Source organism: Chryseobacterium vaccae (assembly GCF_009602705.1).
GTDB classification, from domain to species: Bacteria; Bacteroidota; Bacteroidia; order Flavobacteriales; family Weeksellaceae; genus Chryseobacterium; species Chryseobacterium vaccae.
The window spans coordinates 2,537,544-2,595,214 of sequence record NZ_VSWH01000001.1; the positions used below are offsets into that span (position 1 = coordinate 2,537,544).

General features: G+C 37.1%; 44 protein-coding genes (2 of these 44 cut by a window edge). 29 read left to right on the forward strand and 15 right to left on the reverse strand.

Features of this window, described 5'->3' with window-relative positions; all coding sequences use genetic code 11:
* The 3 genes from FW768_RS11540 to FW768_RS11550 all read right to left on the reverse strand — a co-directional run.
* Positions 1-493, reverse strand: the 5' portion of a protein-coding gene (locus FW768_RS11540; RefSeq protein ID WP_153395553.1) for an AraC family transcriptional regulator. It extends 308 nt beyond the left edge of the window; only the first 493 of its 801 coding nucleotides appear in the window; it begins with the start codon at positions 491-493; its stop codon lies beyond the left edge, outside the window.
* Positions 494-778: 285 nt separating this feature from the next.
* Positions 779-2,203: an amino acid permease gene (locus FW768_RS11545; protein ID WP_153395555.1), complete on the reverse strand. Its 1,425-nt coding sequence runs from the start codon at positions 2,201-2,203 to the stop codon at positions 779-781.
* 118 nt (positions 2,204-2,321) lie between these two features.
* Complete coding sequence (locus FW768_RS11550) at positions 2,322-2,615, reverse strand: helix-turn-helix domain-containing protein (RefSeq protein WP_153395556.1); 294 nt, start codon at positions 2,613-2,615, stop codon at positions 2,322-2,324.
* Between the two features lie 186 nt (positions 2,616-2,801).
* Between FW768_RS11550 and ccoN the strand changes: the two genes are divergently transcribed.
* The 5 genes from ccoN to FW768_RS11575 all read left to right on the forward strand — a co-directional run bounded on the left by ccoN (position 2,802) and on the right by FW768_RS11575 (position 14,571).
* Positions 2,802-5,081, forward strand: coding sequence for a cytochrome-c oxidase, cbb3-type subunit I (gene ccoN / locus FW768_RS11555; RefSeq protein ID WP_153395558.1), 2,280 nt, complete (start codon positions 2,802-2,804; stop codon positions 5,079-5,081).
* Positions 5,082-5,099: 18 nt separating this feature from the next.
* Positions 5,100-5,987: a cbb3-type cytochrome c oxidase N-terminal domain-containing protein gene (locus tag FW768_RS11560; protein WP_153395560.1), complete on the forward strand. Its 888-nt coding sequence runs from the start codon at positions 5,100-5,102 to the stop codon at positions 5,985-5,987.
* Between the two features lie 292 nt (positions 5,988-6,279).
* Entirely contained in the window at positions 6,280-11,307 is a 5,028-nt protein-coding gene (locus tag FW768_RS11565) for a translocation/assembly module TamB domain-containing protein (RefSeq protein ID WP_153395562.1), read from the forward strand.
* Positions 11,307-13,634: a translocation and assembly module lipoprotein TamL gene (tamL, locus tag FW768_RS11570; protein ID WP_153395564.1), complete on the forward strand. Its 2,328-nt coding sequence runs from the start codon at positions 11,307-11,309 to the stop codon at positions 13,632-13,634. The genes FW768_RS11565 and tamL overlap by 1 nt, the downstream gene beginning before the upstream one ends.
* Before the next feature lies 1 nt (position 13,635).
* Entirely contained in the window at positions 13,636-14,571 is a 936-nt protein-coding gene (locus FW768_RS11575; protein WP_153395565.1) for a YihY/virulence factor BrkB family protein, read from the forward strand.
* A 68-nt stretch (positions 14,572-14,639) separates the two neighbouring features.
* On the opposite strand, the gene argS is transcribed toward FW768_RS11575, so the two are convergent.
* The 6 genes from argS to FW768_RS11605 all read right to left on the reverse strand — a co-directional run bounded on the left by argS (position 14,640) and on the right by FW768_RS11605 (position 26,968).
* Entirely contained in the window at positions 14,640-16,724 is a 2,085-nt protein-coding gene (gene argS, locus FW768_RS11580) for an arginine--tRNA ligase (protein WP_153395567.1), read from the reverse strand.
* Positions 16,725-16,969: 245 nt separating this feature from the next.
* Positions 16,970-17,425 carry a lipocalin-like domain-containing protein gene (locus FW768_RS11585; RefSeq protein WP_153395569.1) on the reverse strand — a complete coding sequence of 152 codons (456 nt, stop codon included), beginning with the start codon at positions 17,423-17,425 and terminating at the stop codon, positions 16,970-16,972.
* A 49-nt stretch (positions 17,426-17,474) separates the two neighbouring features.
* A complete protein-coding gene (locus FW768_RS11590) occupies positions 17,475-18,935 on the reverse strand; it encodes a SusD/RagB family nutrient-binding outer membrane lipoprotein (protein ID WP_153395571.1) in 1,461 nt (486 codons plus the stop codon).
* Positions 18,936-18,939: 4 nt separating this feature from the next.
* Positions 18,940-21,894, reverse strand: coding sequence for a SusC/RagA family TonB-linked outer membrane protein (locus FW768_RS11595; protein ID WP_153395573.1), 2,955 nt, complete (start codon positions 21,892-21,894; stop codon positions 18,940-18,942).
* Positions 21,895-22,312: 418 nt separating this feature from the next.
* On the reverse strand, positions 22,313-23,947 hold the full coding sequence (locus tag FW768_RS11600) for a SusD/RagB family nutrient-binding outer membrane lipoprotein (protein WP_153395575.1): 1,635 nt from the start codon (positions 23,945-23,947) through the stop codon (positions 22,313-22,315).
* Between the two features lie 12 nt (positions 23,948-23,959).
* The gene (locus FW768_RS11605; RefSeq protein ID WP_153395577.1) at positions 23,960-26,968 is read right to left on the reverse strand and encodes a SusC/RagA family TonB-linked outer membrane protein; all 3,009 of its coding nucleotides are present in this window, start codon (positions 26,966-26,968) and stop codon (positions 23,960-23,962) included.
* Positions 26,969-27,269: 301 nt separating this feature from the next.
* Here FW768_RS11605 and FW768_RS11610 point away from each other — a divergent pair, with 301 nt between their 5' ends.
* On the forward strand, positions 27,270-27,854 hold the full coding sequence (locus FW768_RS11610; protein WP_153395579.1) for a ribonuclease HII: 585 nt from the start codon (positions 27,270-27,272) through the stop codon (positions 27,852-27,854).
* Positions 27,855-27,940: 86 nt separating this feature from the next.
* Here the strand turns inward: FW768_RS11610 and yidC are convergent, their stop codons facing one another.
* Together yidC and FW768_RS11620 are read right to left on the reverse strand one after the other, a co-directional pair.
* Positions 27,941-29,740 carry a membrane protein insertase YidC gene (gene yidC / locus FW768_RS11615; RefSeq protein ID WP_153395581.1) on the reverse strand — a complete coding sequence of 600 codons (1,800 nt, stop codon included), beginning with the start codon at positions 29,738-29,740 and terminating at the stop codon, positions 27,941-27,943.
* Positions 29,741-29,926: 186 nt separating this feature from the next.
* Positions 29,927-31,534, reverse strand: a complete 1,608-nt coding sequence (locus FW768_RS11620) for a CTP synthase (protein ID WP_153395583.1) — start codon at positions 31,532-31,534, stop codon at positions 29,927-29,929.
* Between the two features lie 153 nt (positions 31,535-31,687).
* Between FW768_RS11620 and FW768_RS11625 the strand changes: the two genes are divergently transcribed.
* The 6 genes from FW768_RS11625 (at position 31,688) to FW768_RS11650 (ending at position 38,258) form a co-directional block, all read left to right on the forward strand.
* Positions 31,688-32,290, forward strand: a complete 603-nt coding sequence (locus tag FW768_RS11625) for a CDP-alcohol phosphatidyltransferase family protein (RefSeq protein WP_153395585.1) — start codon at positions 31,688-31,690, stop codon at positions 32,288-32,290.
* A complete protein-coding gene (locus tag FW768_RS11630) occupies positions 32,280-33,083 on the forward strand; it encodes a phosphatidate cytidylyltransferase (protein WP_153395587.1) in 804 nt (267 codons plus the stop codon). Before FW768_RS11625 ends, FW768_RS11630 begins: the two co-directional genes overlap by 11 nt.
* Before the next feature lie 3 nt (positions 33,084-33,086).
* The gene (locus tag FW768_RS11635) at positions 33,087-34,124 is read left to right on the forward strand and encodes a patatin-like phospholipase family protein (protein WP_153395589.1); all 1,038 of its coding nucleotides are present in this window, start codon (positions 33,087-33,089) and stop codon (positions 34,122-34,124) included.
* A 394-nt stretch (positions 34,125-34,518) separates the two neighbouring features.
* Positions 34,519-35,277 (forward strand): SDR family NAD(P)-dependent oxidoreductase, encoded by a 759-nt coding sequence (locus FW768_RS11640; RefSeq protein ID WP_153395591.1) that lies wholly within the window; start codon positions 34,519-34,521, stop codon positions 35,275-35,277.
* Complete coding sequence (locus FW768_RS11645) at positions 35,259-36,560, forward strand: phosphatase PAP2 family protein (RefSeq protein WP_153395593.1); 1,302 nt, start codon at positions 35,259-35,261, stop codon at positions 36,558-36,560. The genes FW768_RS11640 and FW768_RS11645 overlap by 19 nt, the downstream gene beginning before the upstream one ends.
* 3 nt (positions 36,561-36,563) lie before the next feature.
* The gene (locus FW768_RS11650) at positions 36,564-38,258 is read left to right on the forward strand and encodes a bifunctional alpha/beta hydrolase/class I SAM-dependent methyltransferase (RefSeq protein WP_153395595.1); all 1,695 of its coding nucleotides are present in this window, start codon (positions 36,564-36,566) and stop codon (positions 38,256-38,258) included.
* A gap of 273 nt (positions 38,259-38,531) precedes the next feature.
* On the opposite strand, the gene FW768_RS11655 is transcribed toward FW768_RS11650, so the two are convergent.
* Positions 38,532-39,098, reverse strand: coding sequence for a YceI family protein (locus FW768_RS11655; protein WP_153395597.1), 567 nt, complete (start codon positions 39,096-39,098; stop codon positions 38,532-38,534).
* A gap of 72 nt (positions 39,099-39,170) precedes the next feature.
* The gene (locus FW768_RS11660; RefSeq protein WP_153395599.1) at positions 39,171-39,581 is read right to left on the reverse strand and encodes a hypothetical protein; all 411 of its coding nucleotides are present in this window, start codon (positions 39,579-39,581) and stop codon (positions 39,171-39,173) included.
* A gap of 56 nt (positions 39,582-39,637) precedes the next feature.
* On the opposite strand from FW768_RS11660, the gene radA reads away from it, so the two are divergent.
* From radA to FW768_RS11685, 5 genes are all read left to right on the forward strand, one after another.
* Complete coding sequence (radA, locus tag FW768_RS11665; protein ID WP_153395601.1) at positions 39,638-40,987, forward strand: DNA repair protein RadA; 1,350 nt, start codon at positions 39,638-39,640, stop codon at positions 40,985-40,987.
* Positions 40,988-40,999: 12 nt separating this feature from the next.
* Entirely contained in the window at positions 41,000-42,121 is a 1,122-nt protein-coding gene (locus tag FW768_RS11670; protein WP_153395603.1) for an AraC family transcriptional regulator, read from the forward strand.
* 71 nt (positions 42,122-42,192) lie between these two features.
* The gene (locus FW768_RS11675) at positions 42,193-42,861 is read left to right on the forward strand and encodes a class I SAM-dependent methyltransferase (protein ID WP_231128677.1); all 669 of its coding nucleotides are present in this window, start codon (positions 42,193-42,195) and stop codon (positions 42,859-42,861) included.
* A complete protein-coding gene (locus FW768_RS11680; RefSeq protein WP_153395605.1) occupies positions 42,858-43,565 on the forward strand; it encodes a VanW family protein in 708 nt (235 codons plus the stop codon). The genes FW768_RS11675 and FW768_RS11680 overlap by 4 nt, the downstream gene beginning before the upstream one ends.
* Positions 43,562-44,158 carry an acyl carrier protein phosphodiesterase gene (locus FW768_RS11685; protein WP_153395607.1) on the forward strand — a complete coding sequence of 199 codons (597 nt, stop codon included), beginning with the start codon at positions 43,562-43,564 and terminating at the stop codon, positions 44,156-44,158. The genes FW768_RS11680 and FW768_RS11685 overlap by 4 nt, the downstream gene beginning before the upstream one ends.
* A gap of 636 nt (positions 44,159-44,794) precedes the next feature.
* Here FW768_RS11685 and FW768_RS11690 read toward each other — a convergent pair.
* Positions 44,795-45,295, reverse strand: a complete 501-nt coding sequence (locus FW768_RS11690; RefSeq protein WP_153395609.1) for a DUF6702 family protein — start codon at positions 45,293-45,295, stop codon at positions 44,795-44,797.
* A 70-nt stretch (positions 45,296-45,365) separates the two neighbouring features.
* Here FW768_RS11690 and FW768_RS11695 point away from each other — a divergent pair, with 70 nt between their 5' ends.
* From FW768_RS11695 to FW768_RS11730, 9 genes are all read left to right on the forward strand, one after another.
* A complete protein-coding gene (locus FW768_RS11695; protein WP_153399886.1) occupies positions 45,366-45,944 on the forward strand; it encodes a HupE/UreJ family protein in 579 nt (192 codons plus the stop codon).
* Positions 45,945-46,002: 58 nt separating this feature from the next.
* A complete protein-coding gene (locus tag FW768_RS11700; RefSeq protein ID WP_153395611.1) occupies positions 46,003-48,387 on the forward strand; it encodes a M1 family metallopeptidase in 2,385 nt (794 codons plus the stop codon).
* 57 nt (positions 48,388-48,444) lie between these two features.
* The gene (locus FW768_RS11705) at positions 48,445-49,164 is read left to right on the forward strand and encodes a DUF3108 domain-containing protein (RefSeq protein ID WP_153395613.1); all 720 of its coding nucleotides are present in this window, start codon (positions 48,445-48,447) and stop codon (positions 49,162-49,164) included.
* Between the two features lie 166 nt (positions 49,165-49,330).
* Positions 49,331-49,462 carry a bacteriocin-like protein gene (locus FW768_RS23845; protein ID WP_262885779.1) on the forward strand — a complete coding sequence of 44 codons (132 nt, stop codon included), beginning with the start codon at positions 49,331-49,333 and terminating at the stop codon, positions 49,460-49,462.
* Between the two features lie 167 nt (positions 49,463-49,629).
* Complete coding sequence (locus FW768_RS11710) at positions 49,630-49,908, forward strand: co-chaperone GroES (protein ID WP_153395615.1); 279 nt, start codon at positions 49,630-49,632, stop codon at positions 49,906-49,908.
* A gap of 34 nt (positions 49,909-49,942) precedes the next feature.
* Positions 49,943-50,302, forward strand: a complete 360-nt coding sequence (locus tag FW768_RS11715; RefSeq protein WP_153395617.1) for a four helix bundle protein — start codon at positions 49,943-49,945, stop codon at positions 50,300-50,302.
* 54 nt (positions 50,303-50,356) lie between these two features.
* Positions 50,357-51,982 carry a chaperonin GroEL gene (gene groL, locus FW768_RS11720; RefSeq protein WP_153395619.1) on the forward strand — a complete coding sequence of 542 codons (1,626 nt, stop codon included), beginning with the start codon at positions 50,357-50,359 and terminating at the stop codon, positions 51,980-51,982.
* A 325-nt stretch (positions 51,983-52,307) separates the two neighbouring features.
* Positions 52,308-53,366: a DUF262 domain-containing protein gene (locus FW768_RS11725; protein ID WP_153395621.1), complete on the forward strand. Its 1,059-nt coding sequence runs from the start codon at positions 52,308-52,310 to the stop codon at positions 53,364-53,366.
* Positions 53,366-53,992, forward strand: a complete 627-nt coding sequence (locus FW768_RS11730) for a hypothetical protein (RefSeq protein WP_153395623.1) — start codon at positions 53,366-53,368, stop codon at positions 53,990-53,992. The genes FW768_RS11725 and FW768_RS11730 overlap by 1 nt, the downstream gene beginning before the upstream one ends.
* A 98-nt stretch (positions 53,993-54,090) precedes the next feature.
* Here the strand turns inward: FW768_RS11730 and FW768_RS11735 are convergent, their stop codons facing one another.
* A complete protein-coding gene (locus FW768_RS11735; RefSeq protein ID WP_076595057.1) occupies positions 54,091-54,348 on the reverse strand; it encodes a hypothetical protein in 258 nt (85 codons plus the stop codon).
* A 511-nt stretch (positions 54,349-54,859) separates the two neighbouring features.
* Here FW768_RS11735 and FW768_RS11740 point away from each other — a divergent pair.
* From FW768_RS11740 to FW768_RS11750, 3 genes are all read left to right on the forward strand, one after another.
* On the forward strand, positions 54,860-55,393 hold the full coding sequence (locus tag FW768_RS11740) for a hypothetical protein (protein ID WP_153395625.1): 534 nt from the start codon (positions 54,860-54,862) through the stop codon (positions 55,391-55,393).
* A 151-nt stretch (positions 55,394-55,544) separates the two neighbouring features.
* Positions 55,545-56,639 (forward strand): hypothetical protein, encoded by a 1,095-nt coding sequence (locus tag FW768_RS11745; RefSeq protein ID WP_153395627.1) that lies wholly within the window; start codon positions 55,545-55,547, stop codon positions 56,637-56,639.
* Positions 56,640-56,877: 238 nt separating this feature from the next.
* On the forward strand, positions 56,878-57,671 hold the 5' portion of the coding sequence (locus tag FW768_RS11750; RefSeq protein WP_153395629.1) for a Kelch repeat-containing protein. Its footprint extends 139 nt past the window's final position; 794 of the gene's 933 nt are visible here — the first part of the coding sequence; the start codon lies at positions 56,878-56,880; its stop codon lies off the right edge, out of view.

Below are 57,671 nucleotides of genomic sequence, written 5' to 3' on the forward strand. Positions count from 1 at the left end.
GGGAAACTCCATTCTGCTTTTCAATTTCTCCCCAAAAATCATTGATTTCTTCATTATTATAATCTTTGGTTTTAATGAACTTACAATACACGGAAACAGCATCTTTGTATTTTATTTCATATTTCAGATCTATACTTCCACTATCAATAAACTTTTTAAAAACCGCCTCTTTTTGCTTCCTCGCTTCGGCCGGAGAAATATGAAACTGTTTTTTAAAGGCTTTGGAAAAAGACTGAATAGTAAAATACCCTACCTGCCAGGCGATATCTGAAATTTTTTCTTCGGTATAAATCAGTTTTTTGTAGGCACTTTCAAGCCGCAGCCGTTTCTGAAATCCTGAAATTGTTTCTTTAAATATCTTAAAAAATATTCTCTGAAAATTACGGTAAGAATAATGAGACCGCTGTTCTATTTCATGAGCCGTAATCTCCTGATCGAAGTTTTCTTCGATATAATCTACAATCTTCTGGATTTCACTGAAGTTTGCCGGCACTGCTTTCTTTTTTATCTATTAAATGTACTAAAAAAATGATTTTCACCAAAGGGAACAGGCCCAACTGATTTTGGATCAATTGCAAAAGTTGGAGTGAATATTTTTTTATTAATCGCAAAGGCAGACAAGGCTAAATAATAGCGGAGCGTTCTTAAGATAAACAAAGCCGCTTCGCTTATTTTTGAAATACAAAGTTTTTTATTTAGATTTTAAGACTGTACCAGATTACTACAACAAAAAAGGATAGACAAAGTCCATCCTTTCATATATTATTTTCAGATCATTTTATTTTGTGGGTTTGTATATTTTATACATCACAAATAAAAATGCAATCCATACCGGGATCAGAATAACCTGAATTTCCATTCCTGTAAAGCACATCAGTGCCAGGATCAGCAATAAAAATATGATACAGATATAATTGGATGCCGGATAGAAAATCGACGGAAATTTAGACGAACTTCCTGAGCTGATAATGCTTTTCTTGAATTTCAGATGGGTATAGCAGATCATCAGCCAGTTGATAATTAAGGTGGAAACCACCAGAGCCATTAAATACTGAAATGCTTTTTCAGGGACCAGCTTGTTAATGATGATACAGATTCCGGCAAAACATGACGAAATAAGAATGGCATTCACCGGAACTGAATTCTTATTCAGTTTTTGTAGGAATTTCGGAGCATTTCCCTGTTGGGCTAATCCGAAAAGCATACGGCTGTTGCTGTATACACTACTGTTGTAAACTGATAAAGCGGCTGTTAATACAATCAGGTTAAGAACATTAGCAATCAGTGTGTTGAATTGAATTACTTTTCCAAACATACTGAATTCAAGTCCGTTAAGATTCTGAAAAACCATTACAAAAGGACTTGTTCCTTCTGTAATTTCTCTCCATGGACTTAATGAGAATAGAATAACCAACGCTCCAACGTAGAAAATCAGGATTCTGTAGATCACCTGATTGGTTGCCTGAGGAATTGTTTTTTCAGGATTTTTTGCTTCTGCCGCCGTAATCCCAATCAGCTCTAATCCTCCGAATGAGAACATGATCATCGCCATAGCTGCAAACAGTCCGGAAAACCCGTCTGTAGTTTTATTAAACAGTCCTTTTGGAAAAAAGCCTCCGTCATTCCATAAGTTCTGGATACTGGCTTTATCTCCTCCGGTACCGCTTACCAAAAGGTAGATCCCGAAAATGATCATCGCTACAATAGCGACTACTTTTATAATGGAAAACCAGAACTCAGTTTCCCCATATACTTTTACAGAAGCCAGATTAAGCGCATTGATGACAATAAAAAAGAATAAACTGGAAACCCAGAGCGGTATTTCCGGCCACCAGAAATGAACATAATGGCCAATAGCCGTAAGCTCGGCCATACTTACCAGGATATAGAGAATCCAGTAATTCCATCCTGAAGCAAATCCGGGAAAATTCCCCCAATATTTGTAGGCAAAATAACTGAAGCTTCCTGAAACCGGTTCATGAACCACCATTTCGCCCAGCTGGCGCATGATAAAAAAAGCAATGATTCCTGCCAAAGCATACCCAAGAATAACGGAAGGGCCAGCCAGTACAGCTGCAGGACCTATCCCGAGAAATAATCCGGTACCAATGGCACCTCCGAGGGCAATTAATTGAATGTGTCTGTTCGTTAAACCTCTTACCAGAGTACCATCATTTGGTCCGGTTTTATTTTCGCTGCTCATAGAATGAATTATGCCTTAAATATATAAAACTTTACAGAAATTCACGTTCTATGACGCTTACCGAACACACAAAATATTCAGTATTAAATAATTAAAAAGAAAAAAGAGCAAAAATCCCTTATAAAAACTCCTTCGGAACCGCGATATTATTCTTTTTCATATACTCTAAAAGTCCCTGATAACGGTCTTCATACCCATCTGTTCCGCATTTGTGCGAAATACTGCATATATCAGAAGGCTTAATTTCCAGAATATCGGAAATCTTAGTCAATATTTCCAGATTGATTTTCACCTTGGAATTTTCAATATCGGAATAGGCTTTCTGAGAAATTCCCATTTCAAAAGCCATATATTCCTGCGTAAGGTCTTTGCTCCGCCTTATTTTCCTGATGTTTTGCCCACATACTTTCATCCTTTTTGCTTTTAGTAGTTTTTGGTATAGTTTAGAAGATTATCCACTAGCCTCTAACAAAGTTAATAAATACCTTTGGCAAAACATTATACACGTTACATGATATTTATTTTTTCACAATAATTCACGCTGCTCAAGCCGGATTTCGGAGAATAAATATCACTTCAGTACAACACACTTGGAATTATGGAGACGCAAAAATTTAATTATGACAATAATATTGTCAGAGCATTCCTCTATGCTACAATCGTATTCGGGCTGGTAGGTTTCCTGCTGGGACTTACGGCCGCACTGATGCTTTTCTATCCTGAACTTCCTGAATTTTTATTCGGAACCGATGATACTACCATCCAGAGTTTGAGAAGCGGTAATATCCAGGGGCTGATCAATACACAGGGAGCCATGGGCTTCGGAAGAATCAGAATGCTCCATACCAGTGCTGTTATCTTTGCTTTCGTGTGTAACTCGTTTTTCTGCGGTGCTTACTACAGTATGCAGAGGCTGTTAAAAACAAGAATGTACAGTGATACCTTATCCTGGATCCACTTCTGGTCTTGGCAGTTTATGATCGTTACCGTTGTGATCACATTCTTAATGGGAATCAACACTTCCAAGGAATATGCTGAGCATGAATGGCCTATTGACATTCTGATCACGTTCTCATGGGTAATCTTCGGGATCAATATGTTCGGAACTATTGCCAAAAGAAGGGTAAGACACCTTTATGTAGCGATATGGTTTTATCTGGCAACATGGATTGCTGTAGCCATGCTGCATATATTCAATAACCTTGAAATTCCTTTATCATTTACAAGCTGGAAATCCTATTCTGTATATGCGGGAGTAAAAGATGCCCTTGTGCAGTGGTGGTACGGCCATAATGCAGTAGCATTCGTACTGACCACTCCCGTACTGGGTCTGATGTATTATTTCATGCCGAAAGCGGCTCAACGACCGGTCTTTTCATACAAATTATCTATTATTCACTTCTGGTCACTCATTTTTGTATACTTATGGGCAGGCCCTCACCACCTTCAGTATACAGCGCTTCCGGCATGGGCTCAGGCCGTTGGTACAGGGTTCTCTATTATGCTTATCGCTCCGTCATGGGGTGGAATGCTGAACGGTCTTCTTACGTTAAGAGGAGCCTGGGATAAAGTAAGAGAGAATCCGATCCTTAAATTCTTCGTGGTAGCCGTTACCTGCTACGGGATGGCCACTTTTGAAGGACCACTTTTAGCCACAAAATCTTTAAATAAAATCGGGCATTATACCGACTGGGTAATCGGGCACGTACACTTAGGAGCTCTTGGATGGAATGGTTTCATGGCATTCGGAGTAGTTTATTACCTCGTGCCAATCATGTGGAGAACTCCGCTCTGGTCTAAAAAATTAGCCAACTGGCACTTCTGGCTGGGAACATTAGGAATTATTTTCTACGCAGTTCCGATGTATATTTCAGGATTCACTCAGGGATTAATGTGGAAACAATTCAATCCGGACGGAACTTTATTATGGAAAAACTGGCTGGATACGGTAACTGCGATTATTCCTTACTTTAAAATGAGATTCCTGGGAGGTGTTCTTTATCTTAACGGAGCGATCCTGATGGTGGTGAATGTAGTGAGAACTGTAAGAAAAGGATCATTCCAGAAAGAAGTTCCTGCTGAAGCGCCTGCCCTTGCAGATATTGGCAGCACAAGAAAAGAAGGCGAAGGTGTACACCTTTGGCTGGAAAGAACTCCCGCCCTGCTTTCTATCCTTGCATTCATTACGATAGCTATTGGAGGGCTGGTAGAAATTGTTCCAACACTCTCGCTTAAACAGAGTGTACCAACCATCACCGCGGTAAAACCTTATACTCCGCTGGAACTGGAAGGAAGAGATCTTTATATCCGTGAAGGCTGTAATTCCTGCCACTCACAGATGATCAGACCATTCCGTGATGAGGTTGTTAGGTTTGAAGGTAAAAACGGACAGTATTCCAAAGCGGGAGAATTCGTTTACGACCGTCCATTCTTATGGGGATCTAAAAGAACCGGACCGGATCTTCACAGAGAAGGAGGCCGAAACCCTGATTCATGGCACTTCAAACACATGTATAACCCAAGAATTACGTCTGCAGGTTCCATCATGCCGCGTTTTCCATGGCTGATTACCAATAAACTGGACCGCACGCAGATGGTAGATAAATTAAAACTGATGAAGAATTCTTTCGATGTACCATACACCAAAGCAGAAATAGATTCTGCAGGAAAATGGGCAGATAACCAGTCTAAAGCGATCGTAAAAAGAATTTATGCAGAGGCAACGGACGTGAAAGATCAGATGGAAAAAGAAAGATCAGCTAAAGGTGCAGGCTTTGTACCGCTTGAGCAAAGAGAGATTATTGCAATGATCGCCTACCTTCAGAGACTGGGTACCGATATTAAAACAACGCAGATCCAAACGGCAAGTGCTGAGTAATTATTAAAATGTAAAGCAATGAAAACGAGAACCCCTATTTCAGTATATATCGCGGCAATGATAGGCTTAACGATCATGGCGTTTGAAATGTTCGCCGGAGACTCAGGATACTTTTCTTCTCCATTTTTCTGGGCGCTGCTGTTAATTGCCGTTATCCTTCTGATGATTATGAATTCTATTGGAGATCTGGTTGAAAATGAAAGTTTCAACAGGTTATCCGAGGAACAAAAAAAACAGTATCTGGCAGAAAAAAATATTCCGTATTACCAGAAACTATGGAATTCGGCCTTTAAGAAACAGTCGGCTACAGAAGAAAAAGACATTCTTATCGATCACGGTTTTGATGGGATCACAGAGCTTGATAATTCACTTCCTAAATGGTGGATCGGTCTTTTCTGGTTCGGATGTATCTTCTGTGTGGTGTATATGACGGCTTTTGCTTTCACAGATTATGCCCACCCGGAAGCTGAATACGACAAAGAAGCGAAAACCATGCTGGCTTCCATTCAGGAATATGAGAAAAATGCTCCCCAGATCAATCTGGAAACCGCAAAATACAGTGCAGATTACATTGCAGAAGGGCAGGAACTGTTTAAAACTAACTGTGTAACCTGCCATGGTGACGGTGGGAAAGGAGGAATCGGTCCGAACCTTACCGATACGCACTGGATCAACATCAAAGAGAAAAGTTTATTTAAAAATGTATTCTGGATGCTTGAAAACGGTTCTCCAAATAATCCTACCATGAGGCCTTTCATCAAAGACGGAACCATTACGGGAAGAGATGCTGAAAAGATCGCTGCTTATGTTTACCACATCAACCAGGAAACATCACCAATTACCCAAGCTCAGGGAGGAGCTGCTCCGCAGGGTGAAGAAGTGAAGTGGGACAACGGAAACGAATAGAAAAATTTATTATCTCAAATATATCAACTATACCACGCCCCCTTTGAAATTACACTAACATTTGAATTTCATTTTTGCTAACCTTTTCAACATTAAAAAATGATACAAAAGGGGGCTTTTAAAGAATAAAATCCAAGTCTTGGCTCGTCTTTATCAACTAATTCACTTGACGACTACTAAACTAAATTCCATAATAGGACAGCCAAGGCAGGATTTTTGCATATGCAAAATGGTACCACAACAAGGAACTAATTAATTAGTATTACTATCTTTGTTACAAACCTCATCGCATTTGAAACTGAAAATCAACACAAGAAAAATCTTAAGGCGTATTGTAATAACCTTTATTTCAATATTGGTTTTACTTACCCTGCTGATACTCAGCCTCAGACTTCCAGCCATTCAAAATTTCATCAAAGACAAACTGGTTGTATATCTTGAAAAAAAGATAAAAACCAAAGTAAGCCTTGAAAAAGTCTACATAGGATTTCCCAACAGCCTTGTGATGCAGAACCTTTATCTGAAAGGTCAGGATGTAGACACCCTTCTTGCTGTCAGAAAACTGGATGTAGGTTTAAATATGCTGAAGCTGATCAATTCCACGGCAGATATTACGTCTGTGGATCTTGAAGGAGCCCGCGCCAATGTGGTACGGAAACCGGACGGAAGTTTCAATTTCGATTATATCATCAATGCTTTTGCTACCAGCGACAAAGAGGAAAGCCCTTCCAAACCTTTTATTATTTCCCTTAACAAGATCAATTTAAAAGATATTGGTGTTACCTTCAACGACCAGCAATCGAGAAATGACATCAAAGTTTATTTCAAATCCTTTGATACAAGGGTAAAAACTTTTGACCTCAGCAAAAATACCTATGCTGTTAATGACATTAATCTTGACGGTCTGAAATTAAAATTAAAGCAGGACCTCATAGAGGAAGTTGCTAAAAAGGTTGAGAAAAAAGTAGATTCCCTGAACGACAAAAAACCGATGAATATTGGTTTGAGAGGAATTAAACTCACCAATTTCGATATTGATTACGGAGACGACAATACCAAAACTTTTGCTAAGGTCTTATTCAAGGAACTGAGTACCAAGGTCAACAAACTGGATCTTGAAAATAATGCCTACCATATTTCAGATATCGTGCTTTCAGGAGCAGATATCAATGCGAACCTTTATCTTCCGGCTCAGAATGCCAATCCGAAAAACACCAAGGAACCTGAAGTTTCAAAAGTTTCCGATAAGGATAAAGCGATGAAAATTATTCTTGGAAAACTCGTTCTTAACGATGTAAAAGCTGTTTACAACAATACCGCCATTGCTCCAACAAAGTCCGGAATGGATTTCAACCATCTGAATTTTTCAAAAATGAATGTGGAAGTAAGAAGCTTTAAAATGGAGAACAATACTTTTGCAGGGACAGTCAATTCAGCGGAAATTCAGGAATCGCGCGGGCTGGATATTCAAAAATTCAATACGGATTTTGTGTATGCTGAAAAAGAAGCTTACCTGAAAGATCTCTACCTTCAGACCCCGAAAACAATTCTCCGCGATGAGGTGATTTTAAATTATGACTCTATTGATCAGCTTACGTCTAATCTGGGTGTTGTAAAAATTGCAGCCAACATCAAAGATTCAAAAATAGGGTTTTCCGATATTCTGAATATTGTTCCTGCACTGCGCAGTACAGTTCCGTTCAACAAATATCCGAATGCAGTGTTGAATGTAAATGCCAATGTAAAAGGAACTGTAAATGATCTTCTGATACAGAATTTAAAGGTTTCCGGACTGGACCAGCTGCGAGTGGCCGCCTCAGGAAGGATCAAAAATGCAATGAATCCTGAGCATTTGTATTATGATCTGAGAATCGGGGAATTTTCTGCTGACGCGAAAACAGTCTTCAATTTGGTTCCGAAAAATACCATTCCGTCTACGATTTCCCTGCCGTCCCATTTCAGCATCAAAGGAAATGCAAAAGGAACGACCAAAGTCATCAAGACAGACCTCAACCTCTACTCTACTCTGGGAAATGCAGCAGTGGTTGCAGATGTTGATATGACGCGGAAAAATTATGAAAAATATAATGTAAAAGCCAATCTTCAGGCTGTACAGATCGGGAAAATCATTCAGAATAAAGATATTGGCCCTGTGACCGCACAGGTTTCAGCCAAAGGAGAAAGTTTTGATTTTAAAAACGCTAATGCTGATCTGAAAGGCCATGTTGCCTCAGCCGTATATAAAGGTTACCGGTACCAGGATATGGATCTGACCGGTACTATCAAAAAAGGAGCTTACCATATTATTCTTAACTCAAAAGACCCGAACGCCAATCTGAATTTAACTGCTTCCGGAATTTACGATGACAAAAATCCTACGGTGAAAGTCAACGGTGAGGTCATCAAATTAGATGTCAATAAGCTTGGCTTCTATGAAAAACCGATGATTATTGCAGGAAAGATCGACGGAGATTTCACTAATCTTGATCCCAACAATCTGAACGGTTATCTTAACCTTAAAGATTTTGCCTTTTCAGATACCAAAGAAGTATATCCGGTGCAGGAAGTAAATGTAAAGGCTTCTTCCACGCAGGATTCAACACAAATCATTTTCAATTCCCAGATTGCGGATGTCTCTTTAAAAGGAAAATATAAGCTTACCCAGATCTTCGGCTCTTTAATGCAGACCATCAACCAATATTACCAGTTCCAGAAGCCGGGGAAAACGGAGAAAGTAGATCCGGGGCAATTTTTCACCTTCAATGCTAAGATTAAAAATGATGATCTGATCCGGAAATTTGTATCGGAACTGAAAAGTTTTGAGACCATTAATTTAGCAGGAAACTATGATGCGGATTCTCAGAAAATAGAGATTGACGGAGCAATTCCACAGCTTCTGTATGGTGAAAATACCATTGAAAATGCCACTCTGAAAGTAACCAATGAAAATCAGGCTCTTCAATACGGTCTTAATGTAGCGGCTTTAAAAAGTTCAAGTTTCACGCTGAATAAAGTCAGTGTAAACGGTGACGTGGCAGACAATATCATCAATTACAATATTACGACTAAAGACGCCAAAGATGCCACGCAGTTCCTTATTGCCGGAAATGCAAAATCATTGAATGACATCACAGAAATTTCACTGAAGCCGGATGGTTTAAAATTAAATTACTCAGACTGGAATGTTGCAGAAAACAATAAAATCCAGATCAGCAGCAAAGGAATTTTAGCGGATCATTTCATCCTTTCCAATGGGGGCAGTGAGATTTCCCTTCAGTCAGAAAGTGAAAACCCTGAAAGCCCGTTAAATGTTTCCCTGAAAGATTTTAAAATTGAAACAATAACGGAACTGATTAAAAAAGATACGGTTTTGGCCCGCGGAACGATCAACGGAACGGCTCAGCTTCGCAATTTGACCAAAAATATGACCTTCACTTCGGATCTTAACGTTTCTGATCTGATCGTTTATGGAAGTCCTGTAGGAAATCTTGCAGTGAAAGTCAATAATACTTCACCGAATATTTTAAATGCTGATATTGCCCTTTCCGGAAATAATAATGACGTAAAAATCCTGGGTGACTACAATACTTCTTCCAGCACATTTGACCTGAATATGGCAATCAATCAGATTCAGATGAAGAGTATTCAGGGATTCTCCATGAATGCAATTACAAATACGGAAGGTTATCTTTCCGGGAATTTAAAGATCACCGGAACAGCCGATAAACCGAATATTTTAGGTAAAGTAAAATTCAATGATGCAGGGCTTGAAATTGCCAAAACAGGCAGTGATTTCAGAAAGCTGAATGACGAAATTGACTTTACCAGCCGTGGTATTGAATTTAACAGGTTTAAGATCAATGACAAGGACGGCAATTCTTTAGTCGTTAACGGGCAGGTTCTCACTCAGACTTACAGGGATTTTGCCTTTAATCTTAACGTGAATGCCAAAGATTTCAAAGTTGTAAATTCAGAAAAATCCAATGACGCGATCATGTATGGTGTTCTTGCTATTGATGCAGGGCTTCACATCCGCGGAAACCTTGATCTTCCCAAAGTAGACGGAAGGCTGAGCGTGGCAGACAATACAGATTTTACTTTTGTTCTACCGCAATCCAGTCCTTCGCTTCAGGAAAGAGACGGAATCGTGGAATTCATTGATAAGGATCAGGTGGTTCTCAATAAAACGATCAAAGCTGATTCTCTTAATGCGCAAAGCCGTATCAAAGGAATGGATGTGAGCGTTAATATTGAAGTGAGCAAGGAAGCTAAATTATCAATCATTATTGACAAAGCCAACGGAGATTTTGTACAGCTTCAGGGAGAGGCTGAACTGACCGGAGGAATTGATCCTTCAGGAAAAACAACATTGGTTGGGGTATATGAAGTGGAAAAAGGAAGCTATGATCTTTCTGTGAGTTTCCTTAAACGTAAGTTTGATATTCAGAAAGGAAGCACGATTACCTGGACTGGTGAACCTACAATGGCTCTCATGGATATTACGGCCGTTTATAAAACAGAAGCTCCTCCGATTGATCTTGTAGAACAGCAGATCAGTGGTGAAGCGGCCTCCACCATGAACCAGTATAAGCAGAGAGTTCCGTTCAATACTTTATTAAAGATGAAAGGAGAACTTCTAAAACCACAACTAAGTTTTGATATCACCACAGACGAGAAAAACAACGCGATTTCCTCTAATGTAAAAGATGTTATCGATCAGAAACTGATCCAGCTCAGAACTCAGGAATCCGAACTGAATAAACAGGTTTTTGCGTTGCTTCTTCTGAATCGTTTTATTGGTGAAAATCCATTTGAAAGCGGTGCCGGAATGTCAGCTGAAACAATGGCAAGACAAAGTGTGAGTAAGATTCTTTCCCAGCAGCTTAATAATCTGGCCTCCGGCTTAATAAAAGGGGTGGATCTTAATTTTGGTCTGGAATCTTCGGAAGACTATTCTACCGGACAAAAAAATACAAGAACCGACCTGAATGTGGATATCAGCAAAAAATTACTGAATGACAGGCTGAAAGTGACTGTAGGAAGCAATTTCGGACTGGAAGGACAGGCCCGCCAGAATGAAAATATGACCAATATTGCAGGAAATGTTTCTGTAGATTACAGTCTTTCCAAAGACGGAAGATATATGCTGCGTGCTTACCGTAAAGATGAATATCAGGTGGCTCTTCAGGGGCAGATCATAGAAACCGGGGTTGGATTTATCATTACCCTGGATTATGACAAGTTCCGGGAGATTTTCCAGAAAACCAGAGAGAAGAAACCGAAAAAGAATCAGAATAATCAAGTTGTAGAATTTAAGTAATGAACCGTAACTTCCATACCTATTGTAAATATCTGTTGATTTCCGGACTGGCATCAACAGTCATTTCCTGCAGCAATACCAGATTTCTGAAAGAGGGCCAGATGCTCTACACAGGCGCTGAAGTAAAGATAGAAAGTGATACCATCTCTAAGAAGGAGAAAAAAGAACTACAGTCTGCACTGGAAGCGAATCTTATTCCCAAACCCAACTCTACATTCCTGGGAATGCGTCCTAAGCTGTATTTTTATAATATTGCGAAAGAACCTAAAAAGGATAAAGGCTTTAATTACTGGCTTAAATATAAAGTAGGTGAAAAACCCGTATTGCTAGGTGATGTAGACCGTGAATTCAATAAAGATATTATCGTTAATTATTCTGAGAACAAAGGATATTTCAATGCGAAAGCCACCTATGATACGGTTTCTAAGAATAAGAAAGCTCAGGTCATCTATAAGGTAAGGCCGGGTGCCAGATATCTGGTGGAAGGGGTAAAGTTCCAGAAAGATTCAACTTTAGTTAATCAGGAAATTCAGAATATAGCTGATAAAACCTATCTTAAAAACGGAAGACCTTTTGATCTGGATGTCATCAAAGCCGAACGTGAAAGAATTGACAATGGTTTGAAGGAACGAGGTTTCTATTATTTCCACCCTGATAATATTATTGTACAGGCAGACAGTACCGTAAGCAAAAACCATAAGGTTGAACTTAATGTAAAGCTTAAAGATAATACTCCGGATCTGGCAACCCAGCAATTCAGCATTGATAAGGTAGTTGTATTTCCTAATTATAATATTCAGGATGTAAGAGCCGGAAAGTATTCTATTCCGATGGATAAAGATTCTCTTTCCAAATATGCTTTTGATGACATCTACGTTATTGATCCGCAGCATAAGTTCAAACCGAAAATTTTCGACAGGGCTTTATACTTTAAAAAGGGAGATCTTTACAACCGTTCCAATCATAATCTTACTTTAAACCGGTTAATCAGTCTTGGTGTTTTCAAATTTGTAAAGAATGAATTTATTGTCGCTGATTCGCTGAGTCATAAATTTGATGCTTATTATTTACTGACGCCAAGGCAGATCCAGTCACTTCGTCTTGAAGCGCTCGGAAGAACCAACTCCGCGAATTATGCAGGTAGTGAGCTTAACCTCAACTGGACCCACAGAAATTTCTTCCGTGGAGCAGAACAGTTTAAGGCATCTATTTACGGAGCTTTTGATTTCCAGATGGGCGGACCTGAAAATGCCAATAATATTTTCCGTGGAGGAACGAATGTACAGCTTTCTATTCCACGAATTGTAGCACCATTCCGTTTTCATTCTTCCAGCGAGTTTGTTCCAAGAACGAATATTGCTTTAGGCTATGAATTCCAGAACAGAACAAAGTATTATACGCTTAATAATTTCACCGGATCATTCGGATATGTGTGGAAAGAAAACGCCAGAAAAGAACATGAACTGAAAGTAATTGACATTACTTTAGTGTCTCCGGCTAAGGTTACCGCTGAGTATGATTCAATTTCAAGAAATAATCCTGCCATGCAGCGTATCGTCAAGAAGCAGCTGATTTTTGGTCCTACCTATTCTTATACTTACACGAATACGATGTATCCGAAAAAGAATACCGTTTATTATAAAGGAACGCTTGATCTCGCAGGAAACATCACAGGATTAGTTACGGGAGCGGATGTAAAAAAGGATAAGGAAAAAAAGATTTTCGGAATTCCTTTCAGCCAGTATGTAAAGATGGAAAATGATTTCAGGTTTTACCATAAGTTCACTGAAAAATCTTCCCTTGCAACCCGTTTCATCGGAGGAATTGCTTATCCCTATGGAAATTCAGAATTTATCCCTTTCTCCAAACAGTTTTTCTCAGGAGGAAGCAATAGTATAAGAGCTTTCCGTGCAAGAACTTTAGGGCCGGGAAGTTTTGATCCGAGAACAATAGATGAAGGGACTTATTTTGATCAGTCCGGAGACATTAAGCTGGAATTAAATGCTGAATACCGTGCGAATCTATATAAGTTTTTAAATGCAGCTGTATTTGTAGATGCCGGAAATATCTGGCTGATCAATAATGACGACAAAAGACCGGGAGCTAAATTTTCAAAAGAATTCCTGAGTGAAGTTGCCGTAGGAGCCGGAGTAGGGCTGAGGCTTGATTTTTCAATATTAATTTTAAGACTTGATCTTGCCATGCCTTTGAGAGTTCCTTATTATGAAAAAGGAAACCGTTGGGCATTTGACAAAATCAATTTCGGAGACCCAAGCTGGAGAAAAGATAATCTTGTACTCAATATAGCCATCGGATATCCTTTTTAATATGATTAATAATGTAAAATTTTACTGGGAGGTCCTTCAGGAAACCTTCGCTGAATGGAATAAGTCTTCCGCATCGAAAGATTCGGCAAGTCTGGCCTATTATGCTATTTTTTCCATTCCGGGATTATTGATCATTATTATCTGGATTGCCGGAAATTTCTTTGGTGAAGAAGCGATTCGGGGTGAAATCAGCCATCAGATCGGCGGCATTATGGGAACAGATGTTGCCAAAAGCATTGAAAATATGATCGCCGGTGCCCTGATTGATAAACAGAATATTGTTATGAAAACGGTAGGTGTAGGGTCACTTGTCTATGGTTCCACTACTTTATTTTTCCAGCTTCAGCATTCTCTGAACAGCTTGTGGGATATACAGTCAGCTCCTAAAAAAGCTTTAGTGAAATTTCTTCTGGACAGGGCCAATTCTTTAGGTATGATCCTTATTCTTGGCTTTTTATTAATGATTACAATGATCCTGTCTTCATTAATCAGTGTTTTTAATAAATTAATTACCCAATATTTCGGTTTTGAAACGTATATGCTGGTAGAAACCGTTAATTTCGCAGCAGGATTCGGATTTGTTATGCTCCTTTTTGCGCTGATGTTTAAGGTTCTTCCGGATGTAAAAGTAAGCTGGAGACCCGTATGGAAGGGGGCTTTTCTTACGGCTGTGCTGTTTACTCTGGGAAAATTTTTATTAAGTCTGTATTTCGGAACGGCAAAACCTACTTCCGCTTTTGGAACAGCAGGAACCGTGATCTTAATTATGATGTGGATTAATTATTCCTGTATGCTGGTTTTCTTTGGGGCAGAATTTACTAAAGTCTACGCTTATAAAAAAGGGTATACAATTGTTCCTTCAAAACACGCAAAATGGAGTGATGCCAAATTGTATGAGGAGAGGATGAAAAGAGAGAATGCAGGGGATTTAGGATGATTAGGATATTTAAATAGTGTTTTAATAAAAATAAAAAACCTCCCGAAATCATCAGGAGGTTCATTTTTTTACATTCTGTTTACGGTTCCGATTCCGAGGAGGGCCAGCGATTTTTTGATTGTTTTCGCGGTAAGGTCTGATAAATTCAGACGGAATTTTTTCACCTCTTCATCTTCAAGCTTCAGAATAATATTGCTTTGATAGAACGAGTTATAAGATTTAACCAGATCATAAACATAATTAGCTACTAATGCAGGGCTTAAAGCTTCTGATGCTTTTGCAACTACTGCTTTATAATTGGCAAGAAGCATAATCAGTTCTTTTTCATATTCATTTAAAGCCACTTCTGAAATTTGCGTGTAATCTCCTTCTGCTTTTGACAGTAAAGACTGAATACGGGCATAGGTATAAAGAATAAATGGTCCTGTATTTCCGGAAAACTCTACACTTTCGTCAGGGTTAAACAGCATTTTCTTCTTTGGATCTACTTTCAGCATGAAATATTTAAGAGCCGCCAATCCAATAACTTCATAGGAAGCTTCTTTTTCTTCATCAGAAAGTCCTTCCAGTTTTCCTAATTCTGTGGTAATTGATTTTGCCGTCTCATACATTTCCTGCATCAGATCATCTGCATCTACCACGGTACCTTCACGGGACTTCATTTTTCCTTCAGGAAGTTCTACCATTCCATAAGAAAGGTGATATAAATGGTCTGCCCATTCGTAACCTAATTTTTTCAGGATTTTAAATAAAACCTGGAAATGATAATCCTGTTCGTTTCCAACAGTATAGATCAGTTTCTGAATATCATTATCTTTAAAACGCTCTACTGCTGTTCCTAAATCCTGTGTCATATACACAGAAGTACCATCGGAACGTAACAATAGTTTCTGATCAAGACCTTCATCGGTAAGATCGCACCACACTGAGCCGTCTTCCTTTTTGTAAAGAACTCCTTTGTCAAGCCCTTCCTGAATAAGATCTTTTCCAAGCAGATAAGTATTGCTCTCATATTGAACCTGGTCAAAATCAACTCCTAGTCTCTTATAGGTTTCATTGAATCCTTTGTATACCCAGGAATTCATTTCTTTCCAAAGATCTCTTACCGTTTGGTCACCGTCTTCCCAATCCACAAGCATTTTCTGAGCCTCTTTCATTACTTCGGAAGAAGGTTTGCAGATCTCTTTAAGATTAGACTTTTCAGCTTCAAGTTTACCCTCAGCTTCTAAAACATCTCTGAAAATGGCAAGAAAGGTATTACCCTGTTTTTTGATCAGTTCAGTTTCTTCTTCTTTTACTGATTTTACTACTAAGCCGGGTATTTTAGATAGAAGCAGATCATTTTCCAAAGCGTCCTTTAAATGAATCTCAAACTGGGGATGAAGATTTGAAACTTCGCTATAATCCAGACTGTTGAGCAGTTCTTTTTTATTTGCTTCAAGGGTATCTATTTTATCATTTAAGTTGGCAACTTCTACCTTCTTATTGGTATCAAAAGTGTCAAAGCTATTCTTTCTGAAGTCTTTATAGATCGTATTTACCTGTCTTTTCAGTTCTTTATCAAACTCTACATAATAATTTCCGACAAATTTATCTCCTTTTGTATGGGTTGTTTCCGGAGTTTCTCCATTTCCGAATTTTTCCCATGCCAGCATAGATTTACAGATATGAATTCCTCTGTCGTTAATAATTTGAGTTTTGATAACGTCATATCCAGCTTCTTTTAAAATCTGTGCTACAGAAAATCCTAAAAGATTGTTTCTGATGTGCCCCAGGTGAAGCGGTTTATTCGTGTTCGGTGAAGAGTATTCCACCATTACAGTAGAATTTTTCTTTTCCACAGTATCAAAATCTCTGTTTACGGATCTGAAGTTATCCACAAAAAACTGGTTATTAACTTTAACGTTAAGGAAACCTTTTACCACATTGAAGCTCTCAAACAAGTCTGTCTGCTCCGTTAAGGCCTCACCTAATTCCACCCCGATGCTTTCAGGGTTTTTCTTCAGCTGTTTTACCAGGGGAAATGTAACAATGGTAAAATCGCCTTCAAATTCTGTTTTATTTTCCTGAACTTCCAGATTGATGTCTTTTAACTGATATACATTTAAAATAACCTCCGAAAGTTTTTCTTCTATACTATTTTTAATATTCATGTCTGTAATGATTTTTCCAAAGGCTTATATGGAATCACCTTATCTGATCTCAAAATTTCGAAATACAAATTTAGTGAAATAAAAAAGACTTCATTGACGAAGTCTTTAAATTTTTGAATTAGGGATTAAGGCATCCATCATCCCATCTCCGGTATTCTCTAAGAACAGTATCTAAGATAGCTGAACTCTCAAAAAATGAAAAAGTTTTATTCCATAAAAAAACCACCCGAAGGTGGTTTTATCTATTATAGTTCTCTTTTAAAAACTAAGACAGCTTCATCATTACCAGGCTGATTATCTAAGTTCTTACTATTATCACGAATTCTAAGTTCGGTTGTTGAATAGGTTTTAATTTCCTTTCTCATGGTTTTATCCAGACCTTCTTCATCGGTATATTCAAGAGTCAGAACGTTATATAATTTATCATAAGTCCATTTCCCTGTAAAAGAATCAACAAGCGTACAATCATCTGTAGTAGCTGAAGACTCATACCTATCATAAACTCCTGAGAAGTCATTGTTAATTACGATCAACCCTTTATCCTCACAATCATTCAGCATAATGTTTTTGCCTCTGAATTCATACTTATAGGGTCTCCAGGTTCCGTTGACAGTTACCACTTCATCAACAACACTATTATCACTATCACTGGAGCAGGAAATTACTCCCATTAAAAGAAAAATTCCAATAAAATATTTCATAAAATAAGTTTTTTCGGCAAAATATTTGTCCGACGATTATTAGTTTAGTTTAAAATTTATCCCAAAATATCTTTGTAGATACTTTATCTCCCCCAATTTTAGATGCTGCAGCAGTAACGTTAGCATTGTTCAGAAGGTACTCCTGATCGGAATAAAGCATTCTGATTGGAACGGCTTCCGCTCTGGAGTTTGAAGGATTTACAAATACCGGAAAATCTAGTCTTCTTGCGAAATCCCAAGCCTGGAAACCTTTATTGAACATAGCAATCCAAGCCTGTTCTCCAATAGATTTTTTCCAATTTACCACATCATATGGATTTGCTGCAATATAGGTTGCTGCATTTGCATTACTTACCCCATATTCATCCATTGACGCTTGGATAGCTTGAGTATACAAAGTTGGTGCAGCACCTCCTACGCTAAATCCTCTTTGTGCTGCTTCAGCTCTCAAGAAGGTAATTTGTGTATAATCTAATAAAAATCCCTGAGCATTTTCTCCTGAAATAGCATTTGTAAAGTGAGAGAACTGACCAAACACGTTTTGTCTGGCATATCTGCCTCCTACATAATCACCCCCTATTGTTGTAAACCAAATAGCTCTTCTTGGATCACTTTTAGCATTCATAAAGTTAATTAAAACATCTGAAGGAACAAAATCATTTCTACCAGATTGAATCACGTCCTGATAAACAGGATTAGATAATAACCCTGAAGGGAATGTTTGTAGTCCGAAGTTATCAAGTTTATCAACAAATAAACCACCAGTAAAAGCAGCCTCGGCATATGTTTTAGCCAAAGCAGGTTCAACATCTGCCAGCGTAACAGCCATTTTAAACTTCAAAGAATTTCCCATTTTCTTCCACTTCACCATATCTCCTTTATAGATAAGATCTTTATCATATCCTGTCTCAGAAGTATTAATCAAAGCAAGAGCAGCATCAATTCTTTTAATCAGGTCTAAATAGATTGTCTTAGCATCATCATAAGGAATTTCAGCATTTCCTGGATTTTCAGCGGTTGCCTTTAATGCACCAAAATAAGGGATATCTCCATAAGTATCAACTAAATTAGCCCAGGCATATACATTTACCAATTCAATCATGGCAATGTTATTATTTTTTTGCACAGGACTTCCTCCTTCTGACTCAAGAAATCTTCTTGCATCCCTTAATGCCGATAGTACGCCTGGTGAAGGAACTGTGGCAGAAGAAGATGACATCATACGATTATAATGGTTTCTAGGTATATTCCTGGTTTTGATATCATATCTGGACTCCCCAGTATATGTTGTCTGTGACCATTGCTGAGTAAAAAACCGGGTAACATTACGGTTAACACTAACGTTCAATATCTGGTCAAGCAGAACTTGTTCAGCACTCGCAAAAAGTACACCGGAAGGAACTTCTGTTGGGTGTTTAGGATCTTCATTTAGTGACGTAATTTCTCTTTCACACGAAGTAAAAGCCAGTGCTAATGAAGTAAAACCTATAATTAAAAATATTTTTTTCATTTTTTTAGAATTTTAAAGTTATATCTATCCCTATATCACGAGTGGTAGGTAGCACCCCAATAGACTGTCCTTTGGCAGCTAGTCCATTACCTGTTCCGGCTTCCGGATCAGCGTAAGGCAGGTTTTTATGAATAATCCATAAATTTCGCCCTACGATAGATATTTTTGCATCTCTGATAGATGTATTTGCTAATATTGATTTTGGTAAGCTGTATCCAATACTCGCTTCTCTCAACTTCACATAGGAAGCATCATAAACAAACCTTTTATCTGGCATAACATCGTATCCGTCTACACTTCCTGCACTGGTTGGATCTCCAGCAGGTGTAGTATTAATACTTCCGTTTGGATTGACACCCGGATTCACAAATCCGTTTTCTCTGTAATCAGCTGTCTCTTGGTATAACCCTGTTGCTATTCCATAAGCCATATCCGGAGAATATACATCCCCGCCCTGTTTCATATCAATAAGGAAGCTTAGAGAAAAATCTTTATAGCGGAAGCTGTTTCTTATTCCTCCTACCCAATCAGGGGTAATATTTCCAATTACCTGATTATCATTGATTAAATAATTACCTGTTGTAGCATCTACAATTTTATTCCCATTAGCATCATACTGATAATCTGACCCAACCAAAGCTCCAAATGCTTGTCCTACACGGGCATTCAAAGAAACTCCGTTCTGATAGGTTGCCATTAAGTAGTTTTGAGAATTTCCATTGAGTTTAATTACCTTATTCTCGTTTTTAGACCAGTTGACATTAACATCCCAGGTAAAATTATCGGTTTTGAATGGTGTTCCGTTCAATTGCACTTCTACCCCTTTATTATCAATCTGTCCGGCGTTTACCAGGAATGTTCTATATCCTGTTGCAGAAGAAACCGGTAAATTCATAATCTGATCAAGAGTCTTTGTTTTATAAATAGCCACATCAAATCCTAATCTGTTTCTGAAGAATTGAGCTTCCATTCCAAATTCCACTTCCTTAGACTTCTGCGGCTTTAAATTTGGATTAGCAAGGAAAAATGGTTGATCAAATAAACCTTCACCTCTTGCTTTGAAAGTATTTACTAATCTGTAATTGGTAGTAGAAGAACCTACTTCAGCATAGTTTCCTCTGATTTTCCAGAAGCTTAACCATGGCTGTTTAACAAATTCTGAAAGGATAATAGCTCCTGTAACAGAAGGGTATGAATAGCTATTATTATCTTTTGGCAGGTTAGATGATTGGTCGACACGGAATGTTCCGTCAACAAATAAGAAATTTTTATAACCAAATGATGCTGTCGCATATAAACTTGAAGTCACAAATTTGGCATAATTTTCATCAGGAGGTAATATTGTTCTCACAGAATTAGAGATGGCGAACAAACCAGGCTTTGAAAGGCCTCCTTCTGTGCTCATAAATATATTGTCAATTAAATTTCTTCTCACGTTTCCTCCTGCAATACCACTCACATTCAGATCAGGAGTAATGTCAAATTTGTAATTGGCAAATAAATCAAAGTTCATCTCGGTATTCTTTACATTGGTTCTTGAGTATCCTGAACCTACGTTCAATCCGGATGCACCAAACACCTGAGGTAGGGAGCCGTTCATTAATCTTTCTTCTACAACCATCTGTAAATCATCGTAAGACAGCTTACCTGTAATTCCGAAGTTCTTGGAAACGTCGTATTTTAACTGTGCATAGCTGAATATCCTTGTTCTATCGTCAGACTGGTAACTCTGATATCTTTGAAAATAAGGGTTGTTCCAATATTGTGGTGTTGGATCATCAGATGCCGATCTGTTCCATGAAAAATTGCTATGTCCATTGTTTTCATAGGCATTTCTTAGTGCTACAACATCTACATTCGTTTGCCACCATTGCCTGAAACCTGAAACAATATTATCTGAATACCCTGTTTCATTTCTTCCTTTGGTACCCTGAAGGGTTAACGTTGTGAATACGGAAGCATGAAGTTTGTCTGTAAAGTCGTGGTTAAACTTAGCAGAGATTGTATTTTTTTTCAACTCGGAGTTGGGCATCAGACCATTGGAAAGCATATTTGAATAAGATAAAGACAAGTTGGAAGTCTTGTTTCCTTTTTCAATGGTGATGGAATTAACATATGTGACTGGTGTTTCAAAAAATTTGATCGGGCCGTTTTTAGCGGCTACCCAAGGGGTTGCTTTCCCATAGTTTGGTGATGAAGGATCATATGAATCCCACTGATAAACCAGAAGATTAGGGTTGAAAGCAGGTCCGTAAGAGGCATCATCAACAAAGTTGGCATAATTATATCCTCCAGGTCCCGGATCTTCATTCCAGGATTCTCCTCCATATCCGGCACCATATTTGGTCTGATATTTCGGGAAAGTAGATTTATCAATAAATCCAGCTGTGATTCCGGAAGTTAGAGTAACTCCCCAGCTGCCATCATTACCTCCTCTTCCACTTTTTGTAACGATAAGGATAACCCCATCACTTCCTCTCTCCCCGTATAGAGCAGATGCCGCTGCACCCTTCAGTACGTTAATGGATTCGATATCTTCTTGATTGATATCTGACAGAAAGTTACCATAATCGAATATGGAACCTGCCACAGTATTATTATTTACCGGTGAGCCGTCAATAACAATAAGTGGAGATCCACCGGACAATGATTTGTATCCTCTGATAAGTAGATTGGCAGATCCGCCAAAGTTGTTGTTGGTATTTACCTGAAGGCCGGCTACCTTACCTGAAAGAAGTGATGCTACGTTCCCGGTATTCGTTGTCCCACCGGTTAATTCTGCAGCTTTTACTTCCTCTGAAGCATATCCTAAAGATTTCTTCTCTCTTTTAATCCCGAGTGCGGTTACTACCACACCCTCGATCTCCTTTGCTTTTATGGTATCCTTCTCCTGAGCATGAACTACAGCAATTGAAGAGGATACTACCAAAGCAAGAAGACTTGTTGTTAGTTTCTTCATATCAAATTTATTTTGTGACTGTACAAATTTGTAAAACTTTATTAAAATCACAAAGCAAAATGTGAAAAAAATATCAATTATTCAAAATTTATTATTTTTTACAACTTTTAAATTATTAAATTATGTTAAAATAAAATTATTTAACAAAGACACATCATTTTAGTAATATTTTTTTTCACAATACCACAATGTGTTTTTTATTGATATTATCTATACCCAATATTCATCAATCAACTTAATAACGAGCTGAAATTCATTGCATTAATTCATAAAAACACCCCAAACTCCCATTGATGTGAAAAATAAACAATGTTATGCATATGATTTTTTTCCAATAAAAAACAGTGCAGAGAAGTCTTTACGACACAAAAAAACCGCCCGAAGGCGGCAAAAAAATATGTAAAATTTGTTTATAAAATTAGTTCTTATTCCAAAACGGAGTAAACTGGTTTTTAACGAAAACATCTCCTCCTGACATAGCAGGAACATTAGCTGCATTAGCCGCATATTCCGAGAATGGATAGATCAATCGATATGGTTTATTAGGCTGTTGAGCAGTTACCGCCATTGGTGTCCACGGATATCCTGTTCTGTTATACTCAATAAACATTTCCGTAGGATTGATGTTGGTTAATGCAATCCATTTCTGGGTCATAATCGCCTCAATTTTTTGCTGGGTAGAGCCTGTCCATCCTAGTCCAGGTCTGGCATTGGCAGCAGTTATATATGTATTTGTTGTACTTGCACTTGCTCCCAACCATGTAGCATTAGATCTAATAGCTGCTTCAAACTTAGCTTGTGCCCCAAATGTAAAAATAGCAGGCCATCTCAACGCTGCTTCAGCTTGTAACAGGTTACTTTCGGCACTTGACATCAGTACTCCACCACGTCCGTTGTTTACTTCAATTACATCATCCCAGGTTCCCACAGCTGCAGATCCGGCAAAATTACCTATCCCCAACTTCGAGGTATTTGTATTACTGATAGGTGCTCCCGGCTGGCCAGGGACAGCTCCTTGTCTAATTCCTTTCAACCCGGTAAAAGGAGTTCCATTGGAATCTACAGATGTAACATTGGTAAATAATCTGCTTCTTCTAGGATCTTTTAATCCTGTGAATTTAGAATAATTAGGATCATTCAATATTACATTTCCTTCCAAAGCATTGGCTATGTGTTCTGAAGCAACAACAAGCCCATAGTTTTGAACCTGTGTTCCTGCTGATGTTCTGGCCCAGGTAAGTATATAAGGATTCATTTGATCGTCATTAGAAGCACTATATCCAGGGTTCACTACTACCTCTTCATTAATAAAATCAGCACCAACTAAAGTTTGCAGTTTTGTATCTCTATAAGTAGCCAGATCTCCTGTAACTTTAGACATTCTGATTAGCAACCTTAATTTAATTGTATTTGATAATGCTTTCCATTTATCCATGTCCCCATGAAAAACAATATCTGCAGTATCAGGATCTTCAGCGTTCTCTTCTTCTGCAGCAATAATAGCATTCGCCTCTTCTAGACTGGTAATCAATCTTTTATAAATATCTGAATCCAAATCATATTTGGGTGTCATATTATCTCTTCCTTTGAAAGCTTCTGAATAAGGTGCATTTCCATAAAGATCTACAATATACTGCATATAAAATGCCTTCATAATTTTGGCAATAGCAACATAATTATCTTGTTTGTGATCAGCATTAGCATAGTTCTCGATCTGATTAAAGTTGGCCAGTCTTGGATACAATCCCCAGATTCCCGTATAAAAAGTGTTATCTATTGATCCCAAATTAAACTCTCTGGAAAAAGCACCTCCAAAACTATAGGTATTTCCAGCCCAGCTGTTCATCATCAAGTTTCCAAACTGCACCATTGTTCCAGCCTGTGTCCTATATGCCGTACTGATAGCCCCCGGAAGCATTAGGTCCGGAGTAATCTGTTCTGCCTGTATTGCATTAGGATTATCATTAACATCCAGATAATCATTGGAACAAGAAGCCACGGCTATGCTTAATGCAAGAACTGACAGAGTTGTTAAAAATTTATTCTTTTTCATTTTATTCAATAGTTAGAAAGTTACGTTTAAGTTAAAACCAAAGTTTCTGATCGTAGGGTACTGCCCTGTAGAGGCTAAACCTGCAGCATTTCCACTGGTTGTAGCTGTTTCCGGATCAGCATAGTTTCTGTTGCTCTTTGCATAAATCGCAAAAGGATTTCTGGCATAAACTCCTATAGTCAATGAATTAATAAATGTGCTTTTTAATATTGATTTTGGAATATCATAGCTAAGTGCAATCTCTCTTACTTTAAATGCAGTTCCATCAATTACATGCTCCTCACCCACTCTTCGGAAATTACCATCCGTAAAATAAGCATTGGTACCAAAATAAGAAGGATCGTTTCCTACCGGTGTTGTATTAGGAACATACTGCCCATTAACTAACTGAACTGAGTTAGGAACCACATATCCCTGATTTCTATCAAATGTAGCGGTCTGTTCAAGATGTCCTGCATAGGCTAACAATTCTTTAGAAAGAGGCACAAAACTATTTCCGGTTCTGTAATCAGCAACAGCACTTAATGTGATTCCTTTAAATTTGAATGAAGTACTGAAACCTAAAATATAATCCGGGTTAACTTTTCCTAAGACCTCTAAAGTTGATGTTGTTAAAGGATTACCATTTCGGTCTACAATAATATTTCCATTTGGATCTCTTTGATATTTTGTTCCTTTGATCATTGGGAAATCTTCTCCTACTACAGCATAAATACCTACTGTTGGTCTTGAAATTACATTTAACGGAGTTTCTTCAGAGCCATCTGCTAAGGAAAGAATTTTCGTTCTGTAGGTGGAATATGATCCTCTTACCTTCCATTCAAAATCTTTTGTTTTGATTGGTGTAAAGCCCAGATCCAATTCAAATCCCTGGTTACGGCTATCCCCAATATTGCTTAGAATACTGGAAATTCCTGACGCAGAAGAAGTAGTAACAGAAGTAATCATATTGCTGGTATCATTTCTAAAGACTGATCCTTCAAAAGTAATACGATCATTTAAGAACCCTAACTGCAACCCGGCCTCTTTAGAATTATAGAATTCAGGCTCGATATCGGGAGCATAGAATGAAGTTGTTGGCAGTGATGAAGATAAATTCCCAAAAGGATATCCCGTTGGGAAAGCACCAACACGGTCCAGACCATAAACAGGAATAGTCTGTACATTTCCAACTCTACTCAATGACACTGTTACTTTTGCATAGTTCAATATCTTCCCTTTTAAGCTTGCAAATGCTTTTGTAGGAATAAAAGATCCTCCCACGGAATAATAAGCAAATCCTTTATTGGTAAAAGGTAATTGATTTCCATCAAAATCTCTAGGATTTAAACTGATCAGGGAACTTTTTTCATACCTGAATGTAGTGTTTAAAAATAAATAATCCTTGTAAGCAAGGTCTAGGTTAGCAAACCAGGCATAAGATCTCACTTGGGTTTTACCATTATCCAGTTTATAGAAAGGATCCGGATTAAGGACATTATTGATATGATACCATCCCGGAATTTTAAGATTTGTTCCCCCTACCTGTGTAGAAGATGTTGTATTATCCTGGATATTGTGTCCTACATTAAGCTTCATATTGATATCATCCGTAAGCTCGTAGTCAAAATTAGCCATTAAGTCTCCATAATACCTAAATGAAGAACCTACCGACTTATAATAGCTAGATACTATTGGCTCTCTGGCAAAAGTTCCATCACTTGGAGAGTGCCCATCTAAATATGTTCCAGTACCTTCATATACTCTGTCATAGGCAAATGCATTCAGGTGGCTTTCAGCAATAGAAGATCCTGACGCTATAGTTCCGGCATAAGTAAAGGAGATATTTTTATTTAAATTATATTCAAGATTAATCAATCCGGTGAACATCCTGCTCTTATTGTTATACCTTTCATTATCGATGGTCCAATAAGGGTTTGTAATATACATTGAGTGTCCTGCATCCGGCAGAGAATATCTGAACTGTCTGATATCTACATTGGTAGGCGTCTGTAATAACTGATCATATAACCCCCCTGAAGTTTCAGAAGTACTTAAATCTAAATAGTTAACATTCCCATCAATTCTGAATTTGCCTAATCTTTTCCCCGCTTTTAAAATAAAGTTATTTCTTTTAAGATTATCATTCTCAACTACGAAATCATTTTGTGTTCTGTTGGCTGATAAAAACACATAAGAATCGGATCCTCCCGCAGAAACAGAAACTCCATTTTGGAACAATACTCCTGTTTTAAAGAAATTGCCTACATGGTTTTTCTTTGGCGAAAATGTTGTTCTAAGAAACTGATTATCTGCTTGAGGTAAGCCAACCACCAAATCCTGGCCTCCCAGTGCAGAATTATAAGCAGGTCCCCAGGCAGAGTTCTCATAAGGGGTCCATGTTGTTCCTCCGTATTCTGTAGTATCAAATGCATCTCCAGGCCATCCTTGTCCATATAGTTTCTGGAAAATAGGTAATTTGTACACTGAAGAAAAATCTACAGAGTTCGTTAATGAAATTTGTAATTTTTCTGACCTTGACCCTCTCTTGGTGGTTACAACCAAAACCCCGTTACTTCCTTTTTCTCCATATAGAGCAGCTCCCTGCATTCCTTTGATCACGTTAATATTCTCAATAATTTCAGGAGGAAGATTTTGGAAAATCCCCATTGTGGAAATTACACCATCAATGACAACCAACGCCTGGTTATTTCCGGAAATTGATCTTGGACCTCTTAAAACTACTCTTGCCGTAGAGTTAACAGAGTTATTGGTTGTGTTAATCTGCAAGCCCGAAACTTTTCCCGTAAGAGCCTGAACCGCATTTGGGTTATTCGCCTGAGTAATTTCAGCAGCATTCACTACCTGATTGGAAGAGGTAACAGCATCCTGTCTTTTCTTGATACCTAATGCTCCTGTTACAACTACTTCCCGGATCTCGGTAGTTCTCAACGTATCACCTTGTTCAGTATTTTGTGCATTGGCTACTGCAAAAGATGAAGTCAGAACTATAACTAAAACACTTGTAGTTAATTTCTTCATAGTTAGTTAATTATTTTTATGATTTACAAATATGTAAAAGTTTCTTAAAAAGAAAAAATTTTTAGTTAAAAAGTTTTAATTTAATATAATTATACATAATAAAATTAAAATATATTTATGATTTATCAATAAAAAAAACAATACGTTAAATACTTAAAAAACTCAATATTTATCAACATTACAATTATTCACCCAAAATGAAACATTATATCTATAAATCACCAATTCGAAAATACAACCTGCATTTTTATAGAATTTATAATTTCATTACTTTTACATGCATTCTATACAAATACTATTCATGGAATTATTGCAAAAATGGACAGACCTCTATATTGAGGCAGGGTGTGATGAAGTAGGAAGGGGATGCCTAAGCGGACCTGTTGTTGCAGCAGCCGTTATTCTGGATGACAGCTTTAAGCAGGACCTCGTTAATGATTCGAAAAAACTTACGTTTAAAACAAGAATGGATCTGGACAGCTATATAAAAGATAACGTGAAAAGCTACGCTATTGCTGAACTTCCTCCTTCATTCATTGATGAACACAACATCCTTAATGCGAGCATCCATGCTATGCACCGAGCTTTGGATCAATTAACCATAACCCCTGAACTGATCCTTGTTGATGGAAATAAATTTCATCCATACAATTATATTCCTCATCAATGCATCATTAAAGGAGATTCAAAAGTTTTATCTATTGCGGCGGCCTCTATCTTAGCAAAGAACTATAGAGATAAGCTGATGATAGAGCTTCACGAGGAACATCCTGAATACGGCTGGAAAACCAATTTCGGTTATGCTACTAAAGCCCACCAACAAGCTCTTATCAAACACGGCCCAACAAAATACCACCGTCAGTCTTTCAGATTGAAGTACGATTAAAACAAAAACGGACCTCCATTTAAACTGGAGGTCCGTTTATAAACAAAAAAAAGAGAAGCAGATTTTGCTTCTCTTTTTTATATAGATTATTTCTTTTTATTTCTCTGCTGCTCCTGAGCTTTTTGCTGCTCCTGAGCCTTTTCCATCATCTCACGCATTCTCTTCTGGAATTTCCCTTCAGTCTTAGGCTTTTCTTTATTAGCCTGAATCTGTGCATGAATTTTCTTCTCATCCAGAATCCAGTATTTAATTACCAGAATGATCAGGATGTTAATGGCATTCGATACAAAATAATACCATGAAAGACCGGATGCTGATGTATTTAAGAAGAACAGGAATGTAATCGGGAAGATATACATTAATACTTTCATGTTTGGCATTCCTTCCTGTTGAGGCTGCTGCATATTTCCAGAAGTCATTACCGTATAGATAAGAATCACCACTGTACACGCCAATGCGAAAACACTTAAATGATCTCCAAGGAATGGAATTTTAAACGGAAGCTTAATCAAATCATCATAAGCGGTAAGGTCTTTTGCAAACCAGAATCCTTGTCCTCTCAGATCGATAAAGTTCGGGAAGAAACGGAATAAGGCATAGAAAATAGGGATCTGCACCAATGCCGGAAGACATCCTGCCATCTGATTTACGCCTGCTTTTCTGTAGATTTCCATCGTAGCCTGCTGCTTCTTCATTGGATCTGCATCTTTCAGCTTTGCATTTACCTCATCAATTTCGGGACGGATCACTTTCATCATCGCACTTAATTTGTGCTGCTTATACATGATTGGTGAAAGGATCAGCTTTACAATAATAGTCATTAAGAAGATTACCCAACCCGCTGTTAATCCCCATTCTGCGATAATATTGTACATCGGCATAAAGAATCCTCGGTTCATCCAGCCAATGAAAGACCATCCCAAAGGAAGAATTTCGTCGAAGTTTTTGTCGTAAGATTTCAATAGCGGTAAATCCAATGGCATGAAGTACCAGGTAAAATCCTGATTCAGTTCACTGCCTGTCATTTGAACAAATCCTTCAAAATTCAATTTCTTCAGGTATTCCCCCTCTTCAATATTTTCCTGGTTTCCTTTACTGTGTGTAAAACCATTTTTAGCTTCAATTACAGAAGAGAAGAACTGCTGTTTTACTCCAATCCAGTTAAGGGTTTCTTTTTCTTCTTCCATGGTTGTTCTTCCATCATAATCATAGTCTTTATAATTATTGAAAGCATAGGAGAATTCCGAGTGAGACTGCTCCTGAGCTCTACCCTTTTCTAAATTTCTTACACTGTAATCCCAGATGAAATCTGCTTTATTGTCAGCGGTAACATTAGCGAGGCCTTGTGTTCTTACTTTAAAATCCAGAGTATATTTTGGAAGCAGCGTATAAACGAACTGAATAACAGCTCCGTTATAATTAGCTGTCATTGTTACAGCATTACCATTTACCGCAGGAGAGAAAACTAAATCTTTAGTATTGATAACTTTTCCCGTTTTATCCTTAAACTGGAAACCGTAGTTTGAATTATTTTTATTGATCAGGTAAAGCGGAAGATCTGCTTTATCTGTTTTATGATCGTATGCTTTATATTCCGAAAGCTGTACTTTAGAAACCTGCCCTCCCAGACTTGAGAATTCAACATTCAATTCTTTATTGGACAGAGCTGCTGTCTGAATTGCGTTCGGAGTGACATTTGGATTGATATTGCTGGCCTGAGTCTGTTTTACGGCATTTTTCACCTGTTCAGTTTTCTGCTGTTGGGCTTTCAACTGCTCTTCTTTCGACTGTTTGTTCTGGAAATAGAACATCGCACCGAAGAGAATCAGGCATAAAACCGCGAAACTAATCATTTGACTTTTATCGATTCCGTTGTTTTGTTGCATTTTATTTTTATTAAAAATTTTAAACTTTAATCCGTAATAATAATATTACTTTTTTGAGCTGACAAAAATACTGTTTTTTTATCAAAACTCTATGCTTTACTGCGTTACTATATAATAAACTCAAGCTGAGAATAATCAGCCTGAGTTTATATGTAGACGTTTATGATAAAAAATTACCTTACTTCTTTATTTTTTTTCACAAGCTTTGATGAAAGCTCTGAATAAAGGATGCGGTGTTGCTACCGTACTTTTGTATTCCGGGTGGTACTGCACTCCTACATAGAAAGGGTGTTCAGGCAGCTCAAGGGCTTCTACCAATCCGGTTTCAGGATTCGTACCTGTTGCCAGGAAACCGTTCTTTTCAAATTCCTGAAGATAGTCACTGTTGAATTCATAACGGTGACGGTGTCTTTCGGAAATATTTTTGTTTCCGTAGATTTCAGATAATTTAGAACCGTTTTTCAAAGCACATTTCCATGCTCCCAGACGCATTGTTCCTCCTTTGTCTATTACATTTTTCTGCTCTTCCATCAATGAAATTACAGGATCAGGAGTTGCAGTATCAAATTCTACAGAATTGGCTTTGGTATGTCCAAGAACATTTCTGGCAAATTCAACAGTCATGATCTGCATTCCTAAACAGATTCCAAGCATCGGAATTTTATTTTCTCTGGCGTATTTCGCCGTAAGAATTTTTCCTTCAATTCCTCTGTCTCCGAATCCCGGAGCTATAAGAACACCATTTACCCCTTTCAGAGTTTCCTTAATGTTATCTTCTGTAATATCACCGCTGTATACCCATCTTACTTTTACTTCAGTTTCAAGATCCGCACCGGCATGTTTAAATGCCTCAGCAATAGAAATATAGGAATCCTGTAAAGAAACATATTTTCCTACCAGGGCAATTTCTACTGTTTTCTTAGGATTCTGGAATTTTTTAAGGAAATTTTTCCAGTCTTTAAGATCTGCATCTTTATCGCTTTTCAGATCCAGCTCTTTCAATACTACATCATCAAAGTTCTGCTTCTGAAGATACATCGGAACCTCATAGATGGTTTCCATATCTTTACATTCAATCACGTTTTCCAAAGGAACATTACAGAATTGGGCCAGTTTCGATCTCTGATCTTTTGGTATTTTATGTTCTGTTCTGCAAACTAAAACATCTGCCATAATTCCGCTTTCCATCAACTGACGAACGGAATGCTGTGAAGGTTTTGTTTTCAATTCACCGCTTGAAGCCAGGTAAGGAAGCAATGTCAAATGGATTACCATAGAATTGCTTTCACCCAATTCCCATTTCAGCTGGCGAACGGTTTCAATGTAAGGAAGAGACTCAATATCTCCTACAGTTCCTCCAATCTCTGTAATGATGATATCGTAGTTCTGTTTTGAAAGGATCTTGATTCTGCGCTTGATCTCATTCGTGATATGAGGAATTACCTGAACTGTTTTTCCAAGGAAGTCTCCTTTTCTTTCTTTTTCAATTACAGTCTGATAGATTTTCCCTGTGGTAACGTTGTTGTTTTGGGAAGTAGGAGCATCAAGATAACGCTCGTAGTGACCTAAATCCAGATCCGTCTCCGCACCATCTTCGGTTACATAGCATTCTCCGTGTTCATAAGGATTCAGTGTTCCTGGGTCGATGTTGATATAAGGATCTAGTTTTTGGATCGTTACATTAAAACCGCGTGATTTTAGTAGAAGTCCCAGAGAAGCAGACACGATTCCTTTTCCCAAAGATGAAGTTACACCTCCTGTCACAAAGATGTATTTTGTATTCTTTTTACTCATTAGATTAGGTTTGTGCAAAGTTAGGGGAAAAAGAAATACAAAGCAATTTTTTACATTTTGAAAATTGAAAATCCCCCTTTCAATCATTATGAATACTGATTAAAAAATTTATCTATATTTGATCTCAGCAAATGACAAAAAGCCATAACAACCATGATTTCGGTATATAAACTCAAACCCAGATTTCAGCAGCTGCTCACTCCGGTTCTGTTATTTTTACATAAAAACAAGATTACAGCCAACCAGATTACCATCAGCTCTGTCCTGTTATCTGTAGTGATCGGAATTCTGTTCTGGAATGCTGACATTTCAAAATGGTTTTTCCTGAGTCTTCCAATCGGACTTTTAATAAGAATGGCACTGAATGCATTAGACGGAATGATGGCCCGGAAATTCAACCAGACCAGCAAACTGGGTGAAGTTCTGAATGAAGTAGGTGATATTGTTTCAGACGTCATTATATTTTTCCCGTTGATTAAATTTCAGCCGGAAAGTCTATACTTAATCATTGTTTTTATTATTTTAAGTGTTATCAATGAATTTGCAGGGCTGATAGGAAAAGTAGTTGGGAAAGAGCGCCGTTACGACGGGCCGATGGGGAAAAGTGATCGTGCCCTTATTTTAGGATTATATGGACTTCTGGTTTTCTTTAGCGTTGATATTTCAGGGTTATCTGTTTATATCTTCGGGTTGATTATAGCCCTTCTCCTCATCAGCACTTATACCCGTTTAAAGAAATCACTGCATGAAGCCTGAAGAAAATAAATTTGCAGATGTTCCTTTGAGAGTAAAGACATGGGGGTATATCATCGCTGTTTTTACCCTCGGAATATCACATCCTACAGCCATGAAAATTTTCGTTTCATGGATTGGTTTTCAGTGTTTTTTTGAGTTTCTGGGACTTTTTAAAATTGAATCACAGCGTTTATCAACATCTGTATTTTTAGGTATTTCTCAATTTATCCTGCTTTACTTTTTTAATATCAATGATTATCTTTTGTACAGCACTGCTTTGGCTTTTATCATTTTACTCTATTTTATTTTGTTAAAAAAGTCTGCTGTACAAATCTCAGGAGTATTTATGGCTCTTTTAATATGTCTTTTTGTTTTTCCGCATTTATTATTCATTCGAAAAATGAGTTCAGGGTTCAATTCTATTATCTTTTTAGTGGTTGTTACAGAACTGAATGATGTCTTTCAATATCTGATGGGGAAATTCTTCGGAAAACATAAGATTACTCCTAAAATCAGTCCCAACAAGACATTGGAAGGTTTTATAGGAGGGGTATTTCTTACCATTATATTAAGCAATATTCTTGGATTTTTTATTCTGAAAACAGATTTTTTCATCAACACAATATTGGGTCTGATTCTTGGAATTTCCGGATTCTTTGGTGATGTTCTGATGTCTTATCTGAAAAGAAAAGCAGGCGTAAAAGATACCGGAACGCTTCTTCCCGGGCACGGCGGACTTTTGGACAGGATGGACAGCCTGATCTTCAATGCTCCTCTTTTTTTCTGGATCCTTCCCATTCTCCTAAAAAGTTAAGCCATGAATGGAAAATTTGAAAAAGCTTTGATATTCTCAGGAGGCGGAACAAGAATGATGATCTACCTCGGAATGTATGCTGCACTGGAAGAACTGGATATGAAACCCGATGTTCTGATCGCCACATGCGGAGGAGCTTTTGCAGCTGCGGTTATTAATGCTTTTCCTGATCATCTTTCCCGAAAGAACTATCTGAAATCAGAGGAATATTTCCGGTTTGTAACCAATACCGTTTTAACACAGCATAAAAAACTTTCAAAAATCGGACTTTTTACGCTGAAAAAAATACTAGACACAAGGAACGCCCCTTATATTGAAGATGTTTTCAACCGGTATCTTGTTGAAATGCATCAGGATCTATCTACAAATTTCCCCACCTTAAAAAACATTTCATTCTCAAAAGAAATCCCGACTTTAATCATCGGCTCAGAAATTCTTTTTACTCCGGAAGAAACCGGGCAACCCCGAAATAACAGAAAACTGTATCAAAAAATAATTTTCACCGATACAGAAACCGCCGATAAAATCATTCCCGAACAGATAATTATTAATTCATCTAATTTTAAAAACAGTACAATTACAGAACTTCCTCTGGTAAAAACAGATGTTTCTCTTCTTGAAAGTGTGAGAATCTCCGTTTCCGATATGTTTTATGTAGCTCCAGCTTTTCTTCAGGGAAAATATTTTGCCGGAGGAGCTGTTGATCTTATTCCGGTTGAACTGGCCAGACATCTCGCTAATATTGTAATCACGGAAAAAAAACAATCGTATACCCTAGCGGAAGAAGCATTAGTACGTTCCGTTTTTGGATTGAGCGGAAATAAACGTCTTTCAGAAGTCCAAAGCATGCATCCTGATTTTCAAATTGATACCCTTACCATCAAAGAGAGCCTGAAAGGACATTATCTGAAGAAAAACATCAACTGGAGTAAATTTGAAATTGGATTTTCTTTTCCACAAACGCATCAGCAGTTTAAGGAAGACATGGAAAAGCAATGGCAGTATGGTTTTGACCAGACGATGAAAAGCATGAGAAGGTAAATAGGGTTTCTCTTTTATATTTTGGCTAAAACTGTTGAAAATTTTATTTTTTTGCGAGCCAGAAACAATAAAATTCACGCAAAGATTTCTATTTATACCGCTGATTTTAGAGAGCAAAGAAATGCGACTTTATCGCTGATGAAGCTAATGGTTAAAACGCTCGCTTTATCGAATCAACTTTATTGACTCTACTCTTTGCTCACTTAAAATCATATTGCCTATAAATTGGCACTTTGCGTTTAAGAAAAACCTTATCTATTTATTTATCTGTTAAGGCTTATTATATCTGGTTATATAAAAATTTACACTCTTACATTTACCAAAATTTATTAAAATTCGTTGGTTTGGCAGATAAAATTTATTTTTACGTAATATTGAACATCACAAAAGGCTTATGAACATTTTTATTGCAGGCGGAACTTCCGGTATAGGCTATGCGCTGGCAAGTCATTACCTTTCAAAAGGCCACTATGTAGGGGTTTGCGGAAGAGATCTGTCCAAAATACCTGAAAATAATAATGATGAGAGTTTAAAATCATTTCAGGCAGATGTTTGTGATTTAAATTCAATTTTATCCACATTGGAACTGTTTCTTGTGGATAACCATAATCTTGATATTTTCATCAACTGTGCAGGAAGCTATGCAGAAGATGTTGCCGGAAGAATTTCCTATGAAGAAGCAGAAGCAATGCTGCAAACCAACATTCTGGGAACGGTGAATGGTTTTGAAGCAGCAAGAAGAATGATGAAGGGGCAAAACAAAGGTAGTATTGCGGTTATTGCCTCTGTTTCAGGGATATTGAATTATGAAAATTCAAGTCTTTATACCAAAACAAAACGTTCGGTGATTCAGGTTGCGGATGCCTACAGAAGAGCCTTGAAACCTTTTGGAATTTCTGTAACGACTATTGCGCCCGGCTATGTGGACACTGAAAAATTAAGACAGCTCAATCATCATGATTTGAGCAAAAAACCTTTTCTCACAGATGTTAATACTGCCGTTTCCGTAATTACCCAAGCGATAGAACGCAAAGTAAATTTCATTATTTTTCCTTCAAAAATGAAATGGATGATGAAATCCTTATCCGTTCTCCCTTCTTCGTTCCTTAATCTAATCATGTTCAGGAAAGCCAAATGGATGAAAAACGACTGAAAATAGAGCAAAAATTTTCGGCTTTTATACTTTGTGCCATTGTTTTTACAGTAGTATACAATTATACAGCCTTGCATCTTTCAAAGCAGGAAGCAATTCCTTCATTTGTTTTTGATTTTGAAAAATATATTCCGTTCCTGCCATGGACAATCATTCCTTACATGACCAGTGGATTATTTTTCGTCCTGGTATTTTTTCTTTGTAAAAATAAGGAACAGCTTACAGCTCTCACCTACAGAATACTTTTTGTAACCATTATGGCTGGGATTTGCTTCCTATTGTTCCCATTGAAATTTTCTCTGGAAAAACCTCCAACAGATCGTTTCTTACTGGGCTACCCTTTCCGGTTTTTAGAAATCTTTGATTCTCCGTTTAATCAGGCACCATCATTGCATATTGCCTATGCGTTTATTTTTTGGCCGGTTCTCAGAAACGTAAAAAAACTGCGCACTTTTTTTATGCTGTGGCTCCTCTTGCTTGGACTTTCTACCCTTACCACATATCAGCATCATTTTATTGATATCCTATCAGGATCAGTTCTTGCTCATTTCAGTTTTATCCTCTTTCCCTATCGTAAAAATGATTTTCGATACCGGAACTTCCAAATCGCCAATTTTTATTTTCTGTCGGGATGGATCATGGCTTCAGCAGCATTCATACTCTACAAAAACTCTGGTGCTACAGGATTGCTGATACTTTGGCCTGCTATTATGTCAATTGTAATAGGTTATCATTATCAAAAAAATACTGTCCGCTTTTTAAAAGATAAAAATGGAATTATTTCTTTGTGGAGAAAAGTTTTTTACGCTCCATACCTTATGATATACTGGGTATTATGGAGGTTTTTCCGAAAAAACAAAAAGCCCTTACTGATTGCTCCGGGTATTTATATTTCATCAAGACCTGGTTACAAGGATCTTTCTTATTTTAACATCAACAATCACACTATAATCTACGATCTGTCTGCAGAAATGGAGGAAATTTCTAAATTGAAAGTATTACCCGGCTATCATTCTGCTCCATTCCTGGATATTGGGATTCCTGATATTGAACAGGCCAGAACATTAATTGCAGAAATCACAGAACATTATAAAAAACTTCCTGAAGACGGGCAAATCCTCATCCACTGTACCATGGGCTTTACCAGAAGTTCGATGGTAGGAATTCTGGTAATGAAAAATATTTTATCTTTACCTTTAGAGGAAGCAATAACCACAATGAAAGCCCTGAATAAGAATGCTGTCATTCATCCTTATCTTCAGGAGTTTCTGAAAAAAAATTAAATTATGAACAGCGGACATTTTAAAAGTTTTGGCAACAGTCCTATTTTCTACCGTGAATGGAATTATCAGCCCGGCCAGAAAAGCATCATTATCATCCACCGGGGACACGAGCATTCAGAAAGGCTGAATGATATTGCACAGGCTCCACAATTTTCAAAATACAATATTTTTGCCTTCGATCTTCGCGGGCACGGCCATACAGAAACCAAAACCTCATCTGTTTTTATGGATTACGTGAGGGATCTGGACTCATTTTCCAAATTTATCATATCAGAATATGGTATCAATATCTCTGATATATTTATTGTCGCCAACAGTATCGGCGGGGTTGTTGCTTCAGCCTGGGCCCATGATTTTGCACCGGCTATTGCAGGAATGGCTCTTCTGGCCCCTGCTTTCAGAATTAACCTTATTGTTCCTTTAGCTAATGAAATGATCACGCTGGGAACCAAGCTTAAAAAAGGGCTAATCATTAAAAGCTATGTAAAATCTAAAATGTTAACCCATGATCCCGTTCAGCAGAATGCCTACGATACAGATCCGCTGATCTCAAGATCTATAGACGCAGAACTTCTTATTGACCTGGCCAAAGCCGGAAAGCGCCTGGTAGAAGATGCTACAGCCATAGATACCCCAACATTGATTTTGGCTGCAGAAAAAGATCATGTGGTGTTCAATAAAGATCAGAAAATCTTCCATGACCGCCTGGATACGGACCTGAAAAATTATGAAGTCCTGCCCGGATTCTTCCATGGTATTTTATTTGACACCGGAAAAGAAAAAGTTTATGATAAGATCGCAGATTTTGCGGAAAAATCTTTTAGTAAAACTCAAAAATCAGCCTCTCTTTCTCCCGATCCGTTTTCATTAAAAGAATATGAAGATCTTAAAAATAATGTAGGCAATAACCTAAATTTTAAGCTTCAGAAAATGTCTCTGGGAAAAATCGGAAATATAAGCAATGGGATGGCCATCGGTCTGAAATACGGTTTTGATTCCGGAGCTTCACTGGATTATGTTTACCAGAATCAGCCGGACGGAAAATTCGGTTTTGGTAAAATGATGGATAAGAATTACCTCAATGCCATCGGCTGGAAAGGGATCCGTATCAGAAAACAGCACCTGATTCAGCTTTTGGAACAGAACATCAAGTCTCTGAAACAGGAAGGCAGAAAGATCAAAATTCTTGACATTGCCGGCGGAACAGGAAATTATTTATTCGATATCAAAGAAAAATATCCCGATGCTGAAATCGTGATCAATGAATTTGTAAAAAGCAATATTGAGATCGGTGAAAAAGTAATTCGTGAAAAAAACTATCAGAACATCCGTTTTACCAATTTTGACTGCTTTGATCCTGAAACGTATCACCAACTGGATTTTGAACCGAATATCACCATTATTTCCGGGATCCTAGAACTTTTTGGTGATAATGAAGCAGCTTCCAGAGCAATCCGTGGAGCGGTTTCCATTTCTGAAAAGAATTCTTTTGTTGTTTACACGGGACAGCCGTGGCATCCGCAGCTGAAAATGATTGCTTATGTTCTGAACAATCATCAGAATAAAGACTGGATCATGAGAAGGCGTTCGCAGAAGGAACTCGACAGAGTTATGGTTTACAATGGAGTACGGAAAGAGAATATGCTGATTGATGATTTTGGAATCTTTACGGTTTCCTCCGGTAAAGTTAATTTTTGAATCTTTGCAGAGCCATTGATCAATGAAAATATTCCTGAATTTAATAACTTGAACAGCCCTGGATTTCTCAGATGACACAGATTTTTGCGGGTATTTTTTTAATACAAAACCATAGAGATCCTCTTTATTTTTTTAACAAGAAACATCTGAGAAATTTGTGAGATCTGTGAGAGCCATCAATACGATTTGAATACCATTAAATTGAGTAATACCTCCAAATAAAAAAGGTTTTCCAGTTATCTGAAAAACCTTTTTATTAATAAGTTGTATGAATTACTGTTTCACCAGCTCAAAATATACGTTTACGTCTACATCTTTGGCAACACCTGCTCCTGTAGGATCATATTTGATGTCATAGTCAAGACGGTTAATGGTAAATTTAGACTGGATTCCCATCACTTCTTTTCCTTTCTGGTTTTTGGTGATCCCTCCCAATGTTACCGGAACACTGATATCTTTTATCACTTCTTTAATTCTTAGTTTTCCTTTTAAAATATACCCGTTTTTATCCTTGGTAATAGACGAGCTGAAGAATGTTATTTCCGGGTACATTTCACCATCAAAAAAATCTTTGCTCTTAAGGTGGGTATCTCTCATTTCCACACCGGTATTAATGGAATTCACCTCTACCGCAAAATTGAAAGAGGCGTTATCCAGGTTGGCTCCCTCTGTGGTTATTTTTCCACTAAATTTATCAAAACGTCCCTGCACAAAACTGATTCCCATATGCTTGATATTGAAATTAACAGAAGAGTGCATTGGGTCCACTACCCATCCGTTCTGGGCAAATCCCACAATGCTTAACAACGTAAATACGAAGGATAAAAATACTTTTTTCATTATAATTATAATTTTACATTAATTTTATTGAGTAAAGATAAGATATAATAGAAATCTTCTGCTTGATCTATGTTATTTTTTAATTTTTGTTGAATTTATTTTAGAAAAAACAAAATCAAAAAGAAGGATGACAAGAAATACAATGATTGAATTCACATACAACAGCAGGTCAATAAGACTATCATCAGTATGTTGAGTAAAATAGGCCAATGGATTTACCTGAGACCACAACAGCATCACCAGATAAAGAATTTCAAACAGAACAGCCACTTTCCAAATGGCATCGTAGCTTCTTTTAAAGATCAGGATGGTTGCAAAGCTTATTCCACTGATGATGAGGCCTCCTACAAATACGGCAAAACCGTGTAACGTGTGACTTGAAGGCGGCATTCCTATCAGCTTCACCGATTCCCCAACCAGCCCTGTGTTCAGAAAGGTTATAATTCCTAAAATAAGAATGCTTTTCAGTAAGATATTTTTCATTGCTGAAAATTAATTAAAATTTCAAAATCAAAATTCATTTTCTTTAACTTCGCAGTATGGCAAAACTGAAAACAGCATATTTCTGTCAAAACTGCGGAACCCAATATTCCCAATGGATGGGGCAGTGTAAAAACTGCGGGCAATGGAATACCCTGGTGGAAGAAGTCGTTGAAAAAACGTCATCTAAAACTCCACCTTTCTCAAAATCAAAACAACACGTCATCAACATCATTGAGGTTGAAACCAGTGAAGAACCGAGAATAAAAACCCCCTCCGAGGAACTGAACCGTGTTCTGGGCGGCGGAATTGTCTTAGGTTCAGTAACTCTGATCGGAGGTGAACCGGGAATCGGTAAATCTACGCTTCTTCTGCAGCTGGCTTTGAAAATGAAGAAGAAAATTTTCTATGTTTCGGGAGAGGAAAGTGCTTCCCAGATCAAAATGAGAGCAGACAGGTTAACGGATCTTCAGAACCCGAACTGTTTTCTTTTTACAGAAACATCCCTTGAAAAGATTCTTCACGAAGCTAAAAAGCTGGAGCCGGATTTTATGATTATTGACTCTATTCAAACTCTTCAGTCTCAATTAATAGAAAGTTCGCCGGGCACTGTTTCCCAGATCCGGGAATGCTCCAATGAGATCATTAAGTTTGCGAAGGAAAACAATACTCCCGTTTTCCTGGTAGGCCATATCACCAAAGACGGTCAGATTGCCGGGCCAAAAGTACTGGAGCATATGGTAGATGTTGTTTTGAATTTCGATGGTGACAGAAACCATCTTTTCAGACTGCTGAGAGCCAATAAAAACCGTTTTGGGTCTACTGCTGAAATCGGAATTTATGAAATGGTTTCCCAGGGATTGAAGGAAATCAAAAATCCTTCGGAAATTCTTATTACCAAAAAATTTGAAGAGCTGTCCGGCAATTCCGTTGCTGTAACTTTAGAAGGAAACCGGCCTATGCTGCTGGAAATTCAGGCTCTGGTAAGTACGGCAGTCTATGGTACTCCGCAAAGAAGTTCCACCGGATTTGATGCTAAAAGACTGAATATGCTTCTGGCTGTTCTTGAAAAGCGCGCAGGATTTCAATTGGGAGCAAAAGATGTATTTTTAAATATAACCGGAGGAATTAAGACAGATGATCCTGCATTAGATCTTGCTGTGGTGGCTTCCATCCTTTCTTCTAATGAAGATATTGCCATTTCTGAACATTATTGTTTTGCAGGAGAGATCGGGTTAAGTGGTGAAATCCGTCCTATTGCTCAGGCAGAGCAAAGAATCACGGAAGCGGAAAAATTAGGCTACGAAAAGATTTTTGTATCCAACCTCAACAAAATTCCGAAAAGAAAATTCGGAATCAAAATAGAGGAAGTAAGTAAAATTGAAGATTTCCACGAAAGGCTCTTCTAATATCCGATAAATATGCTGCTCGAAAATATTCAGAAGTTTGTCCTTGTCCTGCTTTATGGCGGTCTGACTCTGCTTTCATTTACATTGCTGATCAATCCTATGAAAGCCAACAGAAAGGCCAACTTATTTTTCGGACTGTTTCTTTTATTATGGTCCAGCTATTGGGTATTGGATGTTTTACGCATCTGCGAAATTAATCCGGAGACCTGGTTTTCATTTTTCGTGTATTCCATACAGATATTTACGCCTATCTTTTTGTTTTTCAGTGTTATATTTTTTATTAATCCGGATTATAGATTTAAGAGAACTGATCTGGTCTGCCTGATCGTTCCTTTGATCTGCTGGATATTATTATTCTGCTCAGAAGAACATCCGGTCATTTATCATATCGTATTATTTATCAATATAGCTCATAATCTTCCTTATATCGCCCTTATTTATTTCAGGATCAGGAAGCATCAGAAAAGAATTGAAACCATTTCAGCTGATACGGAACCCATTGACCTGCAGTGGCTGATCAAACTGAGTTTTCTCCTTTTTATAACCATCATTATAACGGTTGGCTATGAGCTGTTCAATGCTTTTATTTATAAAATGCATCAGCACGTGGTGATGGATCTGCTTTTTTTATTTATCGTGTACAGCACGCTGTATTACGTTCTCCGTCAAAAAGAGATTTATCCTGTAAATAAAAGCCAGCGTGAAGAGCTGCTCTCTATTGAAATGGAAAGTGAAGAGGAAGAAACAATAAGAAAAAAGTTAATTTCTGATCATGAATTTGAGATGTTGAAACAGCGGTTAACTGTTTTAATGGAAACAGAAAAGCCTTATCTGGACGGTGATCTTAATTTACTGAAACTCTCTGATATGGTTCAGATCAATGCCCATCAGCTTTCCTATCTGCTCAATAACGGCTTTCATGAAAATTTCTTTTATTTTGTTAATAAATACAGGGTACAGCACGCTAAGAAGATGCTTATTGATGACTCCAGCCAGAAATGGTCTATATTAGGAATTGCTTTTGAATCAGGCTTCAATTCAAAGACTGCTTTTAATACAATTTTTAAAAAGATGACTGATATGACACCGTCTGAATTCAGAAAACATCATGCAGATCCCCAGCCTAAATCCTGACCTTCAAATAATCTGAAATAAGGTTGATAAAATGCTCCGGATTAGTTATTTTCACAAAAGAATTTAAAATCATGAAAACCAATATCCGGGAATATTACAATAACCTCGCAGATACCTACGATGAAAACCGTTTCGGGAATTCTTACGGGAACTATATTGACCGGCAGGAGAAGGTATTTTTAAATTCATTTTTCCGTCATACAAAATATTCCAAAATATTGGATCTGGGCTGCGGAACGGGCAGGCTTCTTGATTTTGCAACGCACGGCACCGATTTCAGTGAATCCATGCTCAGTATTGCCAAAGAGAAACATCCTGATAAAATAATTTCAGCAGGAGAAATCTCAAAAATCCCTTTTGACACTTCATTTGACTGTATATTCTGCTTTCATGTGATCATGCATCAGACGAAAGATGAAACCGGGAAATTCCTTGATGAATGCAGGAGAAAATTAAATAACAACAGTATTCTGATCTTTGATTATCCTACAAAAGCCAGAAGAAAAACAGTTTCGCCTCAGCAAGACTGGCATGCAGGCAACAGTTTTACCCCTCCGGAAATTTCACAGTTGGTAAAAGACGACTGGAAAATCAAAAGCACGACAGGCATTTTACTTTTCCCTGTCCATCGGATTCCAAAAAGCATAAGAAAGTTTTTCCTTCCCATTGATATTCTGCTCTGCCGGACTTTTCTGAAACGATGGGCTTCCTACCATATCACTGTACTTGAAAAAATATGAAACGGCTGCTAAAAAAAATAATTCCTGATCATTGGAAGCTGCAGATAAAATTACTGCAGCGGTACGTTCATGAACAACGGACCAGGCATCAGTACGTGAAAGAATACCGGCAGGAAGACATTGGATTCTACAAAAATGAATTCCGACAAAGCATCAAAAAAGGAGAATTTATTGAAAATAAGATTCACAACTTAAAAGTAGTCAGCGAAAAAATTAATAATCTTGTGATTCGTCCAAACGAAGTATTATCTTTCTGGAAGCTGATTGGAAAACCTACTTCGGAAAATAATTTTAAAGAAGGACGAAATCTTATCCGGAATAATATTTCTAGCGGAACAGGAGGCGGAATCTGTCAATTTTCCTCTATTCTTTATTATGCAGCCCTTCAATCCGGGTTAAAAATTGTGGAACGATATCCACATTCGGTTGATATTTATAAGGAACATGAACGTTTTACCCCATTGGGGTCCGATTGTACTGTAGTTTATGGCTATAAAGACCTTCAGATACAGAACAACTATTCGTTTCCTGTTCAGTTTCGGAGCTTTATCCATGATCACGAACTTCATCTTGTCTTAATTTCCCCGAAAAACATTCGTTTGAATGAAATCAATTTTCAATATAATGAAACAGGAAAGGGTGTTTGGGTGGAAACTTTTGCAGACAGCAGGTTATTGTTTAAAAATTTTTATATTCGATTATGAATTATTTAGCGCATTCTTTTCTCACCTTTTCAGACGGACAAATTGTAGGACAGTTTCTGGAAGATTTTATCCGGAACAGGGACCGGTTTTCTTTTCCGAAGGAAATCCAGGACGGTATTACCCTGCACCGGGCAATAGACACTTTCACAGACTCCCACCCTGCCATTCATGAGGCAAAAAAAGCATTTTCTCCTTTGGTGAGGCTGTATGCCGGAGCTTTTGTAGATGTTGCCATGGATTATTTTGTAGCCAATGATCTTACATTACATTCATTGGAAGGCTGGAAAGCTCACTCCTTAAACGTATATAAAGTTCTTCATGAGCATGAGCAATGGCTCCCTGAAAATTTTAAAAAAATGCTGGAAAAGATGGAGGAAGATGACTGGCTTTATAATTACCGTGAAGACTGGGGGATTAAATTCAGTATCCGGAACGTTTTGAATAAAGCCCGATATCTGGAAAAAGACATTCCTGTTTTTGAAGCTTTCCTGAAAAACAAATCTTTTCTTCAGCAATGTTATAACGATTTTTTTCCTGATCTGCTTAATCATACCAAAGAGATCAATACACAGTTTCAAATGGATCATAAATAAAAAAACACCTACCTGCAAGTAAGTGTTTTAAATGATTGTGTTTATTAGAATCTTCGACCTTAAATCCGGTAAAACGGGAACTTTTTTACCTTATTTAACTCTTCGAACTAAATTTTTTCTTAATCTGTGGTTTTATTTTGCGTTTGATGTTTTTTATTTTGTCTCAACCACCTTTTACAGGTCTATGAACCTCATCCATAAGTTTTTATCCCTACTTAATCTAAGCGGTTTATGTTATTAAAAAAATCGCAGTAAAGAATGTTTTTTTTACAGCACTCTTCTGTTTTCCTTACTCCTTCTCACCCCGTTGTTTTTTTATTAGTCAATTATCATTTTTCAGATTGTATGACCTCAAGAAACAAGATTCAGAAATCTCCAACTAGGCATAAACAAATATAGCTTTTTTTAAACAAAAAACAAATATTATATAAATTAATAAATCAAAAACAATTTATAACATATAATTAATCAACAAAATGCATGAAAAAATACAAATAATTCAATAATTCATTTTCGAAAATAAAATCCATTTAAAATTATTAATCAATATTTAGTGATTTAATATTTCATTAATAACTCAAAAAGACATAAAATACCTGAAGAAGACCTTTACAGAAATAAAAAATTAACATCTGATTAAAACTGGCGGTAGAGATAACGGTTAGGATACGTTAGTTTTTCACTCTCTCTTTTCCCTTGTATGATGATGTGTACAATATTGATCTGATCATCAAATAAATTATAAAGAAAACTTACCGCAGCTTCTACTTTTTTGGGAACGGTGACTGTTTCAGACTCCATATAAACGTTTACGGATTCACTGTCTTCTTCATAGCCAACATAATTTATTTTCAGAAATTTCCCGTCTCCTTTTAATTTGAAATACTCTGCGCAATATTTCTGCAAGGCTTCATTGAGTTTTGTTTTATATTTTTCATCATTAAAATGGAAAGCGCCTCCATATTTTTTGCTGAGTCCGTTTTCCAGGTCATCCAGAAAAAACCGTCCTGTAATCTCAAAAGTCTTTGATTTTACATTATAATTGATCTCAACTGAACCCACGTGATAAGGATGCTTCGCTTTTGTAAAAGAAAACAGGAATACAACAGGAAGCACAAACAGCCACAAAATCTTCATAAATCCGGACATTTAAAATTTGTTCCGAAATTAATCATTATTTTCGTACGCATTATATTTTTACGTTATGATGCAGGATTTTCTATTCTATTTAAACCTTGGCTGGGAGCATATCATTTCATTGGATGCTCTGGATCACCAGTTATTTGTTCTGGCTTTGATTGCCGTATATTCCTATAGTGACTGGAAAAAAATTCTGATCCTTGTGACTGCATTTACAGTCGGACATTCCATTACCCTTGCTTTAAGCATTCTGGATGTCTTCAGATTTCCTTCTGCATGGGTAGAATTCCTGATCCCGCTCACGATTGTCCTTACTTCCCTGGATAATATCATCATGAAAAACCAGAAACAGACCCTGATGCGGGCTAATTATTATCTTGCTTTGATCTTCGGGCTTGTTCACGGTATGGGATTCGCCAACACAGCAAGAGTAATGATTGCCAAAAGCCAGAGCATTGCGGTTCCTTTATTAGGTTTTAATATTGGTCTGGAACTGGGACAGATTGTTATTGTGGCTGCAATTCTGGTTGTTCTTTTTATGCTTCTCCATATTTTTAAGGTCAATAAAAAAGACTGGATTCTTTTTGTATCCTCCGGAGTATTTGCGCTCTCATTGAAGATGACTTTAGAAAGAATTCCTTTTTAAGCTTTCAATTTCTCATTTAAATATTATTATCTTTGATCATCCTTAAATCATTTCGGTCATGAAGCTAAAAGCAGCCGTCCTTTCATTTGCTGTATTTACGTATACAGGAATCACCGCACAGAATATCCTAAATAATCCGGGAAGCAACCATGGAAATAAGTTTGAGCAGCTGGGAACTATTCTTCCTACGCCTAATATTTACAGAACTGCCTCGGGAGCACCGGGTCATGGATACTGGCAGAACAGGGCAGATTATAATATCACGGCTTACCTTGATGAGGATAAAAGAAACCTGAAAGGATCTGAAACAATTACCTATTACAACAATTCTCCGGATGATCTGGACTATCTTTGGCTTCAGCTGGACGAAAATGAACAGTCTACAGTAAAAAATGCAGGTTACCCAACCTCCTCTACCCTTCCTTCATCAATGAATGACAACCAGTTGAAAGTAACCGAACTTCCGGAAAAAGACAACGGTTATGGTGTTAATATTGAAAAAATAACAGACGCTTCCGGAAGCCCGTTGAAATATACAGTCAACAAAACGATGATGCGTATTGATCTTCCGAAGGTTTTAAAGAAGGGTGAAAAAATTGTCTTCAAAATAGACTGGAACTACAATATCCCGAACCGTATCCAGATGGGTGGCCGTGGAGGCTATGAAAACTTTAAGGAAGACGGCAATGATCTTTATACCATGACCCAATGGTACCCAAGAATGTGTGTTTACAGTGATTTCCAGGGCTGGCAAAACCACCAGTTTACGGGAAGAGGTGAATTTGCTTTGGTATTCGGAAATTTTAAAGTTTCAATGAATGTTCCGGCCGATCATATTGTTGGCGGAACCGGAGAATGTAAGAATTACGAGCAGGTACTGACTTCCGACCAGATGTCCAGATACCGCAAAGCTGAAAATGCTGCAGAACCGATTGAAATTGTAACGCTGGAAGATGCTAAAAAAGCAGAGAAAAATCATTCAAAGCAAAGAAAAACCTGGGTATTTGAAGCTAACGATGTGAGAGATTTTGCCTGGACTTCTTCAAGAAAATTTGTCTGGGACGGAATGAGAGTAACCATTCCTGAAAACAATAATAAAGTAATGGCGATGAGTTTTTATCCGAAAGAAGCCTATGGTCTGTACAGAAAATTCTCTACCAAAGCGGTTGCCCATACGATTAAAACCTATTCAGAATTTACCATTCCTTACCCCTACCCTGTTGCGCAGTCTGTAGAAGCGGCCAACGGAATGGAATATCCGATGATCTGTTTCAACTTCGGGAGAACGGAAAAAGACGGAACATATTCTGAGGGTACTAAAAACGGAATGATCGGGGTAATCATTCACGAGGTTGGTCATAATTTTTTTCCAATGATCATCAATTCCGATGAAAGACAATGGAGCTGGATGGATGAAGGACTGAATACGTTTACCGAATATCTTACGGAAGAAAAATGGGATAATAAATTCCCGTCAAAAAGAGGACCAGCCTGGACGATCGTGGATTATATGAAGCTTCCAAAGAACCAGCTGGAGCCTATCATGAGCAACTCTGAAAATATTATTCAGTTTGGGCCGAATGCCTATTCAAAACCTGCTACAGGACTTAATATTCTTCGTGAAACAATCATGGGAAGAGAGTTATTTGACAAAGCTTTTAAAACATATGCCAAAAGATGGGCCTTCAAACATCCTGAACCTGCCGATTTCTTCCGTACCATGGAAGATGCCAGCGGTGAAGACCTTGACTGGTTCTGGAGAGGATGGTTCTACGGAACAGATCCTGTAGATATTGCTATTGATAAAGTAACGATGGCTGCACCAGATCTGAATACCCCTCCGAAAGAGGCCAAAGAAACAAAATATAAAGTAGAAAAACCTCTGCAGAATGAGTTTGAAGATATTTCAAAGATCAGAAACAGGGAAGATAAAAATATTTCATTCTATGTAGATAAAGATAAGGAAGCACAGGATTTCTATTATCGATATGACAGAGGCCAGGAAAAAGTAAATCAGGACAAAGAATATACCACCAAAACTGAAGCAACTCCTGCCCTGGATACAAAAGATAAAGAGAGGTTTAAAAATATGACCGGATACCAGATTGATTTCGTTAATAAAGGCGGACTGGTAATGCCAATCATCCTTGAATTTACGTTTGAAGACGGTACTAAAGCCTATGACAAATCATCTGCCCAGATCTGGAGACATAATGAACAGAAGGTTTCGAAGACGTATTATTTCGACAAAAAAGTAAAATCAATCCAGCTTGATCCTATGAGAGAAACTGCTGATATTGACACTTCCAATAATTTCTGGAGCAGCAATGGTACAGACAGTCAGGTTTCGAAATTCCAGTTATTCAAACAGAAGCAGGACGGCCCTGTAAGAGGTGGCTCAAACGGCAAAACCAACCCAATGCAGGCCGCCGGAAAAAGTTAACAGCCAGCACTTTGTAACTTTTACAATACCTAGCACTACTTATTGATTAAAAAAATTATGAAAAATTTTCTTTTCCTTTTAATCATAAGCAGTGCTAATTTATTTTCTCAAAGCCTGCTTACTCCTAAACAAAACAAGATAGATCCGAAACTGATCAAAGATGAAGTTTCAGAATTTTCATGGTATGCTGAAAATGCCGGAAATAAAATGGAGATCGGGAGTATCATTAATGAATTAAAAAAAATCAACAAAACAGATCTGCTCATTAAAACTACTGTTAAAATGAAGCAGATGAATGGAAGCTGGATAGATTCCACGATCGTAAAAACAGCGGATTTTCAACCGGTTTATCATTCCTCTTATAATCCGATGAGAGATATGGTACTTCAATCCGGGAAAAACAAAATCACCGGATATTACCTCGACAAAAAAACACAACAGAAAGAAACTATTGATATGCCGGGGGAAAATTATTTCGACAGCAGCAGCTATCCTTCTCTTCTCCGGTATCTGCCGCTTAAAGAAAACTACACCGCGGAACTTTCTATTTTTGATTATAACCCGGCTGCCAAAAAAGGAATCATAAAAGCGTACATATCAGGAGTACAAAAAACCGATCTCAACGGAAAGAAAGTCTGGGCTGTAAAAACAACGGATGATATTAGTGATAAAACATCAACCGTCACTTATTACATAGATCCCGAAACAAGAAAAGTCCTGAAGCAGGAAATAGATATGGGCGGAAGAAAAATGATGATGGAACCTATTCAGCGATAATGATTTTCCAGAAATCCAGCAGATACCAATCACCTGAACGGGGCTACATACTGTACACGGCATGCAGGGCAAAAAGCTTTACCTTTGGAATACTTCATAACACCAAATGTCAAAGCTCCTGATTGACTTTAAATGTTCAGGAATACAGAACAATAAAATATATGGTATGAAAAATCTAAAATCATTAAGCAAAGAAGCCCAAAAATCTATTCATGGCGGCGGAAGAATTGTCTGCTGCGATTACAACAATCAGGGAAAATGTATCTTATGGATCGGGCCGGGACAGTATTGTCCTTAATCTAAGGAATCATTCAATGTAAAACATCAGCCGGAAATTTTCCGGCTTTTTATTTTTCTGCCAAATTTTCACACTGAGGAATAAAACTCTGCCATTTCATCCACCCCCTGCCTGTGGCATACATTTAGAGAATTACTAGAGAGAAATAATTAAAAAATAAATATATTATGTCAGTAAACTTTAAACCATTGGCAGACAGAGTTCTTATCGAGCCGATTGCTGCAGAAACTAAAACAGCTTCAGGTATTATTATTCCGGACACTGCGAAAGAAAAACCGCAAGAAGGTACTGTAGTGGCAGTAGGTCCTGGTAAAAAAGATGAGCCTACAACTGTTCAGGTAGGTGACAAAGTTCTTTATGGAAAATATTCAGGTTCTGAATTAAAGCTAGACGGGAAGGATTATTTAATTGTAAGAGAGGCTGATCTACTAGGAATTATTGGATAAGATACAGTAGGCATTAGGCTATAAGCAATAGGCAATGAGAGACTACAAAAAATATGATATCTGGAAAATTGCTCATGAGTTGGTAAAAGAAATTTATACTACTTCTGAAAACTTTCCAAAATCTGAACTTTTTGGTCTTACGTCTCAAATAAGAAGAGCATCCGTCTCTATCCCAACAAATATTGCCGAAGGTTGTGGAAGATCTACAGATAAAGAATTTGCAAGATTTTTAGAAATAAGTATTGGTTCTACAAACGAAACAGAATATTTACTTCTTCTCTCTTGTGATCTGGGTTTTACAACCGAAGAAAAATTATTAAGCCTTAATCCTAAACTGAATTTAATCAGACAAAAACTTATACAACTTAGAAAAAAATTATTAAATAATAATTAACAGCTTCAAGGCAAAAGCTTATTGCTTACTGCCTAAAGCTTAAAGCTTAACATTATGGCAAAAGAAATAAAATTCGATATTGAATCAAGAGACGCTTTAAAAAGAGGTGTAGATGCATTGGCTAATGCAGTAAAAGTAACTTTAGGTCCTAAGGGAAGAAACGTAGTAATCGAAAAATCTTTCGGTGCTCCACACGTGACGAAGGATGGTGTTTCTGTAGCAAAAGAAATCGAACTTGAAGATAAAGTAGAAAACATGGGGGCTCAGATGGTTAAGGAAGTAGCTTCCAAAACCAATGATATTGCTGGTGACGGTACTACTACCGCTACGGTTCTTGCTCAGGCTATCGTAAGAGAAGGTCTTAAGAACGTAGCTGCCGGAGCTAACCCAATGGATCTTAAAAGAGGTATTGACAAAGCAGTAACTGCTGTTGTTGAAAACCTTAAATCCCAGTCTCAGGCTGTAGGTGATTCTACAGATAAAATTAAGCAGGTTGCTTCTGTTTCTGCTAACAATGACGAAACAATCGGTTCTCTAATCGCTGAAGCTTTCGGAAAAGTAGGTAAAGAAGGGGTAATCACTGTAGAAGAAGCTAAAGGTATCGATACAACAGTAGATGTTGTAGAAGGTATGCAGTTTGACAGAGGATACCAGTCACCATATTTCGTGACTAACCCTGAAAAAATGTTAGCTGAACTTGAAAACCCATATATCCTTTTGGTTGAGAAGAAAATCTCTTCTATGAAAGAATTGCTTCCTGTTCTTGAGCCAATTGCACAAGGTGGTAAGTCTTTATTAATTATCTCTGAAGAAGTTGAAGGGGAAGCTTTAGCTACATTGGTAGTAAACAAATTAAGAGGATCTCTTAAAATTGCTGCCGTAAAAGCTCCAGGATTCGGAGACAGAAGAAAAGCAATGCTTGAAGATATTGCAATCCTTACAGGAGGTCAGGTGATCTCTGAAGAGCAAGGGTTCACAATGGAGAACATTACTCTGGATATGCTGGGTACTGCTGAAAAAGTAACGATTGACAAAGACAACACAACGGTTGTAAATGGTGGTGGTGACGAAGCTAAAATCAAAGGAAGAGTAGCTCAGATCAAAGCTCAGATGGAAACTACAACTTCTGACTACGACAGAGAGAAACTTCAGGAAAGATTAGCTAAGTTAGCTGGTGGTGTTGCTGTACTTTACGTAGGTGCTGCTTCTGAAGTGGAAATGAAAGAGAAAAAAGACAGAGTAGATGATGCCCTTCACGCTACAAGAGCAGCGGTTGAAGAAGGTATCGTTGCCGGAGGTGGTGTTGCTTTAGTAAGAGCCATCAAGTCTTTAGAAAACCTTTCAGGTGCTAATGCAGACGAAACAACAGGAGTAAAAATCGTTAAGAGAGCTATTGAAGAGCCATTAAGACAAATCGTTGCCAACGCTGGTGGTGAAGGTTCCGTAATCGTTGCTAAAGTAGCTGAAGGACAAGGTGACTTCGGATACAACGCAAAAACTGACGAGTACGTCAACATGCTTGAAGCAGGAATCATAGACCCTACCAAAGTAACAAGAGTTGCCCTTGAAAACGCAGCTTCTGTATCTGGTATGCTTCTTACAACAGAATGTGTAATCACTGAAGTGAAGAGCGCAGAACCAGCTATGCCAATGGGTGGCGGAATGCCGGGAATGATGTAACAGCGTGTCGCTGAGACAATTTAATATATAAACCGTTCTGCTTTTGTGGAGCGGTTTTTTGGCTTTATGGTTTCCCGTAAGAAATCAATTTTGAAATAGTATAATTTTATCTAATAATATAGTTTTATAAATAATATTAATTAGCTATTTTTATTGACATTTTAATAAATTAATACTAAAAAATTCATAACCAATGAAAGTATACATGGATATTGCAAAGCACAAGATTCCTTTTTTGAAAGGCAACAACAATATTTTAATCTGACTTACGAATTTTCTAATACCTTTTCTTTAACAAAATTACAACAAACGAAAATTACAATAAATGAAAAACTTTGACAGTAGGACTTACAGTATTAACGATTTTCTAGAATGGAATGACAAAAAGCAACTGCAATTATCACCAAAATTTCAAAGAAAATCAGTATGGACAGATGATGCTAGGTCATATTTATTGGACACAATAATTAGAGGCAAACCAATTCCAAAAGTTTTTATTAGACAAACTTTAAATGTTGAGACAAGGCAATCAATTAGAGAGGTTGTAGATGGACAACAAAGGCTTAGAACAATACTTTCATATATTAATGATGGATTTGTAATAAATAAAAAGCATAACGAAAAATATGGTGGTTATTATTTTAGTCAACTAGGTAATATAGATCCGGAAATACAAGCCCAAATTTTAAATTATGAATTAGCTGTAGATTTATTAGTAAATTTACCTGATAAGGAAATTCTTGATATTTTTAGTCGATTAAATTCTTATTCTGTAACATTAAATGAGCAAGAAAAAATTCATGCAAACCATTTTAGTGAATTCAAAATCCTTGTGGATAAATTAGCTCATAAATATAATGACTTCTGGACTGATAGTAAACTTCTAACAAATCAAAAAATTCTGAGAATGGAAGATGCAACTTTAGTTGCAGATTTAGTAGTTGCTATGTTAGAAGGTATTCAATCAAAGAAACAAATCAAAAATTTTTATAGTAAATATGAAAAATCTTTTGAATTTAATGTTTCTGAAGTTGAACAAAAATTTGATACAACTATAGAGTTAATTAAAAGTGTTTTTGATGAAGGATTAAAATCCACTGAATTTAGGCGTATTCATTTATTTTACTCTCTTTTTACTACTTTCTATTATTCTTTGTTTGGATTAAAAGATATCAAAATTGCTATGAATTCTATAAATCTAAATAAATATGAAAGAATAAAAATTTCATTAACAAATCTTAATGATCTGTTCAGTAAAAAAACTCTTATAGGTTTACCTGAAAATGAAATACAATTTTTAAATGATAGTAGAAGAGCTACTACAGATACAGTTGTTAGAATGAGAAGAACTGAATTTCTAATCAATAAAATAAATGGTGTATAATGGCTTTAAACCAAAATTTGACAGAATTTAGAGCTACTATAATAGAATTGAATCAACATATTCAATTTGCACACCAAAAATATGCTAGTGGTTCTTATAAAATCGCAGTAAGTTTGAGAGAATTTATTTCAGAATCTGCTTTCCTAAAAATTTTTGTTGCGTGGGAGACATTTGTTGAAAAATGTTTCATTGATTATTTAATCAATGAGGAATCTATACTAAATCGTAGACCGGCAAAATGGGCAACCCCTATTGATTTTAATCATGCAAATCAAATAATAATTGGCAATCAAAAGCATATGGATTGGTCGAATCCAGAAACAATTAGAAAAATAAGTAAAATATTTTTTCATCAAGGCTATGTATTTGATACTGCGTTATCCGCCATAAATGCAGATTTAATGGATATGAAGGCAATAAGAAATTCTGCGGCTCATTTGTCTTCGACCACTACAACGAAATTAGATGGTGTAGCTACAAGAATATTAGGAACTCCATCGGTAAATTTTACAGCTTATAAATTACTTTTTCATAATGATCCCAGAAGTATGCCTACCTTACAGACTGTTCTAGAAAGATATTTAAACCTTTTAGATATAGCTGCAGAAGAAATAGCAAATGGATAATCAATATATAAATCATAAAAATTACCCCACTATACAAAATCTCCTAACCTTGCACAGAATAAAAAAAGCTCCGAATTCTGAAGACTTCAGAGCTTTTTTTATTTATCTAATTCGGAATAGTATTCTTCAAAATCAAAAATAATATCAAATAATTCTTTGGGATGTATTCTTAGTCCGGTTGCAATTTCAATGAAAGTACTGAGTTGACAATCAATCTTATTATTAGCCACATCACTAATCCTTGCAGCTGTTACATTACATCTTTCAGAAACTTTAGAATAAGGAGTTTCTCCTTTTATTTCTTTTATTTTTTCTGAGACCATTTTTTTGATTTCATCAGTCTTAAACTCGTTCATAATCGCACTGTTTAGTGCAAATTGTAATTATTAGCATAAATTATCATTACCGAATTCGGTAATACAAAGATATTTTTATTATATTTGGAAAAGATTATTCATTAGAGTAATTTTGCGATACTTCAAAAAAATATAGAAGCTATTGCTTAGAATCTCGACTTGAAAACTGGTAATTTAAAAGCAACGAGAAGATAAGCAAGAAGCTCACGACCTAGGCGTGGGCTCTTTTATCTGTTGCACGGTATACCAGTACCTCTAGTACAGATATTGTAGAGTCTCATGCCGTTTTATTTTCATGCTGTTCTGCTTTTCTGCAATTATTTTTTCTAAGCCTGCTTTACAACATAAAGTATCATGATACGGTACAATGGGGTGTACAATCCATTGCGGCTTTCGGGCTTTTAGAAAAACACAAATTCTATCATATTCATTAGGCTTGTATCGGCAGGAAGTTCAGGTAGGCTTCCTCCTTTACGGTCAGTAAAATCGTACACTAAAAAAATACAGACTCATGAAAAAAACCAGAACAGACTTTACATCCCGGCTGGGGAAAGGCCGGAAGAAGCATTGCGGATTACAGCAGATGGAGACGTTTTTCCAGCTCAATGACCTTACAGCATCCAAAGAGCTGCTAAACCACATTATGAATTATGCTGTTAAAAGAAATAGCTGGATAAAAGAAGATCCATCCGTTATCTTTCATTTTCACCAGGCGATGCGGTCATTCATCCGTGCGGGCTACTTCATCATGCTGAAGGAAAAGAAATGGGCTCTCAATACCCAGTTGGAAGAAGTCTCTCCGTTGGTTCTGGGCTTGCTTTCTGAGAAAGAATACCAAAATCCTCTGCTGGTCTTTAAAAAAGCATTCAGGGAATACAGCATCAAGGAGTTTGATTATTTTATTTCCGGAATGGTCTATTTCTCACTGGGCATCTATGACCATCTTCCGGAAAGGAATATGATAAGCCCGTACATTCATCTCACCAAAATGCTGGATGCAGCGTACCTTCTTCTGGAAAGGAAAGAGTTCAAAAGTTTGATCTAAAAAAGATAGCATTTGACACTCTTCATAAATTCTTCAGAAGATTCCGAAAACTTAATACTATTTTTAAATATTTTCAGAACATTAAAGAATGATTTATCTTTGACTGCTTATTCATAAAACTTTAAACTAATAATCACATCTGAAAACTAAAATGGAAGAGATCTTTAAAAGCTACGAAAAAGAAATATCCAAAAAACACAGCTTTGGTTTTACTCCTGCCTATAAAGAAGAATTCAGAACACCAGTCAGCGAAATTCTTTTCATTGCCATCGCAGAAAAAACATTTGAAAGACTGGGTTGGGATCTTGTGTATAAAGATGATTACAATATAGAAGCAAAATATAAATGTACAGGTTGGATGAATGAGCGTTGGACTGAAATTATTACCGCTACTTATAAGAACGGTGCAGTATCAGTAAAAAGCGAATCTTTAGGAAGCGAAATCTGGGATAATGGAAAAAATTCTAAAAGAGTTAAGCTGTTTATTTATGCTTATCAGGAAACTTTAAAAACGTTCAACCTGCAAACTCTTAAGGATCTTGAAAAGGAAATAGAAAGGAAAAACAATTGGGATGATTATATAATTCCTGAAACTTTACCACAACCCACACCAACAAAAACACCCAATATAACATTACCCATTATGGGTGGAATATTCATTTCGTTACTAACCAGTTTTCTGGTGGCATTGCTTTCGGTAAAAGGACTTTACTTCATTGGATTATTTGAATTCCTTGTGGCAACAGCCCTTGTCTTTGCAATGAAGTATGTAATTAGATTTTCAAACTATACTGATTTAAATAAGTTGCAATACCTTTTTGGTGCGATGATCCTTTTAACCTATATCTCAAACGAATATTTTCAATATGAAATAATTCTAAATACAAATAATCTTGAGAGAATTGGATTTTTTAATTTTTTACAAATAAGATTTTCACAAGGCTTTATAGTAAACAAAATAAATACTGGATGGATTGGCTGGATCGTTATTTGGGTGATACAACTTGGGTTAACTGGTCTTTTTGTTTACCTTAAATTAGTTAGGGTACTTACAAAATATGTTATTGAAAGAGTTCCGCCAGAAGTCGTTGATTTCACATTTTATCATCTGTTAAAAGATAGGTCAGAGGAAGAAGTAAGAGCAGAACTTGCTAAAAAAGGATGGTCAGACATACAACATCAGAATGAAGCTTTTGAAGCAATTGGAGGTTTTCAAAGTGTAGTAACATTGAATAGACTTAAATAATGTTCAATCCTTTATTCTCCTCCCCCACGCAAAGCATAAATTTTTAAGTTTTAATATCTCCGTTACCGCACGATTATATTATTAGAATGTTTAATTTATAATACTATAGCCGCACTAAAGGATTCGTGCGGCAGCAGTATACCAAAAATAACACCAAAGAATTCTCTTCAACTTTTTCCTATCTTTAAACCACGCTATTCAATTAAAGAGACTTAAATAAAAATAAATACTACTATCATTGAAAAAGTTATTAATTCTTTCATTTTTAGGTTCAATACTAGTTCATGCACAAACACTTCAATTTAAAACTCTCGCCAATATGTCTGTAGGCAGAGGTGGCACTGCCAGTGTGATTGTGAATGACAATATCTATGTGAGCAACGGGTATCAGGAAGACAGCGGTAATGCAAAATTTATTGAAAAATATAATATTACCTATAACAAATGGAGTGTTCTCAATTCTACTCTGCTTCCCAGAAGATTTGCCAATTCGGAGACTTACGATAATAAAATTTATATTTTTAACGGCTGGGGAAACAGCCATCTTGAAATTGTAGACCTTGCAACCAATACAATAACGAAGGGTGCTACCAATCGCTCCTACACAGGAAATGCAGGTTCTGCAATCTATAATGGCAGAATATATGTGTTTGGCGGCAGCGGGCTAAATGGAGCTGAAACCACGGTATTTTCTAATAAATTCCGGTATTATGACATTGCTTCAAATACATGGAATCCCTTACCCGATATGCCCACAGCCAGAGAAACAAAGGGCAAAATTGTAAATGATAAACTTTATGTAATTGGTGGTTTTAATGGTACCCCATCCCGTCTGATCAATGTTTACGACCTCAAAACCAATCTTTGGGTCGATAAATATACCATGCCTGTTGGGATAGCCGGACACTCATTAGCGGTATCCGGTAATAATATTTTCATTATAGGTGGTTTTAATAATCAAAGCTTTCTCGCGTATTTTGATACTACAACCAATAAACTATATCAGCTATCCTCCAATATGATTCCCAGAAG

Coding starts and splice junctions, on each gene's coding strand:
- FW768_RS11640 (WP_153395591.1), top strand. CDS start 34,519: ATGAACATTTTTATTGCAGGCGGAACTTCCGGTATAGGCTATGCGCTG.
- FW768_RS11740 (WP_153395625.1), top strand. CDS start 54,860: ATGAAAAAAACCAGAACAGACTTTACATCCCGGCTGGGGAAAGGCCGG.
- yidC (WP_153395581.1), bottom strand. CDS start 29,740: ATGCAACAAAACAACGGAATCGATAAAAGTCAAATGATTAGTTTCGCG.
- FW768_RS11655 (WP_153395597.1), bottom strand. CDS start 39,098: ATGAAAAAAGTATTTTTATCCTTCGTATTTACGTTGTTAAGCATTGTG.
- FW768_RS11660 (WP_153395599.1), bottom strand. CDS start 39,581: ATGAAAAATATCTTACTGAAAAGCATTCTTATTTTAGGAATTATAACC.
- ccoN (WP_153395558.1), top strand. CDS start 2,802: ATGGAGACGCAAAAATTTAATTATGACAATAATATTGTCAGAGCATTC.
- FW768_RS11620 (WP_153395583.1), bottom strand. CDS start 31,534: ATGAGTAAAAAGAATACAAAATACATCTTTGTGACAGGAGGTGTAACT.
- FW768_RS11560 (WP_153395560.1), top strand. CDS start 5,100: ATGAAAACGAGAACCCCTATTTCAGTATATATCGCGGCAATGATAGGC.
- FW768_RS11590 (WP_153395571.1), bottom strand. CDS start 18,935: ATGAAAAAAATATTTTTAATTATAGGTTTTACTTCATTAGCACTGGCT.
- FW768_RS11725 (WP_153395621.1), top strand. CDS start 52,308: ATGAAAAACTTTGACAGTAGGACTTACAGTATTAACGATTTTCTAGAA.
- tamL (WP_153395564.1), top strand. CDS start 11,307: ATGAACCGTAACTTCCATACCTATTGTAAATATCTGTTGATTTCCGGA.
- FW768_RS11670 (WP_153395603.1), top strand. CDS start 41,000: ATGCTGCTCGAAAATATTCAGAAGTTTGTCCTTGTCCTGCTTTATGGC.
- FW768_RS11685 (WP_153395607.1), top strand. CDS start 43,562: ATGAATTATTTAGCGCATTCTTTTCTCACCTTTTCAGACGGACAAATT.
- FW768_RS11635 (WP_153395589.1), top strand. CDS start 33,087: ATGAATGGAAAATTTGAAAAAGCTTTGATATTCTCAGGAGGCGGAACA.
- FW768_RS11630 (WP_153395587.1), top strand. CDS start 32,280: ATGAAGCCTGAAGAAAATAAATTTGCAGATGTTCCTTTGAGAGTAAAG.
- FW768_RS11745 (WP_153395627.1), top strand. CDS start 55,545: ATGGAAGAGATCTTTAAAAGCTACGAAAAAGAAATATCCAAAAAACAC.
- groL (WP_153395619.1), top strand. CDS start 50,357: ATGGCAAAAGAAATAAAATTCGATATTGAATCAAGAGACGCTTTAAAA.
- FW768_RS11595 (WP_153395573.1), bottom strand. CDS start 21,894: ATGAAGAAACTAACAACAAGTCTTCTTGCTTTGGTAGTATCCTCTTCA.
- FW768_RS11680 (WP_153395605.1), top strand. CDS start 42,858: ATGAAACGGCTGCTAAAAAAAATAATTCCTGATCATTGGAAGCTGCAG.
- FW768_RS11700 (WP_153395611.1), top strand. CDS start 46,003: ATGAAGCTAAAAGCAGCCGTCCTTTCATTTGCTGTATTTACGTATACA.
- FW768_RS11715 (WP_153395617.1), top strand. CDS start 49,943: ATGAGAGACTACAAAAAATATGATATCTGGAAAATTGCTCATGAGTTG.
- FW768_RS11545 (WP_153395555.1), bottom strand. CDS start 2,203: ATGAGCAGCGAAAATAAAACCGGACCAAATGATGGTACTCTGGTAAGA.
- FW768_RS11690 (WP_153395609.1), bottom strand. CDS start 45,295: ATGAAGATTTTGTGGCTGTTTGTGCTTCCTGTTGTATTCCTGTTTTCT.
- FW768_RS11675 (WP_231128677.1), top strand. CDS start 42,193: ATGAAAACCAATATCCGGGAATATTACAATAACCTCGCAGATACCTAC.
- FW768_RS11550 (WP_153395556.1), bottom strand. CDS start 2,615: ATGAAAGTATGTGGGCAAAACATCAGGAAAATAAGGCGGAGCAAAGAC.
- FW768_RS11705 (WP_153395613.1), top strand. CDS start 48,445: ATGAAAAATTTTCTTTTCCTTTTAATCATAAGCAGTGCTAATTTATTT.
- FW768_RS11575 (WP_153395565.1), top strand. CDS start 13,636: ATGATTAATAATGTAAAATTTTACTGGGAGGTCCTTCAGGAAACCTTC.
- FW768_RS11650 (WP_153395595.1), top strand. CDS start 36,564: ATGAACAGCGGACATTTTAAAAGTTTTGGCAACAGTCCTATTTTCTAC.
- FW768_RS11585 (WP_153395569.1), bottom strand. CDS start 17,425: ATGAAATATTTTATTGGAATTTTTCTTTTAATGGGAGTAATTTCCTGC.
- radA (WP_153395601.1), top strand. CDS start 39,638: ATGGCAAAACTGAAAACAGCATATTTCTGTCAAAACTGCGGAACCCAA.
- FW768_RS11735 (WP_076595057.1), bottom strand. CDS start 54,348: ATGAACGAGTTTAAGACTGATGAAATCAAAAAAATGGTCTCAGAAAAA.
- FW768_RS11645 (WP_153395593.1), top strand. CDS start 35,259: ATGGATGAAAAACGACTGAAAATAGAGCAAAAATTTTCGGCTTTTATA.
- FW768_RS23845 (WP_262885779.1), top strand. CDS start 49,331: ATGAAAAATCTAAAATCATTAAGCAAAGAAGCCCAAAAATCTATTCAT.
- FW768_RS11710 (WP_153395615.1), top strand. CDS start 49,630: ATGTCAGTAAACTTTAAACCATTGGCAGACAGAGTTCTTATCGAGCCG.
- FW768_RS11695 (WP_153399886.1), top strand. CDS start 45,366: ATGCAGGATTTTCTATTCTATTTAAACCTTGGCTGGGAGCATATCATT.
- FW768_RS11605 (WP_153395577.1), bottom strand. CDS start 26,968: ATGAAGAAATTAACTACAAGTGTTTTAGTTATAGTTCTGACTTCATCT.
- FW768_RS11730 (WP_153395623.1), top strand. CDS start 53,366: ATGGCTTTAAACCAAAATTTGACAGAATTTAGAGCTACTATAATAGAA.
- FW768_RS11610 (WP_153395579.1), top strand. CDS start 27,270: ATGGAATTATTGCAAAAATGGACAGACCTCTATATTGAGGCAGGGTGT.
- argS (WP_153395567.1), bottom strand. CDS start 16,724: ATGAATATTAAAAATAGTATAGAAGAAAAACTTTCGGAGGTTATTTTA.
- FW768_RS11625 (WP_153395585.1), top strand. CDS start 31,688: ATGATTTCGGTATATAAACTCAAACCCAGATTTCAGCAGCTGCTCACT.
- FW768_RS11600 (WP_153395575.1), bottom strand. CDS start 23,947: ATGAAAAAGAATAAATTTTTAACAACTCTGTCAGTTCTTGCATTAAGC.